Raw genomic sequence first — 55,256 nt, forward strand, 5'->3', positions numbered from 1 at the left:
GGCGTGCTGGTCTGCCACCAGCTCTACTGGCTGGCCACCACGCTGACCGTGGCCAGCCTGCTGCTGCTGGAGTTCAAGACCCGGCTGGAAGGGCTGGCCCGCCGCATCGACCCCGCCGACATCCTCACCCTGACCCAGTTTCTGCTGCTGGCCGCGGTGATTTTGCCGCTGCTGCCCGACGAAGCGGCGGGCCGCTTCGCCATCAACCCGTTCAAAACCTGGCTGGTGGTGGTGGCGGTCAGCGCCGTGTCCTACGGCAGCTATCTGCTGCAAAGGCTGCGCCAGGGCAAGCGCGGGCTGTTGTTGTCGGCGTTGGCCGGCGGGGCTTATTCCTCCACCGTCACCACCTTCGTGCTGGCGCGCCGCTCGGTGGACGCCGCCTCGCCGCGGCTGTATTCCGGCGCCATCCTGATGGCGTCCGGCATGATGTATCTGCGGCTGATGGCCTTCCTCGCCCTGTTCAATCCGGCCTTGCTCAGCCGGCTATGGCAGCCCTTCTCCTTGCTGGCCGCGCTGGCCTTGCTGGGCGGGGCGGGATGGGCGCGCAGCGGCCAGGCGGACACGGCTAGGCCCGACGCAGCCCATCCGCCGAAAAATCCGCTGGAAATCGGCGCGGCGCTGATGTTCGCGCTGCTGTTCATCGCCATGCTGGCGGCCACGCGGCTGGCGGCGCAATACCTGGGCTCGGCCGGCGTCTACGCGCTGGCGGCGGTGATGGGCGTCAGCGACGTCGACCCCTTCATCATGAGCATCACCCAATCCACGCCGCAGCTGACGCCGCTCTCCCAGGCGGCCGCGGCGATCCTGATCGCCACCTCGGCCAACAACCTCGCCAAGGGCGTTTACGCGCTGTCGCTGGGTTCGCGCGCCGCGGGCAGGCAGAGCCTGGCGCTGTTGCTGGCGCTAGCCGCGCTGGGCTTGTCGGCCTTGCTGTGGGGATGATGGGAGCCACCATGGCTGCCGGCGCAGCGCATCCCGAATCTGGACGCGATGAAACCCATTAATCGCGCGTTATCCACAGATATCGCATTGCAGCGAATTTATCCACAGCTACCACTTGCAGCCCTGCTTGGCTCGGGACAATGCGTCCCAATCCTCTTCAAAATCGATTTCACGGCCATTGGCGCCGCGATAATGAAAGCGGTAGTAGTTCACGCCTTGATGGGTGGTCGTGTATTGGCCGTTGATGCGGCCGTCGACGATTTCCAGCCACTCCTCGGTGAATTGATAAGGCCGTCCCTCGCCCGCTTCTTCTTGCTCATCGCGCAGCCATACCAAGGTGATCGGTTTGCCGCGCTTGCCATAGCGCACATAAGCAACCGACCAAGCGCTATCGGCATCGCCCACGCTGGTGAATTGCAGGTGAATGGGCTTGCCGCCGTTGGCGGCGACAAAACAACGCGTATCGCTCTCCAACGCCGCCTGCGCCGCCCACGGCAGACACAGCAACCAAATCATTTGTTTCATTTACTTTCCAGACACATTGATATCTGCGCAGCATCTACCAATGCCCGTTTACAGACCTAGATCTCAAGGTTAGGGATGATTCGTTATGACAGGAAGCCGGATTCTCAAGCAAGGATGCTGGCCATTGCCCTATCCCGTAGGTTCTTGATAGCGATACCCATACAAACAGATAAGCTCCCTGTCGTAGTATCCCTTCCGAAAATGGCGACCTGCTAACACAAGAAAATATAGGTTTAAAGTGTATAAACTAGGTATGAATTGTGAATATTACACATCTGCAATTATCGACACCATAGGAATTTTCCCCCAAAGTTCGCCTGCCTTCTGTTTAAAGGCATATCAAACCTGGAAAATCTTGAGTGTGTAAAATGTATAAACCCTATCATCCATTTAATTTCTTTTTAGCTTGTTCATTTACCCTATTATCTGCTTGCAGTGGTGGGGGAAGCGGCAGCAACTCTCAACAAATAAAAAGCAATCAACCAGGTACAGCGGTCAATCCAGCAACTGGAACTTATACGATGGAAGGTAACCTAGACAGTGTTGTCGGTATTGATTCCGAACATCGTGGTTACCGAGATGATGTCTGGCAAAAAATTCAGGATTTGCATCCCTCCACGCCCAATATCAAAGCAGGAGCTGAACTTATTGCTCGCATGTACCAGCAATCGATAACCACTTATCAACAAAACAGCCCAGAAACAACCGATAGTATTGTTTATAGAGAATCTGAAAATGCGGCCTGTGCCATTCAGATGGCGGGCCCAGAAAAATTAGATGAGCTCACTAAAATCAACGGCGCCATCTATGCTCGTACTTACAATACATTAGAACGCCTCTCCGCTCGACAAGCTGCGGTAAATAGTCCTACGTCAATTATCAGTTTAAATGTCGCTCCAACCCACTGTCCTCAAACTGGGAATGCACAATGAATTACTACGTGAAAAAAGTAATTAATCTACTTCTTCCCGCATTCATATTGCTGGTTTCCAACTCCGCCCAAGCCATTTATAGACCAGATATAGATTTTCTGAATGCTTATCCATGGTCAAGAGTGTGTGGAAAAAAGCCGCAAATTTACTATATAAACGGAATATGGTCGCCAGGGCCTGCCGCTCAGGTTATGGCTGCTAATGCATTAGGGAAGAGTTTATTCCTTAACGGCGTGCCATATTTTAATGTTATTACTCCTCTTCACAACCCTTCAGAAGGTAGGCTACTTGATATATTTAGAAAATTGACCTTACAGAAATTTGGGGAAAGAATCGCTGCAGTAGAAAAAGCAAGATATATAGAAAATCTCAATTTGATGGGAAATGGGTTAAAATCCGATCTTTCATCAGAAGAAAGCAATAGCGCCATGAGTGCTATTACTTCTTCTTTTGCAACTCAGTCACTTCAATATGATCCAATAGCATTGAATACGCTAAACTCATCATATGAGTGGATTGCAGTCAGTTCATCCTGGGGATTAAAACAAATAATTGTTGCTCACTCTCAAGGCAATATGTTTGCCCAGGGCATATATTCCAGGTTTCAAGCCGATGACAAACGATTCAAAGAGTATCATATTAAAGACCACCTTCAAGTCGTTAATGTTGCTACGCCAGCAGCAACTCCAGACACAGGAAAATATATCACATCCAATCGCGATCAAGTCATAAACACATGGGCCAGAGCTTTATCTACCGAGCTCCATCTTCTTCAGCCTGCGCCAGCAAATTTCGATTCCGGATTTAGCACATACTTATACGATTTGAGCGGTCATGGTTTTCAAGAGGTTTATCTGAATCCATCGCTAGGATTAGAACAGGAGGTAATCAGGCTCATCAAATCTGCTAGCGCCGCAGCAAAGTACCGAGGCGCCGACAATTACTTATCGGGGAATATGTCTAAATTCGAATTAGAAGGGTCTGGATATGTAACCATCACATACCCTAATGGGGTTCAAGAGCATATTGAGTCAAACCAGATGACGCCGAATGTGCTGAGCCTGAACTGCAATGATGTTCAGACCGGCACTTATCATATACAAGTTACCTCTCGCCCCTACCTGACAAGCACTAATAACAGTCAGAATACGTATCGGTCTAACCTTAAATTCTACGTAGAGGGTGGAATAGGGCAACCGTGGCTTGGCCACATCGGCAATACCATTGACGTCATCGGGCCAGGTGTTCAGGAGGACCAACCAGTAGCAAGCCCCGCTCCTCGCATGCTAGGCAATTTTGACTTTATAGTTGAGCGCGATGAGAAGATAGATGGTTATCGTACTGTTTTAGTTAAAAACCGATAATAATAATACTTTTCCATCTCATTATCGCATGTAGATACGCCACAAAACTATTACCTAGTTTTGTGGCGCATAGATAAAAATTACATACTCAACAATCGCAAAAACTCTACATGATGTCCATGCAAGCATTCATGGTTGGATGCTCTCTCATCCACAATATCCAGCTAAAATTCAAATCAAGCGTCATACCCCAGATTGGGCGCCAGGTCGCGTTCGGCCTGCTCGATGCTGACGCCGCGGCGTTCGGCGTAACTGGTTACCTGGTCCTTCTCCACCTTGCCGACGCCGAAATAACGCGATGCCGGATGGCTGAAATAGAAGCCGGACACGGCGGCGGTGGGCAGCATGGCGTAGCCCTCGGTCAGCGTCATGCCGATGGCTGGCGCATCCAATAGCTTGAACAGGTCCGTCTTCACAGTGTGGTCCGGGCAGGCCGGATAACCAGGCGCCGGGCGGACACCGCGATAGAGCTCGTCGATCAAGCCTTCGTTGTCGATGTGCTCATCGGCGGCGTAGCCCCAGAACTCTCGCCGCATGCGGGCGTGCATCAGTTCGGCGAAGGCCTCGGCCAGGCGGTCGGCCAGCGCCTTCAGCAGGATGGCGGAGTAGTCGTCGTTGGCGTCTTCGAAGCGCCTCACATGCGGCTCAATGCCGATGCCGGCGGTGACAGCGAAAGCGCCGATATAGTCATCGACGCCGCTGTCCTTGGGCGCGACGTAGTCGGCCAGCGCCCAGTTGGCCTTGCCGTCGGTTTTGGGCAGCTGCTGGCGCAGGCCGACCCAGGTCATCAGCGGCTGGCCGTCGGCCGAACGGATTTCGATGTCGTCGTGATTGACGCTATTGGCCGGGAACAGGCCGATCACCGCATTGGCCGCCAGCCAGTTCTCGTCGACAATCTGCTTGAGCATCGCCTGCGCGTCGACGTACAGCGCGCGCGCCGATTCGCCGACGATCTCGTCGTCGAGAATGCGCGGGAAGCGGCCGGCCAGCTCCCAGCTCTGGAAGAACGGCGTCCAGTCGATGTAGGCGGCGATTTCGGCCAGCGGATAGTTTTCAAAGCGGCGCACGCCCAGCCATTGCGGCTGGGGCGGCACATAATCGGCCCAGTCGATTTTTTCCTTGTTGGCGCGCGCGGCCTCTAGGCTGACCACCTTGCGGTTGGCCTTGTTGGCGTGGCCTTCGCGCGCGCGCTGCTGCTCGGCCAGGTTTTCGGCGACGAAGCCGTCTTTCAAAGTATCGGACAGCAGATTGGAGCAGACGCCCACCGCGCGGCTGGCGTCCGGCACGTAGACCACCGGGTGCTGGTAGTGCGGCGCGATCTTGACCGCGGTGTGCACCTTGGAGGTGGTGGCGCCGCCGATCAGCAGCGGGATGTCGAAACCCTGGCGCTGCTTTTCCTTGGCCACGTGGCTCATTTCTTCCAGGCTGGGGGTGATCAGGCCGGACAGGCCGATGATGTCGGCCTTGTGCTCGATGGCGGCGTCGAGAATCTTCTGGCACGGCACCATCACGCCCAGGTCGATCACCTTGTAGTTATTGCAGCGCAGCACCACGCCGACGATGTTCTTGCCGATATCGTGCACATCGCCCTTGACCGTGGCCATGATGATCACGCCCTTGGCCGGCGCGTCGGATAAGCCGAGGCGGATTTTCTCTTCCTCGATGAACGGCTCCAGGTGGGCGACGGCGGCCTTCATCACCCGCGCCGACTTCACCACCTGCGGCAAAAACATCTTGCCGGCGCCGAACAAGTCGCCGACCACGTTCATGCCGTCCATCAGCGGGCCTTCGATCACGTGGATAGGCCGCTCGCACTTGAGCCGCACTTCCTCGGTGTCTTCGACGATATAGGTAGTGATGCCCTTGACCAGCGCGTGCTCCAGCCGCTTCTCCACCGGCAAGGAACGCCAGGCCAGATCCTCGACTTTCTTGTCGCCGACCGCCTCGCCTTTGAATTTCTCGGCCAGCTCGATCAGCCGCTCGGTCGCGTCGCCGCCGTCCTTGGGGTGGCGCATCAGCACCACGTCTTCGATGCGGTCGCGCAATTCGGCGTCGACCTCGTCGTACACCTCCAAGGCACCTGCGTTGACAATGCCCATGGTCATGCCGCGCTGGATGGCGTGGTAGAGGAAGACCGCGTGGATGGCCTCGCGCACCTTGTTGTTGCCGCGGAAGCTGAAGCTGACGTTGGACACGCCGCCGGAGATCTTGGCGTGCGGCAGGTGCTGCTTGATCCAGCCGGTGGCCTCGATGAAGTCCAGGCCGTAACGGGCGTGCTCGTCGATGCCGGTGGCGACGGCGAAGATATTGGGGTCGAAGATGATGTCTTCCGGCGGGAAGCCCACCTCGTCCACCAGGATGCGGTAGCTGTGGTCGCAAATCTCGACTTTGCGGGCGTAGGTGTCGGCCTGGCCTGTCTCATCGAAAGCCATCACGATCACCGCCGCGCCGTAGCGGCGGATCAAGCGCGCCTGCTCGACGAACTTGTCCCGGCCTTCCTTCATCGAGATCGAGTTGACAATGCCCTTGCCCTGGATGCACTTCAGCCCGGCCTCGATCACCTCCCATTTGGACGAGTCGATCATGATCGGCACGCGGGCGATGTCCGGCTCGGACGCGATCAGGTTGAGGAAGCGCACCATCGCGGCGTGGGCGTCCAGCATGCCCTCGTCCATATTGATGTCGATCACCTGGGCGCCGTTTTCCACCTGCTGCCGCGCCACATCGAGCGCGGTGGCGTAGTCGCCGTTGAGGATCAGCTTGGCGAAGGCGCGGCTGCCGGTGACATTGGTGCGCTCGCCCACATTCACGAACAAGTCTTCATCGCCGATATTGAACGGCTCCAGGCCGGACAAGCGGCACTTGGCCTCTATCTGCGGCAGCGCGCGCGGCGCGACGCCGTCCACCGCCTGGGCGATGGCGGCGATGTGTTCCGGCGTGGTGCCGCAACAGCCGCCGACGATGTTGATCAGCCCGCTCTCGGCCCACTCGCGCACATACTCGCCCATCTTCTCAGGTTCGAGATCGTAGCCGCCGAAGGCGTTGGGCAGGCCGGCATTGGCGTGCACGGAGACGTAAGTGGACGATACCCGCGACATTTCCTCGACATAAGGCCGCAGCAGGTCCGGGCCCAAGGCGCAGTTGAGGCCGAAGCTCACGGCATTGGCGTGCGACAGCGAGTTGTAAAAGGCTTCGGTGGTCTGGCCGGTCAGCGTGCGGCCGGACTGGTCGGTGATGGTGCCGGAAACCATGATAGGCAGGCGGGCGATGCCCGGCCGCTCATCAAAGTATTGATGGATGGCGAACACCGCCGCCTTGGCGTTCAGCGTGTCGAAAATGGTTTCGACCAAGAGCAAGTCGGCGCCGCCGGCCACCAGGCCGTCTATCGCCTCGGTATAGCTTGCCACCAGCTCGTCGAAGCTGACGTTGCGGTAGCCGGGGTCGTTGACGTCCGGGCTGATCGAACAGGTGCGGTTGGTGGGGCCGAGCACGCCGGCGCAGAAGCGCGGCTTGGCCGGATTCTTCGCCGTTTGCGCCGCGCAAAGATCCTTAACCAATTTGGCGGCTGCCTGGTTGATCTCCCACACCAGCCCTTCCATCCGGTAATCGGCCATCGCGATCGAGGTGGCGTTGAAAGTATTGGTCTCGATGATGTCGGCGCCAGCGTCGAGGTAAGCCTGGTGGATGCCGCCGATCACGTCGGGACGGGTCAGCGCCAGCAGGTCGTTGTTGCCTTTGACGTCGCACGGCCAGTCGGCAAAACGCTCGCCGCGGTAATCGGCCTCTTCCAGCCGGTGGCGCTGGATCATGGTGCCCATGCCCCCATCCAGAATCAGAATGCGTTGGGCTAGGCGCTGAAAAACAGGATGCGGCAATGGCTTTGTCATGACTATGGGGCTTATTTTGTCTAAAACGATAGATAATTAAGGATGTGCCGGTTCATGCAGTCATCTTAACATCGACATCCGCTGTGCCAGTCGCCCGGCTTAGAATAAAGAGAGCGTAACCATATGGCCAGTCCGCATATGAAGTGGTGGTTTTCCGCGCTGTGCCTGTTCGCCTCCGCCGCAGCCGCCGCGCCGCTGCGCATCGGAGTGTCCGACAGCGACGCGCCGCCCATGGCCGTGCTGTCGCCCGACGGCGCCAAATTGACAGGCGGGCTATCGCTCGATATCGGCCAGTTGCTGGCCGAAGAGCTCGATATGCCGCCGCAATTCGTCATCCTGGCGCGCAAACGGGTGGAGCCGGCCATCGAAGCCGGCAAGGTCGACCTCATCTGCAACGCCAACCCCGACTGGTTCGGCAACTCCGCCCGCCTGCAATGGAGCCATGAGATCTATCCGCTGACCGAGCGGGTGCTGTCCTTGAAAGGCCGGCCGCCGATCCGGCAAATGGAGGATTTGACCGGCAAACGCATCGGCATTCAACATGGCTACCACTACCCCGAGCTGGAATATCTGTGGTCCAGCAACCGCAGCGGCAAGGAAACCGAAGCCCGTTTCGATCTATTGTTCAAATCGCTGGAAAAGCAATTGAGCGATGTCGCCATCGTCACCGAATTCATCTATGTCTGGTGGGCTCGCAACCACGCAGAGGAAGCCTCCGCTTTCAAACTGCATCCGCTGGTGGTTTCGTCCCACCCCACCATGTGCGCCTTGTCGCCGCAATCCCATTTGAAGCTGGACGCCTTGAACCGCGCGGTGGACCGGCTGCACAAGAACGGCAAGCTCAAAGCGATGCTGACCCGCTATCAATCGGCGGAATGACGCGGCCCATGCCCAGGCGGGGCGCATGCTAAAATGGCGTTTTTGCAGCGAAAAAGCGTCCCGTCATGAGCGATCTGTTAGCCGGCCTGAATCACGAACAAAAGCGCGCCGTCAGCTGGCCCGCCAAGAGCGCGCTGGTGCTGGCCGGCGCCGGCAGCGGCAAGACCCGGGTGCTGACCACCCGCATCGCCTGGCTGCTGTCCACCGGACAGACCTCGCCGGCCGGCATCCTGGCGGTGACCTTCACCAACAAGGCCGCGCGCGAGATGCAGACCCGGCTGTCGGCGATGGCGCCGGTCAATGTCCGCAATATGTGGATAGGCACCTTCCATGGCCTGTGCAACCGCTTCCTGCGCATCCACTACCGCGACGCCGGCCTGCCGCAAACCTTCCAGATCCTCGACTCCGCCGACCAGCAGGCCGCGATCAAGCGCCTGTTGAAAAGCCTGGAGCTGTCCGACGAAAAATACCCGCCGCGCGCGGTGCAATCGTTCATCAACGGCAATAAGGAAGCCGGCCTGCACGCCGAATCGCTGCCGCCGGCGCTGAACCCGTACGAAGCCAAGCTGGTGGAGCTGTACGCCGCCTATGACGCCCAATGCCGCCGCGAAGGCGTGGTCGACTTCGCCGAGCTGCTGCTCAGAAGCTACGAGCTCCTGTCGCGCAACGAGGCGCTGCGCGCCCATTACAGCAGCCGTTTCAGCCACATCCTGGTGGACGAGTTCCAGGACACCAACCGCCTGCAGTACGCCTGGCTGAAGCTGTTGGCCGGCGACCACGGCGCGCTGTTCGCGGTCGGCGACGACGACCAGAGCATCTACGCCTTCCGCGGCGCCGAAGTCGGCAATATGCGCGCGCTGCTGGCCGACTTCCACGTGTCCGAACCGGTGCGGCTGGAGCAGAACTACCGCTCGATGGGCAATATCCTCAACGCCGCCAACGCGCTGATCGAGCAAAACGACGGCCGGCTGGGCAAAAGCCTGTGGACCGACGCCGGCGACGGCGAAAAAATCCGCTTCTACCAGGCCGGCAGCGACGGCGACGAGGCCGAATTCATCATCGACGAGGTCAAGAGCCTGCACCGCGAAGGCCTGGCCCTGTCCGATATGGCGGTGCTGTACCGCTCCAACGCCCAGTCGCGGCTGCTGGAGCATGTGCTGGTCAACGCCCAGATCCCGTACCGCATCTACGGCGGCCTGCGCTTTTTCGAACGCCAGGAAATCAAGCATGCGCTGGCCTATCTGCGCCTGATCGCCAATCCGGAAGACGACAACGCCCTGCTGCGCGTCATCAACGTGCCGGCGCGCGGCATCGGCGCGCGCAGCGTGGAAAACCTGCAGGCCGTCGGCCGCGAGCAGGGCATCCCGCTGTGGCAGGCCGCTTGCCAGAGCGGCGGCGGCCGCACCGCGGCCAAGATAGGCGAATTCGTATTGCTGATTGAAAAGCTGCGCGAGCAGAGCCGCGACTTCAACCTGGCCGAAACCATCAGCCTGGCGATAGACCGCAGCGGCCTGCGCGATATGTACGAGCAGGACAAGAAGGACGGCGAGGAGCGGCTGGCCAACCTGGACGAACTGGTCAACGCCGCCGCCAGCTTCCTGCCGGATCAGCCGGAACAGGCGCTGACCGAGTTTTTGTCCGCCGCCAGCCTGGAGGCCGGCGAACACCAGGCCGAAGCCGGCAGCGACGCGCTGCAGCTGATGACCGTGCATGCGGCCAAGGGCCTGGAATTCGACGCGGTGTTCGTCAGCGGCCTGGAAGAAGGCTTGTTCCCGCACGAGAACAGCATCATGGACGGCAAGGGCCTGCAGGAAGAGCGCCGGCTGATGTATGTGGCCATCACCCGCGCCCGCAAACGGCTGTATCTGTCCAGCGCGCAAAGCCGCATGCTGCACGGCCAGAGCCGCTATCCCATCCCTTCGCGCTTCATCGACGAAATTCCGTCCGAACTGATTCATTCGCTGTCTGCTACAGTGAAAGCACCCGTTGCGCCGCAGCAGATGCGCTCGGCCGCCGCCAAGCCGCGCCGCCAGGCCGACAACGCGTATGGGCTGTCCATCGGCCAGTCGGTCAGCCACGCCAAGTTCGGCCTCGGCGTGGTGATAGATGCCGAGGGCAACGGGGAGGATGTGCGGCTGCAGATCAATTTCGCCGAGCACGGGCTCAAATGGCTGGATTTGCGTTACGCTAAGCTGACGCCAGCCTGAGCCCGCTTCGCTTGATCGGCGCGGCCGCGGTGGGGTATCCGTCCGATACCGGATCCAGCAGACGAAAGTCCGATGAGCGAGTCCACACCGAAACCGGAAGGACCGGTGCACCATGTGCGCGCGGTCCCGCAACGCAACTACGACGACCCGTACGCGAAACGGCTGTTCCTGATCATCGACAGCCTGCCGCAGATGCAGCGCGCGCTGTCGATGACGCTATCGTCCTTCGGCGCCAATATGGTCGAATTCGCCGGCAAGCCCAGCGACGCGCTGGCCAAGATGGCCAAGTACGATTTCGACGTGGTGCTGTGCGATTACGACCTGGGCAATGGCTACGACGGCCTCTATCTGTTTGAAGAGGTGCGCGAGCGCAATCTGCTCAAGCAATCCTGCGTGTTCATGATCGTCACCGGCGAGCGGCGCGCGCAGCGGGTGATTTCCGCCGCCGAGCTGGCGCCGGACGACTATCTGCTCAAACCGTTCACCGGCGAAGTGCTGCGCGAGCGCCTGGAAAGGGCGATGCGCAAACGCGAAGCCTTCCGCCTGGTGGACGAAAGCGTGCTCCACCACGAATACCTTTCCGCCATCGAGGCTTGCAACGGCAAGATCGAGGAAAACAGCGAGTTCTCGCTGGACTTCATCCGGCTCAAAGGCTCGCTGGCCTTGAAAATCGAAGATTACGACACCGCGCGCGACGCCTATATGCAGGTGCTGCGGCTCAAACCCGCCACCTGGGCGAAGATGGGCCTGGCCAAGGCGCTGGTCGGACTCAGATCCTTCGACGAAGCCAAATTGCTGTTCGAATCGGTGCTGGCCGATAATAACCAGGTGATGGAAGCCTACGATTGGCTGGCCCGGCTGTATCGCGGCAGCCATGACCTGAACCGCGCCCAGCACACCTTGCAAACGGCGGCGGAAATGTCGCCGGTGGTGTTTCGCCGCCAGCAGCAGCTGGCGGAAGTGGCGATGCTCAACCACGACCTGGCCACCGCCGAGGCCGCCTGCCAGCAAACGCTGGACATCGCCAAATACACCTGGCACCGCAGCCCCATCCATTACGCGGCGCTGGCCCGCATTCAATTGGCCCGCGGCGACACCAACAATGTCAGCCGCACGCTGGCCAGCCTGCGCCACGACTATCGCTACAACGACGAGGCGGAATGGCTGGCCAATGTGATGGACAGCCAGCTGCAGGCCAAGAGCGGCAATTCGGACAAGGCGCGCGAGCTGCTGGAAACCGCCTGCGCCCGTTTCAAGCAATTGGCGGCCAAGCTGGACAACGACGCGCAGCTGGAATTCGCCCGCGCCTGCTATCAGCAAGGCCGGGATGGCCAGGCCGATACGGTGATGCAGTATCTGGTGCGCAACAATCATGACGACGAATCCCTGCTGGCCCACTTCGGCGATATGTACGAGGAGCTGGGCATGGCGGCGGTTGGCCGGCAGCTGATCGCTCAGAATGTGCAGTCGGTGCTGGAGCTGAACAACCAGGCGGTGCGCGAGGCGCAGGCCGGCCAGTTCGAATCGGCCATCGACCGCTTCGGCAAGGCCTTGGAGGAAATGCCGCAGAACATCCAGATCATGCTCAATACGGTCAACGCCGTGCTGGCTTTCGTCAGCCACCATGGCTGGCATGAAAGCCATATGCGCCGCGCCTATGAGTTGATGGGCAAGGTGCGGGACGTCGCCCCGGCCAACAACAAATTCCAGAAAATCCTGCAATCGTGGCGCGCCACTGTGGACAAGATGGACAAGCCGCAATGGGCGCTGTGAACGGGCTGAAGGTGCTGGTGGTCGATGACGAGGCTTTGGCTTGCGAACGCTTATTGCAATTGCTGGCGGACTGCGGCGTCGAGGAGGCGCACGGCCTGACCGATCCGCAGGCTGTTGCGGCCTGGCTGGATAGGCATCCGGCCGATGTGGTGCTGCTGGACATCAGCATGCCGGGCATGGACGGCATGACCCTGGCCCGGCAATTGGGACAGCGCCCGCAAGCGCCGGCCCTGGTGTTCAGCACCGCCCATGAGCAGTTCGCGGTGGAAGCCTTCGAACTGAATGCCGCCGATTATCTGCTCAAACCAGTGCGCCGCGCGCGGCTGGAGGAGGCGCTGCAGAGAGCCGCTCAACGCCGCGCCGGCCGGCCCGCCTTGAGCTTCTCCGTTCGTCTGCGCGACCGGGTGCTATCCATTCCGCTTGAAGATGCCCGCTATTTGAAAGCCGAACTTAAATATGTCACATTGGTGACACATAATGGCGAATACCTGCTGGACGAGCCGCTGGTGACGCTGGAAAAGCAATTGGGAGACGCGGTGCTGCGCATTCACCGCAATTGCCTGGTGATGCGCGGCGCCGTGCAAGAATTGCGCAAACAGGCCGGTTCCGGCGAGGAATTATGGGTCATACGCTTGCGCGATATCGATGTCCCGCTCCCTGTCAGCCGGCGGCAAATTCCCGCCATCAAATCCGCTCTGGGCAAGGCTTCATTCATACGTACTATTACTTAATTCGTGTTTTTCCCGGTTTATCGCTAAAAAATAAGCGTTCGTTCTTATAGAATCAGCCATTGGCAAATTTATGTCGATGGTTTTAGCATGCAAGCGAAACTAGTATATGCTAGTTGCATAACAATATGGCTGATCCTGAGCGCCCTAGCCGCCTTCTCCCTTGGCAGCCGCTCGCTGCTGGGCGCCGAACAGCAATTCAACAATCGCTTGCAACAGTTGAGCGAACAACTAAAACAAAGGCTGCAAACCGACGAAACGGTGCTGGACAGCTATGCCGCTTTCAGCTCGCTGGATCCCCGCGACGAATCGCGCAAAAACCATCCGTTCGTCGCGCAGCTGTTGCGACGCTATCCGCAAATCGTCGCGCTGGCGCATATCGAGCGGATTCCGGCTGGCCGGCTGACCGCATTCGACGCCAGGCTCAGCCGCGAATACGGCTCCAGCTACCGCCTGCGGCCATTTTCCGCCAATCAGGCCAGTGCGCTCGCCTTGCCTGAGCAAGCCGAATACTTCCCGTTGATGTTCGCCGAGCCGCAATCCAAAGCCAATCTGCAGCTCGTCGGCATGGATGTCTGGCAATCGCCGGCCTTGCGCGCCGCCATCCAGGACAGCCTGAACAGCGGCCGGGTCGCCTTGTCGCGCCAATTCCGCTTTCCCCAGGGAGAAACGGGCTATGCCCTGGTGCGCAATATCGACAGCCATTCGGAAGGCCAGCCCATCCTGCAGCCTCGCCATTTCGCGCTGATGCTGATCCGCACCGACTCGTTGATGCCTGGCGACACGCTCTTCCCGCCAGGCATGCAGGCCACGCTGCGCCATCGCGACGATCCGGCAGGCGTCGCCGCCGGCACATTCGGGCAGGAGCAAACCTCGGCGCTGGAAAAATGGCTGTTCCCCCGCATGGAAGCCCATCAGCAGCTGGGTGGCGACAACCTGCCGCTGCGCCTGACGCTGAGCTGGCAACAGGGCTGGCGGCAGATCGGCGCGCTGGAATGGACCGCCTGGCTACTATTGAGCGCGCTCTTGGGCCTGGCCATCGCCGCAGCGGGCTTCGCCTTCATCCGCAGCAGCAATCTGAGGCGTCAGCGCGAAGACCAGCTGTTCCACCTGGCGAATCATGACCGGCTGACCGGGCTGGCCAACCGCAATCTGTTCTACGACCGCCTGCAACATGCGATCAGCCGCGTGGATCGCAACGGCAAGCGCCTCGCCTTGCTCTTCCTGGATCTGGATCGCTTCAAACCGGTCAACGACACCTATGGCCATGTCACCGGCGACCGCATCCTGCAGCTGATAGGCGCGCGCATCCAGGACGCCGTCCGCAACGAAGATACCGTCGCCCGCTTGGGCGGCGACGAGTTCGTGGTGCTGATGGAAGACATAGAGTCCAATCGCGAAGCGGACAAGGTTTCCGCCAGACTGAAACAATCCATCCAGATTCCGTACCAGGTCGACCCCCACCGCATCATGGTGGGGGTCAGCATAGGCATCGCCTATTACCCGGAAGACGGCTTGCTGATCGACGAGCTGCTGGCCGTGGCCGACCGCAAGATGTACGGCAACAAGCAAGCGCCGCGCGCCGCCCCGGAAACCATGGCCTGAAGCGCTTAAGCCTTCAGGCTCAGTTCCACCTCGATATTGCCGCGAGTGGCGTTGGAATAAGGACAAATGCCGTGCGCGGCGGCGATCAGCTGCTCGCCGGTCTCGCGTTCGACGCCGGGCAGCGACACCTCCAATTTCGCCGCAATGCCGAAACCCTGGCTGATCGGGCCGATCGACACCTGTCCGGTCACCGACACATCTTGCGGCAGACGCACGCTCAACTGCTGCGCCGCGACCTTCAGCGCGCCGATAAAGCAGGCGGAATAGCCGGCGGCGAACAACTGTTCCGGATTGGTGCCCTCGCCGCCCAAGCCGCCCAGCGCTTTCGGCGTGCTCAACTTCACCTTCAACGCACCGTCGCTGGACTCAGCGTGCCCATCCCGGCCGCCGGTAGCGGTGGCTTGAGCGGTATACAGCGTTTTTTGCAGAACATTCATGACTAAGCTCCTTTGAGCAAATACAACACTAGATAAAATAATTCACTATTAAATAGTGCACTACTTAATTGACGGACTAAGTCCGAAGACAAAGCCGCCGGCAACAACCCGCTACGCGCGATACGGCGACAAACCGTTCACGCCTACCGCAACAAATGGTCTCTCAACAAGCGCAGCTCGTCCCGCAGCGCGACAGCTTGCTTGGGCGCCATCCCGCTTTGACACAACAGCTTGGCGGGAATGGCGGAAGCTTGCCGCTTGAGCGCCCTGCCCGGCTCGGTCAGCCCCACCATCACCACTCTTTCGTCGCTGGCCAGCCGCTGCCGCTCCACCCATCCGGCGGTTTCCATGCGCTTGAGCAAGGGCGTCAATGTGGCCGAATCAAGAAACAACTTCTCGCCGATATCGGACACCGAGCGTTGATCTTGCTCCCATAGCACCAACAACACCAAGTACTGCGGATAGGTGATGCCCAAGGGCTTCAAGCAATCCCGATAAACCTTGTTCATCGCCAGCGAAGCGGAGTAGAGCGCGAAACAGAGCTGCGTATCCAACCTCAGCGCGGCATCGCCATCGCAAAGCATATTTTCTTCCATAGCTCGACAATATATAGCGCGCTATTTATTTGCAAGCGGCAAAACAAAATCCGCTCGATAAGGGAAGACCCTCTGACTTTTGCGCAACAGGAGGATTGCGCCATGATCGCGCCAAGGCCATTGCACCATGAATCCAGCCTCGCCGATTCGCGCGGCAGCCTATGCCATCCGCCGCAGCCGCGCAGCGCGTCTCTCGTTCAACGCCGCCGGATAGCAAGGCGGCGGGCCGTTCCAAGCGAAAGCCCGGCCTTGCCGGGTTCCGCCCATCGCGCCGTCGCGCGCCATCCGGCGTCTATCCATTGCCCGCTCAGGCTGCCGCTCGCACCGGCCCGCGTCCCAATTCCGCCAGCGACTGGCACGCTTGCTGCCAATCGGACAGATTCTTCACCCCTTGCAGGATGATGCGGGCCAGCGCTTCGTTGCATACCTTGGGCCCGAACTGCATCAGCATTTCGTGCAAGGCGAAGCGCAGGGTATGGCTGCCTTGCAGCAGCTCCGCCACCTCGTCTTGCACTTCCTCGCACACTTTCATCTCGCCTTGCGGGTCCAAACGCACCTGGTGGCGAGGGCAGAAGCCGGAGCGGATCAAGGCCAGGTCGCCGCTCAGATCTCGCGCGAACATCAGCGCGCTGTGCTGCAGATACCCGCAAGCGACAATCAGCCCTTCCAGCGAATGCGGCGGGGCCTGGGTGATGCCATTGGCAATCGTCGTCATGGTTTCTCCTCCTTTATATTTGCTATGGCGGATATTTAGCATTCCGCATGCCGGCATGACAATGCCTGGAAAAATTTGCTAATCAGCTTTTACCCGGTGTTCACCAAAGCCTCTTGTCCGCGCGCCTGACATGGTCCTGCCGCCGGCGTACTATCTCTCGATATTTCTCACGGACATGGACATGCACATCGTTTACCTGCACGGCTTCAACTCCAGCCCTCAATCGCTGAAAGCCGGAGAAACCGCCGCCTGGCTAGCCGCCCACTCGCCCGACATCGCGCTGCATTGCCCCAGGCTGTCGCCCCATCCCGCTGAGGCGATCCGCCAGGCGAGTGCGCTGCTGGACACGCTGCCGCCGGATACGGCGCTGATCGGCAGCTCGCTGGGCGGTTTCTACGCCACCGATCTGGCCGAAGCGCGCGGATTGCGCGCGGCGCTGATCAACCCCGCCATCCGGCCGGACCGCGATCTGCACCGCTTCCTGGGCGAGCAGACCAACCCCTATACCGGCGAGGTCTATACCCTGGACGAACGGGACATGGCGGCGCTGCAGGCGCAATGCGTGGCCACACCGGCCTTGGACCGCTACTGGCTCTTGCTCGGCACCTGCGACGAAGTGCTGGATTGGCGCGAAGCCGCGCGCCATTACCGGCAAAATCGCCAGACTATATTCAATGGCGACGACCACCGCCTCAACAACTGGCCGAAGGTCTTGCCGGACGTGATCGCCTGGGCCCGCGCGGCATTGTCCAATTCCCGATAACAGGCCGTTAAGCCGCGGCGTCTTGTCGCCTGCCAGGCCCTGTCCCACACTGAACGCCACTTTGCACAAGGAATGCCCCATGAGCCAAATCGTCGTATTCGCGGAAACCGGCAGCCCGGACGTGCTGCGATTGCAATCCATCGAAGTGGGCCAGCCCGGTCCCGGCCAGGCGCGGGTGCGGCACACCGCCATCGGCGTCAATTTCATCGATACCTACCACCGCAGCGGCTTGTATCCGCTGGCCCTGCCCAGCAGCCTGGGCAGCGAGGCGGCCGGCGTGGTGGAAGCGGTAGGCGAAGGAGTGACGGAGGTGAAGCCGGGCGATCGGGTCGGCTATGTCGGCGGGCCGCTGGGCGCTTACGCCAGCGAAAGGCTGATCGCCGCCGAGGTATTGATCAAGCTGCCGGACGGCATCGCCGACGAAGTGGCCGCCAGCGCCATGCTGCAAGGCATGACTGTCGAATACCTGGTGCAGCGCACTTATCCGGTCCAACCGGGCCAGACCGTGTTGTGGCATGCCGCCGCCGGCGGCGTGGGGCAGATCGCCTTGCAATGGCTGTCCAAGATGGGCGCGGAGGTCATCGCCACGGTGGGATCGGCGCGCAAGGCCGAAATCGCCCGCGCGCTGGGCGCCCGCCATGTGATCAACTACAGCGAGGAAGACGTGGCCGAGCGGGTGCGCGCCATCACCGCCGGCAAAGGCGTGCCTGTCGTTTTCGATCCCGTGGGCAAGGACACCTTCGCCGCCTCGCTGGCCAGCCTGGCGCCGCGCGGCATGATGGTCAGCTTCGGCAACGCTTCCGGTCCGGTGCCGGCGCTCTCGCCGCTGGAATTGACCAAACACGGCTCGCTGTTCCTGACCCGGCCCAAGCTGTCCGACTACACCGCCACCCGCGCCGAGCTGGAAGCCTCGTCCGCGGCGCTGTTCCAGCGGCTGCTGGACGGCACCATCCGGATCGCGCCCTCGCACCGCTATGCCTTGGCCGATGCGGCGCAGGCGCACCGCGACCTGGAAGCCCGCGCCACCACCGGCTCGGTGATCCTGCTGCCCTGAGGCTTATTCGAATAAGGGTAGCGCCGTCGTCCGAGACTCCGCCGGCGAGTCGCCGCAGGTTTCGCCGGCGGCGCAGCCGCGTTCCGGCTTAGGCAGCCTGGCGTCGACGCATTGCCGCCGGTCGGCGCCGGCCAGGCTGCCGCAAGCCGTCTGCGCCGCAGATAGCGCTTCGCAATGCCTGCTGTCGCGCTGGCGATGGCAATTCAATGATGGGGTGTAATAGCTCAGGCAATGATGCCGGCTGGCATCGGGCATATCCTGGCAGCTGAGCAGGCCTTGCTGATGCGTGAGACAACGTTGCGGCGCTTCGGCGCGGGCGCAAAATTCCGTCAAGGATTCCGAGCCCGCCGCCTCAGGCGCGCTCCAAACCAGGCATGCTCCCCATGCCGCCAGACGCCATGCCTTCATCGCCGACTCCCGGGAAACCGTTATTCGGGCTGATTCTGTTCCTGCAGTTCCTGCTTGCGCTTATCTTGCCAGAAAGTCGAGCTGCGCGGCACCGGCTGGGCATGCCCATCCTGGCCGGGCGGCAACAGGCGGTTGGCCTGCCGGCGCGAAGGATCGAAGGCCATGTCGCCGTTTTTGGCCGCCTCGCGCAAATGCAAGGTACGAAGTCGACGGTGATCGCCGCAAGCGGAACCGCTTTGACACGGCGCAACGACGGCTTTCGCCGGTTTGCCCTCGCCAACGCGCATGATATGTCCCCAGGCGGCTGCATGAGCCAGAGACATGCCGCATGCCAATATGATCATTAATCGCTTCATTGGGATATTCTATCCTGTCCTTGATATTCGCCGCCAATGCCATTCGAGTGAAGAAGTATGAACAAGAGGCCGCGCCACCCCTCCTTCAAACGATGGGCTTACGCGCGGTTCAACGATTACGAGACAGCCGGCGCGTTCAGCACTTAAAATGCAACGCCATGATTTGCATCCATATTTTCTTTTTCAGGCAAGACGGCCCGTCGCATCCGCCGTCCTCCTGATGTCAGCTTAAGACCAAGCATTTGCTCAGACATCAGGACTAGCCCCACAATTGTTAACGACTGTATCGCGACGGACCGGCTTAACATCTGTAAAAACAAGCCCTGCCAGCCTCTCGGCGGTCGCGCTAAGCTGGCAACCTAGAACACAAGGAAATCGTCATGGAACATAACAAGATTCTCGTGGTGGACGACGACGCCAAACTGCGCGAGCTGCTGACCCGTTATCTGACCCAACAGGGCTATAGCGTGGAAACCCTGCCCGATCCCAAAGACCTGGACCGCAAGCTGGCGCGCAACCGGCCGGACCTGATCGTGCTGGACGTGATGATGCCGGGAGAAGACGGCTTGTCCGTGGTGCGCCGCCTGCGCGCCCAGGGCGAATCGCTGCCGGTGATCATGCTGACCGCGCGCGGCGAAGACATAGACCGCATTCTGGGCCTGGAAATGGGCGCCGACGACTACCTGCCCAAGCCCTTCAATCCGCGCGAGCTGACCGCCCGCATCCAGTCGGTGCTGCGCCGCCATCACACCACGCCGGCGCTGGCCGCCCAGCATGACGCCGACGACGTGATCGAGTTCGGCGAGTTCACCCTCAATCTGGGCCAGCGCGAACTGCGCCGCTCCGGCCAGGCCGTGTCGCTGACCAGCGCCGAATTCGCGGTGTTGTCGGTGCTGGTCAGCCATCCCCGCCGCCCGCTGACCCGCGAGCAGTTGATGGAGCTGGCGCTGGGCAAGGGCAACGGCGAGTCGCTGGACCGCAGCATAGACGTGCACATCTCGCGGCTCAGAAAAGCGCTGGACAACGGCGACAATCAACTGCGCTTCATCCAGACCGTTTGGGGCTATGGCTATGTCTTCGTCCCTGACGGCACCCCTCGGGAGTAAACCTTGCTGAGCAAGCTTTTCGGCTCGCTGTTCTTCCGCCTGGCGCTGCTGGTGGTCACCGTGGTGGTGGCCACCCAGCTGTTCACCACCTGGATGGCGGAACACGAACGCTTCAAGCTGCTGGAGCGGCAGCTGTACATCCAGGTGCTGGACACCCTGTCCTTTCTCGAAGACTCGATGAACGGCATGAATCCGCAGGAGCGGCAGGAATACCTGGACAACTACAACCGTCCCGGCCTGCCCAATCTGTTGCCGTACAACGCCGACAAGAGCCAGAAATTCGAACCGGAACTGCCCAAGATAGGCAGGATGCTGGCCGAACGGCTGTCCCACGATTTGAACGAGCCCATCCAGGCCCATTTCGGCAGACGCGCCGACCACCGGGAACTATGGGTTCACGTGCATGTGCTGGATCAAGCCTACTGGCTGGTGATCCCCTTCGGCCGCTATCGCGACAAAATGATAGGCAGCCTGCTGCAGTCATCGTTGATCGCTGCCTTGTTCGCCACCCTGCTGGCCTCGCTGTTCGCCTGGCGCATCACCCGCCCCATCAGCCGCGTGGTGCAAGCCAGCCGCGAGCTGGCCGGCGGCACCATGCCTAAACCGGTGCCGGAAACCGGCCCGCGCGAGGTGCGGCTGCTGGCGCACAACTTCAACCGCATGGCGCTGGAGCTGGACAACGCCGCCCGCGAGCGCAGGCTGATGCTGGCGGGGCTGTCGCATGATCTGCGCACGCCGCTGACCCGCTTGAAGCTGACGCTGGAGATGCAGGCGGACACGCCGGATCAGCACGATATGCTGTCCGATATCGATGAGCTGTCTCGCATCGTCCGCCAGTTCATCGACTTCGCCCGCGCCGAGGAAAGCAATCGGCTCGAGCCGCTGGCCCTGGCCGATCTGGCCGCCAGCGTGGTGTCGCGCTTCCGCCGCGAAGGCATGGATGTGCGGCTGGAACAGCGCAGCGAGCCCGAATTGCTGGCCGATGCGCTGGCCCTGGAGCGGCTGCTGAGCAATTTGCTGGAAAACGCCCGCCGCTACGGCCAGCCGCCGGTCATCGTCCGCATCGAACAGCAGCCGGGCGAAGTGGAGTTGAGCGTGATCGACCACGGCAAGGGCATTCCCGCCGAATTCCGCGAATCCGCGCTGGCGCCGTTCGAACGCCTGGCCGAACATCGCGGCACCGACGGCGGCAGCGGCCTCGGCCTCGCCATCGTCTCGCGCGTGGTCAAGCAGCACAACGGAAAACTGACGCTCACCGACGAAAACGACGCGTTCAAAGTCTCCATCCGCTTCCCCACCGCCTAAGCTTCCGAACCGCGGCCGGCGGAGTCGGCCGCTGCTTAACGAAACTTCAGCATCATCCACAAACCCGCCATGCTCAGCCCGACGCCAGCCAAACGGCCGGCCGAGGGCTGCTCGCTGAACAGCCACCAGCCCAGCGGCAGCAAGATCGCGGCGGTCAGCACATTGACGCTGAGCGCCGCGTAGCCTACGTTCCAGCCGGCGCGGTAGGCCAGCAAAAAGCCTATCTCGATGCCGAAGATCCCCAGCGCCACGCCCAGGCTGCTCCAGTTCAGCGCGGACACACCGCGCTGGCCGCCGGGAAACCACCACAAGCCGATCAGACAGAACATCAGCGCCGCGCCATAGCTGATCGCCAGCGCAAAGAAGGGATTGGCGTCCTGCGGCACCTGCTTGATCGCCAGGTGGTACACCACGGCGCCCGCCACCGCCAACAGCAATGAAGTGAAAAACATCTTCTTCCTCTTTCTTCAAACCATCCATGCAAACCGTCATGCTAAACAAATCATCACGATATAGGTAGACTGGTAAATACAGCGACAGTTATAAGAAAAACATATGACTCAAGACATCGACACCAGCTTGCTGCGCGCCTTGGCGATGGTGGCCCGCCATGGCAGCATCAATCGCGCCGCGGCCGAGCTGGGCCGCAGCCAGCCGGCGCTGAGCCTGCAGCTGCGCAAGCTGGAGCAATATTGCGGCCAGCCGCTGCTGCGACGCTCTCCCCGCGGCGTCAGCCTCAATGCCGCCGGGCGGGCGCTGCTGCCCTTCGCCGAGCGCATCATCAGCCTGTCGGAACAGATGCTGCCGGCTGACGCGGCCATGATGCCGGCAAGCTATCGGGTGGGATTGATCGAGGACGTGGTCGGCCGCCATCTGCCGCGAGTGCTGGCCGATTTCGCCATCACCCACCCGCATCTGAAACTGGAAGCCTGCGTCGGGACGGGACAGGAGCTGAGCGCGGCCTATCGAGACGGCAAGCTGGACTTGTTGATCGTCAATCCCCGCCTATGCGGCCTGGACGAGGCGCCGCGCTGGTCTCTCTCCTGCGCCTTGCCCTGGTTGTCATCCAACGGGGTTTGGCCGGAAGAGACGACTCTGCCGCTGGTGCTGTTCGCCGCGCCGTGCAGTTGGCGCGACGCCATGCTAGGCGCGCTGGCGCAGGCTGGCCGGCCGTATCGGGTAGCATTCGAGAGCGCCAGCCTGTTGGCGGTGCAAGCCGCGCTGGAGGCGGGTTTAGGCGTCGGCGCTTTGTTGCCGGATGCAATGGGCGAAAAATTGCGGCCGCTGCCCGGCGGCCATCTTCCCGAACTGCCGCCGGTGCCGCTGGCTTTGTATCGCCGCGCGGACCGAGCGGCCGACGCGGGATTGGAAAAGCTGAGCCAGTTGTTCTTTCGCGAACTCAGCCGCTTGGCAGCCTAGCGCCGCCAGCCCAGCAACAACACGCCGCCCAGTATCAAAGCCGCGCCCAGCAGCATGGGCCAGCCCACCGGTTCGCCCAGAAACAGCGCGCCCCACAGTATGCCGAATACCGGCACCAGATAGGTCACGCCGCTGGCAGCGGTCGCGCCCAGATGATTGATCAAGCGGTAGAAAATCAGATACGCCAGCGCGGTGCACAGCAGCGCCAGCAAGCCCAGCGCCAGCCAGGCGCGGACGGGAATGGCGGCGGACGGCCAAGTCCACCACGCCAAAGGCAGCATCAGCAGCGCGGCGCTGGCCAAACCGCCGCAGGACGTCACCAGCGGCGGCATGCCGGGCAGCCAGCGCCGGGCCATATGGCCGGCCCAGCCATAACTGGCGGTGGCGCCCAACATGGCCAGCACCGGCGCGGCCGCATGCAGATCGAACCGCGCGCCATGGGCCAGCAACAACACCGCCACGCCGGCCAGGCCCAAACCCAGGCCCGCCGCGCGGCCGGAAGTCAGTCTCTCCCCCGCCAGCGGCCAAGCCCATAAGGCGGTCATCAAGGGCGTGGTGGCGTTCAGCACCGACGCCATGCCCGCCGGCAGCGACAACTGCGCCCAGGCGATCAGGCTGAAGGGAAAGGCGGTGAAGAAAATGCCCACCACCGCCACCGCGCGCCAATGCGCCCGCCAAGTCGGCAGCAAGCCCCGCCAGCACAGCACCGGCAGCAATACCGCCGCCGCCAGGCCCACGCGCAAGGCGATCAAGGGCAGGGGGCCGAAGGCAGGCGCGGCGATGCGCATGAACAAGAAAGAGCCGCCCCAGATCGCGGCCAGCAGCACCAGCCAGCCAAACTCCCGTTTCAACGCGTTCAAATACTGGTCTCCTCGACGGCCAAGCGGGCCGCTTCCCAGCCTATCAGATCGGTTTTTCTGTCCTCGCCCCAATGGTATTGGCCCAGCGCGCCCTCGGCGCGTATCACCCGGTGGCAGGGAATCAGCCAGGCCACCGGATTGGCGCCGACCGCGCCGCCCACCGCCCGCGCCGCGCCGGGGCGGCCCATCCGCTCCGCCAGCTGGCCATAGCTGATCAGGCTGCCATAGGGCACGGTCAGTAGCGCCCGCCAGACCTGGATCTGGAAATTGCTGCCCTGCACGCGCAGCGGCAATGGCTGGCCGTCGGCGGCTTGCAAAGGATCGAAAAGACGGCCGGCCAAAGCCCGCCCCTGTCCCGCCGCATGGCTGAGCCCAGCCCGCGGCCAGCGCGCGCGCAGCCAGGCCTCGGCAGCGTCTTCGTCGGCAAGGAACTGCAAGGCGCAGACGCCGCGCTCGGTTCGCGCCAGCAACACCGGTCCGAAACGGCTGGGCTCCACGCTCCAGCGGATATCCAGACCGGCGCCGCCTTGCTGATATTCGCCCGGCGTCATCGCCTCCAGCGTGACGAATAAATCGTGCAGCCGCCCGCCGCCGGACAAGCCCAGCTCATGCGACAGCGGCAGCACCGGCTCGCCGGCTGCCAGCCGCGCCTTGGCCGCCTCGCAGGTCAATTGCTGGATGAAGCGCTTGGGACTGACGCCGGCCCAGCGGCTGAACAACCGTTGCAGCCGCGATTCGGACAAATGCACGGCGGCGGCCAGCTCGCCCAGCTGCGGTTGCTCGCCGGCATGCGCCACCAGGTAGCGGATGGCGTCGCGGACGCGGGCGTAATCGCGGCTGCCTTCCAGATCATCGAGCAGAAGGGCTTCCATCTCAGGCGTCCCGGTTCAGCCGCAAAGCATAGCAGCCATAGGCGGGAAAACGCAGCATGGCGAAAACGATGTCGGCGCGATCCGCCCATTGATCTAGCCTCGCCTGGATCCGGGCCAGCGGCAGGATGGCCGCCTCGACGATGCTTTGCCCGGCGTCGTAAGCGCGCAGCGCCATCTCCTCGCGGAGATAGCCGTCCTCCTCGGCCAGCAAGGCCGCCAGCGCAGGCAAAGTCGTTCCGCCCGGTTCGACGCCGAAGAACACCGGCCCATATTCCTTATACGGGCCGCTTTGGCGAAACGGGCTGTAGCTGGCCAGCATCAGTCCCTCGCCCGGACGCGCGCGGCACAAGCCATCGCGCAAGCGCTCGCCGCCATTGGCCGCCACGCGCCTCACCGGCTGGCCCTGCGCGTCGACGCCCTGTGTCCGCGCCTGCGCCAGAAACGCCTCATCCAATGCTTCTATCCGCCATGCCATCGCCCTCTCCTTCGGTTTGCATCATGATGCCCGAAGTCTAGGGAGACGGCAGCGCGGCGGCGACCCGATTCTTGCCGAAATCAGCCGGTGTAGAGCAGCGAATACTGGATTTCCGACAAAGCCTGCGGCACGCGGATGAAGGACAAGGGCATGCCCAGCAAGCGCGCCATATGGGTGGTGGAGAACAAACCGCACAGCTCATGGTGGCCATTGGCCGGGTTCACCTCCACCACCAGCGCGTGCTGGCGGCCCAGCTGCTTCATGGTGGCGATCAGTTGGCCGACATTGGCCGACTGCACATCGGACAATTGCAGCGCGTCCAGCCGGTCGCGCGGCGTCATCACGTCGCGCACCAACACATCGGCGTGGTGCTTGCCATGCTCTTTCATGCATTGGATAGGCCGCTCGCCCAGCAGATCGACCGAGGTCACCAGGCCGAGCAGCGCGCCGTCGTCGTCGTGGACGAACAACAGCCGGATGCCGTGGCTGATCATTTTCTGGTGCGCGTCGCGCAGGCCGGCGTCGGCGTGGATGCCGACCGGATTGACCAAGCGCAGATCGGTCATCACGCTCAAGGCCGGGCTTTGCGGGTGGATGGGCGGGTGGGGACGCTGCTCCAGCCGCACCAGATCGGTGGTGCGCGGCAGAGACAGCGTGGGCAAGGGCAGAAATTCGCTAGCCATGACGGCTCCTCGCTGGCAGACTCAAAAGGCAAAACGGGTTGCCCGTCTCTTGCGGTCAACCCAGCTTTAACGTTAGCGGAAAAACCGGCCGACTTCCGCATCGCGTGCGGGAACTTTGTTTCGGCAAACCGCCTCTTTAGTGTCTTTGTTCTAAATCGTGCGAATAATGATGAAGACCCGCTCTCTCGCTTTTCCCCTGAGCCGGACCGCCGCGCTGCTGTCCCTCGCCTTGCTTGCCGGAACCGCGTCCGCCGACGGCTGGCCATACCCCGGCTGGAAAGGCGACGCCGTCACCCGCGTCCAGGCCCAGGCGCTGCTGCAATCGCTGAATGCCGAATTGCTGAGCAAGCCCAGCGCCACCCGCACCCTGCAGCAATGGTGCGAGGCCCATAAACTGGCGGCCGAGCCGCGCATCCGCGCCCTGCGCGACGCCAGCGCGCTCAAACCCGCCGACGCCGATATCCGCGCCCAGCTGCAAGTGGGTGCCGATGAAAAAATAGGCTATCGCCGCGTGCAGCTGGCCTGCGGGGCGCATGTGTTGTCCGAGGCCGACAACTGGTATGTGCCGTCGCGGCTGACGCCGGAAATGAATCATCTGCTGGATACCACCGACACCCCGTTCGGCACCGCGGTGCGCGCCTTCAACTTCACCCGCCGCACCGAACAGGTCAAGCTGCTGTGGTCGCCGCTGCCTCAAGGCTGGGAGCTGCAACCCTTGCCCGCAGGCGGCGCCAAGGCGCTGGACATCCCGGAGCAGGTACTGCAGCACCGCGCCGTGCTGTATAAAAACGGCAGCCAGCCCTTCAGCCTGGTGGTGGAAACCTATCGCCGCGATCTGTTCGCTTTCAGCTTGAACGGCCAGGGCGCGGCGCAGTGAAGCGCGCCTTTGCCTGCGGCGCCTTGATGCTGGCCGCCGCCGCCGCGCAGGCCGACCAACTGGACGACATCCTCGCCCGCGGCGCGCTGCGGGTGGCCACCACCGGCGACTACCTGCCCTTCAGCGGCAAACGCGCCGATGGCGGCTATCAAGGCCTGGACATCGATATGGCGGAAGACCTGGCGCGTTCGCTGGGGGTGAAACTGGAATGGGTGCCCACCAGCTGGCCCAATCTGATGCGCGATCAGGCGGCCGGCGCGTTCGACATCGCCATGAGCGGCATTTCGATCAGTCTGGAACGGCAAAAGCGCGCGCTGTATTCCATCAGCTATCTGAACGACGGCAAAACGCCCATCGTCCGCTGCGAAAACGCCGCCCGTTTTCAGACGCTGGCGCAGCTGAACCAGCCGCAAACCCGGCTGGTGGTCAATCCCGGCGGCACCAATGAGCGCTTTGCCAAAAGCCGCTTGAAAGACGCCAATTTGACGGTATTCCCCGACAATACCCAGATTTTCCAGCAAATCATCGCCGGAAAAGCCGACGCGATGGTGACCGATGCGGTGGAAACCCGCTATCAGCAAAAGCTGCATCCAGAACTATGCGCGCTGCATCCGGACCAGCCTTTCGACTTTTCGCAGAAAGCCTATCTGCTGCCCAATGACTGGCGCTGGAAAGCCTGGGTCGATCAATGGCTGGCTCAGCGCAAGCAGGATGGCTTCTTCGATGAAATTTCGGCGAAATGGCTGGGAAAATAAATCAGCTCCATCAAAAAACGCCCGAATGGGCGTTTTTTTTACTCATCGGCAAACGACGCGCGCGTCATAGCAGCCGTTTCAGCTCGGCCAACATCCGCTCGCTGGCGCCGCGGTGCGCTTGGCTGAAGCGCGCCGCGCCCTGCTTCATCGCCTCCAATTCGGCCGGCTCGGCCAGCAGGGCCAAGGCTTCCGACACCAGCTGGCCGGCATCGCCCACCTGGCGGCCGGCGCCGGAGGCCTGCGAATCGGCGGCGGCTTGCTGGAAATTGAACACCGAAGGCCCAAACAGGGCCGGCACGCCGGCCTGCGCCGGTTCGATCAGATTGTGGCAGCCAAACGGCAATAGGCTGCCGCCGATGAAGGCGATGTCGCAAGCGCCCAGATAGCCAAACATTTCCCCCATGCTGTCGCCCAGCCAAACACGGGTCTCCGGCGGCAAAGCCGCGTTGTCGCTGCGGCGGCGCAAGGAAAAACCGCGTTCGCCCGCCAGCGCCGCCACCGCATCCCAGCGTTCCGGATGGCGCGGCACCAACACCAGCAACACCTCTTTCACCGCCTCGCCGGCGGCGCGCCAGGCATCCAGAATCAGCGCCTCTTCCCCCTCGCGGGTGCTGGCGCACAGCAACACCGGACGCTCGCCGGCCCAGCCGCGGAACTGTTTGGCCAATTGCCATTGCGCTGGCGGAATGCCTATATCGTATTTCGTACTGCCGGCAACGTAGATTTTTTCCGCGCCCAATTGACGCAAACGCTCGCCATCTTCCGTGGTTTGCGCGCAAACTGCGGATAATTTCGCCATTGCCGGGCCAATCAGGCCGCTGATCCTGCGATAGCCTTTCAGCGATTTATCTGACAATCTGGCATTCGCCAACATCAACGGTACGCCTTGATCGGACGCGGCATGAATCAGGTTGGGCCACAGCTCGGTTTCCATCAGGATGCCGCAGCGCGGCTGGTAGGCGCGCAAAAAATCGGCGACCGCCTGTGGATAATCGTAAGGCAGGTAGCGCACTTCTGCGTCGGGGTACAGTTGCTCGGCGGTGGCGCGCCCGGTCGGCGTCATTTGCGTCAGCAAGAGCGGCGCGTCCGGCCATTCGCGGCGGATCGCCGCCACCAAGGGCTGCGCGGCGCGGGTTTCGCCCACCGATACCGCATGGATCCAGAACGCGCCCTGGGCCTTGGGTCGCAAAGCCTGGCCGAAGCGCTCGTCCCAATGTTGCAGATAAGCCGGCGCCTTGCGCGCCCGCTTGTTCAGATAGCGGCGGATCAGCGGCGTCAGCGCCCGCCATAGCGCGTTGTACAGCGCGCGCTGCCAGCTCACGTCCAGTCCCGCCGCGTTTTCAGCGCCGCCAGCACCGCCCCCACCGTCGGGCATTGTCCGATATGGCCCAGATTGGTCGCCCACGGCGTTTCCACTACCCCGGTCTGCTGCGGATCGGTGTCGGTATAGATGGCCACCAGCGGCACGTTGAGCGCATTGGCCAGGTGGGCCAGGCCGGTATCGACGCCGATCACCGCGCTGGCATGGCCGAGCAAGCCCGCCGCTTCGATCAGATTCATCTTCGGCGCGACCACCGCCGCCGGCAGCAGCCCCGCCAGCCTTTCGGCGCGGGCTTTCTCCCGTTCATTGCCCCAGGGCAGCACCGTCACCATGTCATGCCGGCTGGACAGCTCCTCGCCCAAGGCCACCCAGTGCGCTTCCGGCCACTCCTTGGAAGCGCGGCTGGTGGCGTGCAGCAGCACCGCATAGCGGCCGGACAGCATCCAGGCGGGCCGAGCGCCCTGCCGCACGCCGAATCGCGGCTCGCCTTCCGGCGCATAGCCGAAACTCAGGCCGAACAGGCGGCGGTTGCGCTCGATCGCCGACAGCTTGCGCGAAACCGCATGCTTTTTATCGTAAAACAGGCTGGCCAGCGATTCGCGGGCGCTTTTCCAATCCAGACCGGCCAAAGGCGCGCATGCCCAGCGCGACGGCAAGGCGCTCTTGATCAGCCCCTGGCTGTCCAGCACCAGGTCGAAGCTGGACTCGCGCAGCTTGCGCCGCAATGCGCCCAGCTCCCGCCACACCTCGGGTTTCCACAGCCCTTTGCGCCAACGGCGCCAGCTCAGCGTCAGCACCTCGTCCACTTGCGGATGCAGGCGGGCGATGTCGGCAAAGCTGTCCTCGGCCAGCCAGCTCAGCCGGATATTGGGGTAATGCGTCTTCAGCTCGGTGATGGCGGGCCAGGTGTGGATCAGATCCCCCATCGACGAGGTGCGCACAATCAGCACATTCATCATGGCGCGCATTGTACCCGAGGGGGCTTGTGGTTAACCAAGCAAAATCCTTCTCAATCGATTGTGGATAAATGGCTGTGAATAAAAATGTCCATATTTATCCACAAACCCTCCCATGCTTGCGCAGTGCAATAATCCAAGGGCTACCCACAGGACAAGCATATGAAACACAAGCTTTTTTTTGGCTTGTCCACAAAAAATCGCGCCTTCAACATTTTCATCATTTTATAGCTGCGTTAATGAAAAACTGCTGAGACCGGACTGCGTGGGCGCAAAAAAAACTACTGCACAGGCCGCTCGGCAAAACCGGTAAGCAGAATGTGGACAACTCGGGTTTTGTCTACAGACTCAAACTTATCCACAACTCGTCACCGGCTTGCAGAACCAGCTAACAACAGGATGAGATGTTTATCAATACATTGAAAATTAAGGATTAAAACCACTTACCCACAAGGGAAGGCAAGCTTCTACCAGTTTCATCCTTTTAAAAATGGGAATTCTTAGAAAAGAAAGTCGTACTGAAAAACCTGGGCTGCCCTTAACAAAACCGCGGTGTGCAAACCACTAAAAACCGTCTTCAGAAATGCAAAACGACAAGACAAGCTGGCTGACGTCATCACCGAGTGGCTTAGAACAACGTCAATAGCTTCTGCCTATTTCGCCAAAGTTATCCACGAAACCATGCTTGGCAACACGTGGCGAAACGATTCGAGCCAAGCGGAATCTAGCGAAGAAAAACTTAATTTTTATTGAAGATCAATGAGTTGAGATGAAACAGCGCGCTCCGCCGCTGGCATCGCCAGTCCTGTCGCCAGGACGCGCAAGGCCAAATCAGGGTTTGCTCAGGGCGCTGACTGGAATGGCGGCGCTCGGCAATGACAGGTAATCGGATGGTCTTTATCGATAAACAGCCGGGGCCATGGGGACGAGCCAGCCGGTAGCTGTGGAAAATCCGGAGCGTGCCGGCGTTCCTCTTCCAAAACCATGGATGCACTCAGCTGTTCGTCCACAAGTTTGTCCTGATCGGAGCGGAGCAGGAGGTTTGGCTTGAACAAAACATTCCGATAGCATGATGTTTTGCTTGGAGCGAAGCATGACTGACGCGCAGATTTTGATTCGTCTGATGACCGAGGCCGACATCGCCGCCGTGGCCAAGCTGTGCGGCGACCTCGACTACCCCACCGATCCGGACACCTTGGCGGCGCGCTATGCCGCAGTGCGGGCGTTTCCCGACAATGAGATCTGGGTGGCGGAATGCGCTGGCCAAGTGGCGGGCTGGGTCCATGGCCATGGCGGGCATTTGCTGGAAGCCAGCAGCTATGTGGAGATAGGCGGCATCGTCGTCGATCCGGCCTATCATCGCTTGGGCATCGGCCGTTTGCTGCTGGCGGCCTGCGAGCGATGGGCGTATCAGCGCGGCTACGCCCGCATCCGCCTGCGCTCCGGCATGCAGCGGACCGGCGCTCACGACTTTTACCGGCGGATCGGTTACCAGCAGAAAAATACCAGTCTGACCTTCGCCTTGGATCTGCCAAGACAGCATCCGCAGACGGCTGGATAAGAAAGGGCAAACATGCAAATACGCTTCCCACCCGCCTTGAAACCCGGCGACGCCATCGCCGTCACCGCCTTTTCCTCCGGCGTGCATCCGCAGCTGCATGGCCAATTGGATCAGGCCTTGGCCGTACTGCGCGCGCGCGGCTATCGCGTGATAGAGGGCCAATGCCTGCGCGAGGAGAAATACGACGCCAGCGCGCCGGCCGCCGCGCGTTTGGCCGAGTTGCGGCGTTTCCTGTTCGATCCCGAGATCCACGCCATCCTGCCTCCCTGGGGCGGCGAGCGGGCGATAGAGTTATTGCTAGGTCTGGATTTCGCCGCCTTGGCCGCATTGCCGCCCAAATGGCTGGCCGGCTTCTCCGACGTGTCCACCGTGATGACGCCGCTGGCGCTGCTATCGGGCTGGGGCACGCTGCATGGCCCCAATCTGATGGATTTGCCGCTGAAGGAGCGGGCGTTCGGCAATGAGGCGCTGCTGGCGGCGATGGAAACCGGCGCGCCGCCGGCGCAGGAAAGCCATCCGCAGTATTGGAAATGGAACGAGCCAGGCAAGACCTTCGCCAACCGCGTGCGGCTGCTGGACGGCGGCGCCGGAAAAATGGCAGGCCGGTTGATAGGCGGCTGCCTGGATGTGCTGGTGTCGCTGCAGGGATCGCCGTATTTCGATCTGACGGCGTTTAAACGCGAACCGGCCATTCTGTACCTGGAAAACGTCGAACTCGCGCCCTGCGCCGTTTTAAGGGCCCTGGCGGGCCTCAGGCTGTCCGGGATGCTCGACGGCCTGTCCGGCCTGATATTGGGCCGCAGCAGCGCTCAGGACGCCGCGGACGGGCAGGCATTGCGCTATGAGGACGCTGTGCGCGCCGCGCTGGACGGTTTGCCGTATCCGGTGGCGATCGATGCCGACATCGGCCATGTGCCGCCGCAATGGACGCTGTTGAACGGCGCCTGGGCGGTTCTTGAGGTGTTCGGGGAAGGCCGCGCCCGACTCAGCCAGCGGCTGGCCAAGTAGGGCGGAAGCCCGGCCCGCCGGGCGTTCCGCCTAAGTCATGAGTTGGAAAGTGGGAGAGAGACGGAAGCAGGGCTGCATGCCTGCGGTCAGTAGCCAGGCGTTCCGCGGGATAAACGGCAGGGCATGCAAGGCTTGCTCGCGCGGATGCCGCGACAAAAATGCGTCGGCAAACCAGTTTGTCCACGCAATATGATGGGGAAGATGGCGGCAGATCGCCCCTTTGGGGCATCTGCCCTACAGGGGAGCGGGCTTCACAGCGCCATGCGGTAGAACACCACGCGCTCGGTTTCCTCGAAGCCCAGGGCCAGATGGGCGGCTTGGGAGGCGGCATTGTCCAAGGCGGTGTCAGAGGCGAGCTCCACGCAGCCGCGCTCGCGGGCCCAGGATTGGGCGGCGAGCAACAGCCGCGCGGCGACGCCGGCGCGTCTATGTTCGGGCGCGACGTACAGGCCTTCGATGAAACCGACCGGCGAATGGTGGGTTCCATTGACGTAGTCATGGCGAAGAGCCAACTCGATCAGCCCAACCGCGCCGCCGGCCGCATCCATGGCGATGAAAGCCGCGTAACGGGCAGGCTCGGCGATTTGAGCATCGATCTCCCGCTGGTGTTCATCGGCCGGGCAGTCCGGCCACAGCGCGGCGCGCAGCTTCCGCCAGTCATTGAGATGGGCTGGGCAGGAGGGGGCGAACAGAATATCGGCTAAGGGATTTTTCATAGCTTGGGCGGGTGGCTCGGGTTCTCGTTGATGAGAGAGAAGCGGCTGGATGGAGAAGTTCCTCGCGGCTTGATCATATCGACTCGAACTCCGGCTGCGGCAGGTGGTGGCGCTGCACCAGGATCTTGTCGACCCGGGTTTTGTCCATGTCCACCACTTCGAAGCTGAAGCCGTTCCATTCGAAACGGTCGGTGACGCTGGGGATGCGGCCCAGCTGGAACATCACCACGCCGCCCAGGGTGTGGACGTTGCCGCCGGTCTCGCCGGGCAGCTCGTTTTCCAGTTCGAAAAACTCGCGGAAGCGGTCCGGCGACAGCATGCCGTCCACCAGCCAGCTGCCATCCTCTCTTTGCACGATCTCGTCATTTTCGCCGCCTATGGCCGGCATATCGCCGACTATCGCTTCCATTACGTCATTGATCGACACCAGGCCTTCCAGCTCGCCGTATTCGTCCACCACCAGCGCGCTGTGGCTGCGCGCCTGCTTGAATTGCTCCAATAACTGCATCAAGGTGCAGGTGGCCGGCACGTACAGCGGCGGCGTCAGGTCGGCGGCGAAATCCACGGTTTCGCCGCGCAGCAAACGGTCCAGCAAGCGTTTGGCGTTGAGTATGCCCAACAGCTGGTCGGTGTCGCCGCGGCAGACCGGAAAGTGGCTGAAGCTATGTTGCAGCAGGGTGGCGCGGATGGCTTCGGGGCCATCCTCCAGGTCCAGGATCACCACGTCCTTGCGCGGCGTCATCACTGAGGCCGCCTTGCGGTTGTCCAGCCGGAAAATGTTTTCCACCAGCTCTTGCTCGGCGCGGTCGAACACCCCCTCGTCGGCGCCTTGTTCCATCAGCACCCGGATTTCATCCTCGGTGATGGAGGGCTCGTCGCTTTTTTTCGCGCCCAGCAGCCGCAGCAAGCCATCGGTAACCTGGCTGAACACCCGCACCAGCGGTGCGCACAGCTGGGACAGCAGCTGCATGGGCCGCGCCAGCGCCATCGCCACGCCTTCCGGATTCAGCAAGGCCAGCCGCTTGGGCACCAGTTCGCCGAAGATCAGCGACAATGTGGTGATGAACAGCACCATCAGCGCCACCGACAGCGGCTTGCTATACGGCGCCAGCATGGGGATCAGGATCAGCCGCTCGCGCAGATGCTCGGACAGCGCGGCTTCGCCGTAAACGCCGGACAGAATGCTGATGGAGGTGATGCCCACCTGGACGGTGGACAGGAAGCGGGTGGGCTCGGCGGCCAGCTTGAGCGCGGCGCGCGCGCCCTTGTGGCCGTCATCGGCCTTTTGCTGCAAGCGAACCTTGCGGGAGGAGACGATGGCGATCTCGGCCATGGCGAAGACTGCGTTCAGCAGCACCAGGCCTAGCAACAGCAGGATTTCCACGATAGAGGACTGGAAGTGGCGAAGCTGCTAGCTTAGGACAAGCGGTCCGCCGCGCCTAGTGGCAGGGCGGACAGTACTGCTCAGAACAGGCTGTTTTGCGCCGCGGTGGCGGGGGCCCAGCGGATGGGATCGCGGCCGCGGGCGATCAGCCAGGCGTTGACCTGGGAGAAGTGGCGGCAGCCGTGGAAACCGCGGCTGGCGGACAGCGGCGAAGGGTGGGCGGCGGTCAGCACCAGGTGGCGGCTGGTGTCGATGCGCTCGGCCTTGGTTTGCGCCCAGTTGCCCCACAGCAGGAACACGCAGCCGGGATTCTGCGCGTTGACGGCGTCGATCAGCGCGTCGCTGACCGTCTGCCAGCCCAGCTTGCCGTGGCTGCCGGCCTTGTCCATCTCCACGGTGAACACGCTGTTGAGCAGCAGCACGCCTTGCTGCGCCCAATGGCTGAGATCGCCGCTGGCTGGAATGCCCAGGCCCAGATCGGCCGCCAGTTCCTTGTAGATATTGCGCAAGCTGGGCGGCACGCGCGCGCCTTCCGGCACCGAGAACGACAAGCCCATGGCCTCGCCGGCGCCGTGGTAGGGATCCTGGCCCAATATCACCACTTTGACGTCGGCCGGGGCGGCGAAGGACAGCGCGTTGAGCACTTGCGCCGGCGGCGGAAACAGCGTTTTGCCGGCATCTTGCTGGGCGGACAGCTGCCGGTCGATATCGACCAGGCGCGAGGCGATGCCGGCTTGCTTGAGCACGGTTTCCCAGGCGGGATGGACGCGGGCGAGGGCGGGGGACAGATAGCTCAGTGAGGACATAGGGATTCTTGGCTGCGGGTGAGGCGGATAGGCTGCTTTGGAGCGCGCGCGGCGCGATTCGTTCCAAACAAAACACCGCCCGGAGGCGGTGTTGCTAGGGCGCGCCACCCCGAAGGGGCGACGCGCCGTCAGGATCTCAATACCGGGCTACGGCGGGGTCCACCTGGGCGGACCAGGCGTCGATGCCGCCCTTGAGGTTGATCACCTGCTCGAAGCCGGCGTTCTGCAGGAACAGCGCCACCTGGGCGCTGCGCATGCCGTGGTGGCAGATGGCGACGATTTCGGCGTCGTCCGGCAGTTCGTTCATCCGGATCGGGATCAGGTTCATCGGAATGTGAACGCTGCCCTCGATGCGCGCGAGCTGGTATTCCCAATCCTCGCGCACGTCCAGCAGCAGCGGACGCTTGGCGTCGGCGTTGGCCAGTTGGGCGGCGAGGGCGGGGGCGGTGATTTCGCGCAGCATGATCAGAAGCTGAAACGGGCCGGTTCCACCGCTTCGAATTTCTTCAGGCGGGAGACACAGGTTTCGAACAAGGCGGTTTCGCGGAAGCTGGTGTCGGTTTCGCGCTGGATCAGCTTGCAGCTCATCACCGGCAGATCGCCGACCACCAGGATCAGGCGGCCGCCCACGGCCAGCTGGTTCTTCAGCTCTTGCGGCACCACAGGCAGCGAGCCGGCGACCACGATGACGTCGTAAGGCGCTTGTTCCGGCAGGCCCAGCACGCCGTCGGCTTCCACCAGCGTCACATTGGCGATGCCGGCTTTTTTCAGGTTGGCGGCGGCGCGCTCTTTTTGCGCGGCGTCGATTTCCACGCTCACCACCTGCTTGCCCAGCTTGGCCAGCAGCGCGGTCAGATAGCCGTTGCCGGTGCCGATTTCCAGAATCTTGTCGGTAGGCTGCACGCCGGCGTCTTGCGCCAGGCGCGCTTCCATTTTCGGCTGCAGCATCTTGCCGCCGTTGGCCAGCGGCAGTTCGGTGTCGACGAAGGCCAGCTGGCGCTGGTCGGCGGCGACGAAGTCCTCGCGCTTCAGTTGGAACAGCAGATCCAGCACGGTCGGATCCAGAACTTCCCACGGACGAATCTGCTGCTCGACCATGTTGAATCGGGTTTTTTCGAAATCCATCAACTTTCACTCCGGAGGTCTGGGAGTCCGCCGGCGGCGGCAAGACTCTGATCATGACGATAACTTGCGATTATCCCATATTTGCCTTACCTTCACACGGCATCGCTAGGGGTCCTGCGCCTGGCGTTCGGCGTGGATGGCTACCAAAGTGTAGGACATCGGGCTGAACGGCAAGGCGCGGGTGAGAAATACCCTTGGAACCTGACCCGGATAATACCGGCGTAGGGAAGCGTCATCTGCCTGACATGGCCTTGGGCCATCCTCCGCAGCCGGCCATCGCCGAACCGCTCCTTGCGCCGCTTCATCGCTTTTGGAGACACCCGCCGATGAACGCGCCCGTTAACAAGCAGATGGTGGTGGACGCCGCCGCCATCCAGCCTTTGCCGAATTCCCGCAAGATTCATGTCGCCGGCAGCCGCCCGGACCTTCACGTGCCGATGCGCGAGATCCGCCAGGCCGACACGCCGACCCAGTTCGGCGGCGAAGCCAACCCGCCCATCTATGTTTACGATACCAGCGGCCCTTACAGCGACCCGGCCGCGCAGATCGACATCCAGAGCGGCCTCGCGCCCTTGCGCGCCGGCTGGATCGCCGAGCGCGGCGATTGCGAGCAGCTGGCTGGCTTGTCCAGCGAATACGGCCGCGCTCGCGAGGCCGACCCCAAGCTCGCCGAGCTGCGCTTCAATCTGCAGCGCAAGCCGCGCCGCGCGCTGCCTGGCCGCAACGTCAGCCAGATGCACTACGCCCGCCGCGGCATCGTCACGCCGGAGATGGAGTTCGTCGCCATCCGCGAAAACCTGAACCGCCGCGCCTATGTGGAAGCGCTGCAAGCCACCGGCAACAACCGTCTGCTGGAGCTGATGACGCGCCAGCATGCCGGCCAGAGCTTCGGTGCCAATCTGCCGGAGGAGATCACCCCGGAATTCGTGCGCCAGGAAGTGGCCGCCGGCCGCGCCATCATTCCGGCCAACATCAATCACCCGGAAAGCGAACCGATGATCATCGGCCGCAATTTCCTGGTGAAGATCAACGGCAATATCGGCAATAGCGCGGTAACCTCGTCGATATCCGAAGAAGTGGACAAAATGACCTGGGGCATCCGCTGGGGCGCCGACACCATCATGGACCTGTCCACCGGCAAGAACATCCACGAAACCCGCGAGTGGATTCTGCGCAACAGCCCGGTGCCGATCGGCACGGTGCCGATCTACCAGGCGCTGGAGAAAGTGAACGGCAAGGCCGAGGACCTGACTTGGGAAATCTTCAAGGACACGCTGATCGAGCAGGCCGAGCAGGGCGTGGACTATTTCACCATCCACGCCGGCGTGCGTCTGGCCTATGTGCCGATGACGGCGGGCCGCATGACCGGCATTGTGTCCCGCGGCGGCTCCATCATGGCCAAGTGGTGTCTGGCGCATCACCAGGAAAACTTCCTCTACACCCACTTCGAGGACATCTGCGAAATCATGAAGGCCTACGACGTGGCCTTCAGCCTCGGCGACGGCCTGCGGCCGGGCAGCGCCTGGGACGCCAACGACGCGGCGCAGCTGGGCGAACTGAAAACCCTGGGCGAGCTGACCGAGATCGCCTGGAAGCACGATGTGCAAGTGATGATAGAAGGCCCCGGCCATGTGCCGATGCAGCTGATCAAGGAGAATATGGACAAGGAGCTGGAGTGGTGCCGCGAAGCGCCGTTCTACACTCTGGGGCCGCTCACCACCGACATCGCGCCCGGCTACGACCACATCACTTCGGCCATAGGCGCGGCGCAGATAGGCTGGTACGGCACCGCCATGCTGTGCTACGTGACGCAGAAGGAACACCTGGGCCTGCCCAACAAGAACGACGTCAAGGAAGGCATCATCACCTACAAGCTGGCGGCGCACGCGGCCGACCTGGCCAAGGGCCATCCCGGCGCGCAGATCCGCGACAACGCCTTGTCCAAGGCGCGTTTCGAATTCCGCTGGGAAGACCAGTTCAACCTGGGCCTGGACCCGGATAAGGCGCGCGACTTCCACGATGAAACGCTGCCGAAAGACAGCGCCAAGGTGGCGCACTTCTGCTCGATGTGCGGCCCGCATTTTTGCAGCATGAAGATCACCCAGGACGTGCGCGATTTCGCCGCCAAGCAGGGCATCAGCGCGCAGGACGCCTTGCACAAGGGCATGGAAGTGAAATCCATCGAGTTCGTGCAGAGCGGCGCCAAGCTGTACGACAAGGTGTGATGTTGCTAACAGGGCACACAGGCGGCCATCGCCGCCTGTTTTCATGCCGCTAGGCCTGGTTTGCGGTCTAGGATAAGCGTACCCGCCAAGCATGGGAGCGCATGATGGATACCAGCAATCATTTGTTGCCCGGGCTGTTTCGCCAGCTGGGTTTGCCCGACGAGCCGGCCGCGATCAAGGCCTTCATCGCCAGCCATCCGCTGCCGCCGCGGATATCGCTTGCCGACGCGCCGTTCTGGAGCGCGTCGCAAGCGGCTTTCCTGCGCCAGGCGCTGGAGTGCGACGCCGAGTGGAGCGAAGCGGTGGATGAGCTGGCGGTGCTGCTGCAGCAGGGCGAAGGCTGAGGATTGTGGATAAAACCTGAAAAGGGCGAACGCTTGTGGATAAGCGTTCGCCCTTTGCGCTGGCGCGGCTCAGGCGGCGATATACACCCAGGCGCGTTCGCCGCTGTCCAGCGTCGCTTCCACGCGCCGGTAGTCGTCCACCTCGTAGCGGTCGGCCTGTTCCAGTTCCGCTGCGCTGATGTCAAACACGCTGCCGGCGACGCGGTCCTGCGGGTTTTCGCTGGGACTGACGATGGGGTGATGAGTCTTGCCGCTGGCGCGCACCACCTCGGCGTCGCGGATTTCCAGCATCTGCTGCTTGAATCCGACCAATTGCGCCGGGCGGCCATGCAAGAGGCGGCCAAAGGTGGCGAGCTGCACATTGTCTTGCTGCAGCGTGCCGTAAGAGAACAGTTTGGGCATGGCTGAGGTCCTGTTTTTATCTGTTAAATGGGGGCTTTCTGCGGAAAAAAGCCGTCATCCAGCAGCATATCCTCGAAAAACGCGCCATAGGGCTGGCTGGGATGGCGGATATGGATTTCCAGCACCCACAACAGCTCGCTCGGCGCATGCGCGTAATCGGCCAGCGCCCCCTGATGCAGCGCGCTGTGCGGAAAATCGGCCAGCCGGTGGCCGGACAGATCCAGATTCAACTCCCAGCCGCGGGCCTGGGCACAGGCGGCGGCAAAGCGGTATAGGTCTTGGCCGCTGCTGCCGTTTCGCAGCCAATGGCGCCTGACCTCGTGGAAAATCGCGCGCGCGTCGGCAGCGCAGCGGGCTTTTTCCGGATCGGCGCCGGTGACGAAGCTGTCGCCGCCGTCGCCCTCCCATTGCCGCCATACCGGGCCGATGTCGATGAAGAAGATATCGTCTTCGCCCAGCACGACGCCAGGCTCGGACGGCGCGCCGAAAGTTTTCAAGGTGTTGGGGCCGAAGCGGACGTAGACCTCATGCCAGCCGCGCAGCATGCCGGCGTCGGCCAGCATGTCGCGCGCCAGCTCCACGGCGTCCTCTTCCACCATGCCGGCATGGATGCGGCCGGCGATGCCGCGGATGGCTTGCAAGGTGCGTTCGCGCACGTCCAGCATGGCGTCGCGATTGAAATGCGGGCCGACGGCTTCTTCGGGGCGGGTTTGGATTTCCATTCGATTCTCCTGGTTCACTGGAAAAGGGTCAGGCCATTGAGGCCGGGGTGCAGCCTGATCTGGCAGGCCAGACGGTGGGCGGGGCGGTGATGATCCAAAACGGCGAGCAATCTTTTTTCCTGCCGTTCCGGCGCAGGCAGGCAGGCCGACCAGGCGGCGTCGATTTCGACGCGGCAAGCGCCGCAGGCGGCCTGGCCGCCGCATACCGGCAATACCAGGCCGGCAGCGGCGAGCGCGTCCACCAGCCGGCTGCCGCTTGCGGCCGGTAGCTGCTGCCAGTCGCCGCTTGCCGCGCGCCAGCGCAGCGACAGATCTTGAGAGGAGGGCGCGGCGGTTTGCGCCGGGGCGAAGGCGTCGGCGTGGAAGCGATCCTCCGGCAAGCCGCACTGCGAAACCAGCAGCTCGCGCGCCTGCTCCACCATCGCCGGTGCGCCGCAGGCGTAAACGCGCGCCGCGCGCAGATCGGGATGGTCGGCGGCGGCGGCTTGTTGCACCCAGCCCTGGCGGCTGAGCCAGCCTGCCGGCGCCTCGCTCAGCACCGGAACAAAGCGGAAGGTCGGCCAGCGCAGGGCCAGGCAGGCGAAGTGGTCGGCCAGATACAGGTCTTGCGGCCGCGCGCCGCCCCAGTACAAGGTGATGGGGGTTCGGCAGCCGAGGGCGGCGGCGTATTCCAGCATCGCTTTCAAGGGCGCGATGCCGGTGCCGGTGGCCAGCATCAGCACGCGCTGGATGGAAGACGATTCCGGCTGCCAGACGCAGTCGCCGTAGGGGCCGGACACCGTCAGCGTTTGGCCGGGCTTGGCCTCGGTCCGCAGCCATTCGCTGGCCCGGCCGCCGCGGCGCAAGCGAATATGCGCCTCCAGCCAGCCGTCGCCGCGCGGCTGGCATGCCAGCGAATAACTGCGCGCCGCGCCATTGGGCAGGGCCAGGCTGAAAAACTGGCCGGCCTGGATGGGCATGCCGCCGTGGCCGTGCGGCCGCAGCAAAATCCGCAGCGTGTCGGCATCCAGGCTGTGCGCAGCTTGCAATCGATAAGGATAAGAAGTCGTCATCGCGCGTCTCCAAAAATCGTTTCGCATATGCTATAAGTCTGCTGGACCAGTAAACACATCCAGAATTTATAAATTCACTGGTCCAGTGAGTGAGAGAGAGACGCGCGATGTTGAGACCCTGGCATTTATGGTTGGCGATACGCCGCGACGGCGGCTTGCCGGCGCATTTGCAGATTGCCCAGCAAGTGGCGGAAGACATCCAGCAGGGGCGCTTGCATCCGGGCGACGCCTTGCCGGGCAGCCGCGAGCTGGCGGCGCAATTGGGCCTGAACCGCAAGACGGTGGTGTCGGCCTACGAAGAGCTGGCGGCCCAGGGCTGGGTCAGCGCCGAGGGGCGCCGCGGCACCTTCGTCGCGCCGTCTTTGCCGGCGCCGGCCTTGCAGCCCGCCGCAACGGAGGCGTTGGCGCAGCAAAGCCGCGAAACTTGGCGGCAAAGAGAGCCGGAACTGATCGATTTTTCGGAGAACGCGCCGGATTCGCGGCTGATTCCCTTCGATGTGCTGGGCCGCGCCTATCGCCGCGCTTTGATCGCCACCGCCCGCTCCGGCAAGCTGTCCTATGGCGATCCGGCCGGAGAGCCGGCCCTGCGCGGCGCGCTGGCGCAGATGCTGAACATGGAGCGCGGCCTGCATGCCGGCCTGGACGACATCTGCCTGGCGCGCGGCAGCCTGATGGGCATCTATCTGGCGGGCAAGGCCATGCTCAGGCCAGGCGACGCTGCGGTGTTCGACCGCTTGAGCTACCCATCGGCCCGGCGCGCTTTTGCGTCACACGGGGCCGAATGCCTGGACGCGGATGGCGACGAGCAAGGCATGCTGCCGCAGGCCTTGGAGGCGCTGTGCCGCAGCCATCGCGTCAAGCTGGTGTATCTGACGCCGCACCACCAGTTTCCCACCACGCGCATGATGCCGGCCGAGCGGCGGCTGCAGATTCTGGCCTTGGCCGAGCGTTACGATTTCCACATCGTCGAGGACGATTACGATCACGAATTCCACTTTGCCCATCGGCCCATGCTGCCGATGGCCAGCCTGGCCGGCGGCCACCGGGTGATTTACATCGGCTCCCTGTCCAAGGTGCTGGCGCCGGGCCTGCGCATCGGCTTCATCGTGGCGCGGCCGGAGCTGGTCGCGCGTTGCGTGGACATCGTGCTGCTGCTGGACAGGCAGGGCAATCCGGTGACCGAGCTGGCGGTGGCGGAATTGATAGACAGCGGCGAGTTTCGCCGCCATCTGCGCCGCGCCTGGCGCGTCTACCAAAAGCGGCGGCAGGTGCTGCTGGAAAGCCTGGCGGCGGAGCTGTGCGGCCTGGCGGAGTATGAGCCGCCGGCGGGCGGCCTGGCGATCTGGCTGCGCTTTGCGGAACGGGTGGATATGGACAGGCTGGCGGCGGACGCGCGGCTGCGCGGCGTCAAGATTTTGCCGGGCAGCTTCTTCGCCGCCGACCAGGCCGCGGTGGCGGGCATGCGGCTATGTTTCGCCGATGTCGATGAGGACAAGCTCAGGCTGGGCGTGCGGCGGTTGGGCGAGGCGCTGCGCGCCCAGCTATAGCCGGCGCACCTGGTTGCGGCCGCCTTGTTTGGCCTGGTACAGCGCTTCGTCGGCTTTTTGCTGGGCGCTGGCGAAGTCCTGCACATGGCACTGCCATTCGAACACGCCGGCGGAAAAGCTGCAGCGCAGCTCGGGATGGCCCGGCAGCACTTGCAACTGCTGGAACTGCTCGCGCAGCCTATCCGCCACCAGGGAGCCGGTTTCGACGCTGGTGTCCGGCATCACCAGGCAGAATTCCTCGCCGCCGTAGCGGATCAGCAGATCGTTTTCGCGCACGCCGTGGTTCAGCACGCCGGCCAGCGCCTGGATGACGGCGTCGCCCGCCGGGTGGCCGTAGCGGTCGTTGATGGATTTGAAATGGTCGATATCCAGCATGATGACGCAAACGCGCTGGGTAGAGGCTTCCAGCGTGCGCAGCCAGTATTGCAGCGCGCGGCGGTTGCCGGCGGCGGTGAGCGGGTCGATATTGGCGGCGTCCTGCAGCCGGGAATTCTGCTTTTGCAGCACGATGTTGAGAAAGCCCACCGCGCAGCACACCTGGGCGGCCATGGCCACGGTCAGCGCCAAGGCGTGCGAAAGTTCGTGTTGGTGCGATTGATGCGGCAGCCCGTGGAACATCCGCAGCAGATCCGGTCCATCACGCCAGATGAAGAGCCAGGCGCCGGTGAAGAACAGCAACGCGGTGGGGCTGAAGCGGTTATGGCAGATCTGCCGCTCCATTCTCTGGAACAGCCAGGCGGCGATGAAGTACAGAACGGGAATTTCCAGCGTGGTCAAACAAGCGGAGACGAAGGCTTGCGGTATCCATTTGTCCACAAAGGAATACGCCGCCACCGCCATCCACAGTTTGCCGGGCCAGCGGATGCCGGCCAAGCGAGCCAGGATGGTCAGCTGCAGGGCGATGCCGCCATTGGTCATGCTGCTGCCTAGCGAGGTGGCCAGCTGGCTTTCGCCCAGCGCGCCGCCTTCCAGCATCATGCCGGCGGCCAGGAACAAGGAAGCCTGCAGCCAGCGCCGCCGCGGGCGCAACAAATCGGCGCGCACCGTGTGTTGCCAGGTGATGACGCCTATGCTGGCGATGGCCAGCGATACCATGACGAGCAGAAAATTGGACATGCGGCTGAATGGACCGGGATGAATGCGTATTGGTTCCATCCTAGCAAAGCCTGTTTCCTGCCGCGTGGACTTGGCGGCGGCGTGGGTCGTTCAGAAGCGGGCGGTCACCTTGCGGCGGATGCTGTAGTCGGGGCGCAGGCTGGATTCGGTGTCGAGGAAATAGCGGTTGCTGTCCAGCATGAAATGCGGATCGTTGCTGGCTTCGGGGTCGGCCCACAGTTGGAACAGCTGGAAGACTTGGTGGCCATGGCGGCACAGGGCCAGGCTTTGGCGGAACGGTTTTTCGCTGAACATGCGCGCGATGGCGGCCAGCAGCTGCAAATGGCCTTCGCGGGTGTCTTGCGGCAACAGCAGGACCAGCAGGCTGTGCACGCGCTCGCCGTCGGGCGCGGAAAAATCCATGTCCCGGGCCAGGCGGACAAATAGCGCGCGAGGCTCGCCCAGGCCGGGAATGCGGGCGTGGGGCAGCGCCAGGCCGTGGCCCAGCGCGGTGCTGCCGGTTTGTTCGCGCAGCTGCAGCGCGGTGCTGACGCTTTGGGCGTTCAGCGCATGGCGCTGTCCCAGCTGGCGGCCCAGGTAGTCGAACAGCTGGTGTGCGCTGGCGATGTCTACATCCAGCAGAATGTCGCTGCTGCGACAAATGTCGGGCAAGGTTTGCATGAGCGTGCTCCGTGGGGATGACGAACTCATGCTAGGACGGCGCGGCTAAATTGAATCTAAATAAACGACGCCGGCGCATATAAATCCCGTTAACGCTGGCCGGTCTGCTGCTCCACTGCGCCCTTGAGCGCCGAGGCCTGCTCCTTAAGCTGCTGCACCTGTTGTTTCAGCTCGGGATTCAGCACGGTCGCGACGCCGAGGGCGGCGCTGGCCTGTTGCTTGAGCTTGCCCAAGGGCGCGCTGGCTTGTTCTATGCCCTGATGCGCGCTGCCGATGGCGGCCGAGGCGGCTTGCTGCAGGCTGGCCGTTTGTTGATCGGTGCAGGCGGCGAGCGGCAGCAGCGCGGCGAGAAGCAAAATGCGATGGCGCATGAGAAAGTCCGGTAGTGGGTGTGGTGATAGAGAGCGGCGGCGGCGGGCCAAGTTCCCATGCGCCATTGGCTATAGTGTAACGGTTCGACGGCAAGAGGCTCAGGCATGAACATCGGGGGTGGCATGGCGCTGGCAGGCGGCGTATTGAGCCTGGCTTCCGCCGCCTGTCTGTCGGCCGAGCCGCTGCGGCTGGTGAATCTGTCGCCGCTGGACGCGCCCAATATGGTGGCGATGCGACGCACGCTGGATGCCGTTTTCGATAAGGCGGGCCTGAGCTACACCATCCAGTATCTGCCGCCTGAGCGGGCGCTGGCCGACTTCATCGCCGGCCGCTTCGACGGCGATCCCAACCGCGGACCGCAATTTCACGCGTTGTTCCCCGCGGCCATCCGGGTCGAGCCGCATTTGCGCACTGCCTGGTATTACGCTGTCAGCGCCTCGGCCGATGTCCGCCCTCATTCCTGGGCGGATCTTGGGCAATACCACATCGCTTTTCTGCGCGGCCTGCATGGCATCGATCTGAAAACCCGCCATGTGGCCCGCCGCGAAATGCCGGCTAGCCAGGATGCCTGCATCCGGATGGCGCTGATCCGGCGCGTGGATTTGTGCGTGGTGTCCAGCGAAACCGCCGGTCGTTGGCCCTTGCAGGAAAAATACGGCGATCAGGCGCACGCGGTGGCTTTTGAGCATCTGAACATCTATTTGTGGATGGGCCCCGGCCAACGCGCGGCCGCCGACAAGCTGAGCCTGGCCATGCGGGAGATGGCAGCCCGCGGCGAGCTGCAAAAATTGATGGGTCCTTACCGGACGGATTGAGCGCGCCCTGTCCGGCGATGACATTGGCAAAACGGGCGGGAGGGAGTAAGTTGAAGCTTCTTCTCGTCCCGTGGAGGCTTGCCCATGATTACCGTCAGCGTTGTGTATCCGCAGTATGCCGGCGCCCGTTTCGATTTCGACTATTATCTGCAGCGCCATATTCCGCTGGTGCGGCAACTGGTGGGCAGCGCGCTGCGGGCGGTGACGGTGGAGAAAGGGCTGTCCGGCGCCGAGTCCGGCAGCGAACCGGGCTATATCGCGGCGGCGCGGCTGACTTTCGATTCCGTGGAGTCGTTCCAGAAAGCCTTCGGCCCGCACGCGGCGCGCATCATGGGCGATGTGGCCAATTACACCGACATCCAGCCGGAAATCCAGTACAACGAAACCCTGCTGCAGGAAGCGCACCAGCCGGTTGTCAGCGGCTGGTACGCCGACGCGCAGTAAGCCTCAGCCGCGCAGTTTTTCGGCCAGGCCGGCCGGGGCCTGGGCGATGGCCAGCCGCGGCGTGCCGTGCCAGCGCGCCAGCCGGCCCAGCGCGGCGCCGATATCGTCCGCCAGCCGTTGGCTGGCGCGCACGCCGGGCTCCAGATGCAGCGCCTTCACTTCGAACACGCCTTGCGCGCGGTGCGCCTTGGCGTCCATCCGGCCTATCAGCTTGCCGCGGTTGAGCAGCGGCAGCGTGAAGTAGCCGTATTGGCGCTTGGGCGCCGGGGTGTAGCACTCGATCTTGTAATCGAAATCGAACAGCTCCAGCGCGCGCTTGCGGTCCCAGACCAGCGGGTCGAACGGCGATAAAAACACGGTATTGCCGCTTTTCAGCCGCTCGTCGCGCGCCTGTTCCAGCTCGGCTTGCAGGCTGGCGTGGACGAAGGCGTCGTGGCTCCAGCCTTCCACTTTTACAGGCAGCAGCTCGCCGGCGTCGGCCAGGCCGTGCAGCAGCTCGGTGTAGGGCGCGCGCTTGAGCCGGTAGTAGTCCGCCACCCAGGCCGGCTTGACCAGGCCCAGCGCGCGGCAGCTGTTGCGCACCTGCGCCTGCCTGACCTGTTCCGGCGAAGCCAGGTCGCGCGCGTCGTCCCAATCCGGCAACACCCGCTCGGCCAGGTCGTACACGCGCTGAAAGCCGCGCCTTTCCTTCACCATCAGCCGGCCCAGCGTGAACAGCGCCTCCAAATGGCGCTTCTCCGGCTTCCAATCCCACCAGCCGCCGCCCTTGCCGTCCTTGCGCTCGAAATCGGCCGAGCGGGCCGGGCCGTGTTCGCGGATGTGCTCGACGATGGCCTCGATGTCGGCGCGGTGCTGGTCGTACCAACGTTGCGAAAACTTCCAGCCCATAGCCTCGGCGTTTTTCATCCGGTGCCGCATCAGGCCATAGTCTTCGGTCGGCACGAAACAGGCTTCGTGCGCCCAGTATTCGAACAACGCCCCTTCGGCCAGCAATTGCTCCAGCCAGGCCGGATCGTAGTGGCCTATGCGGCTGAACAACACCAGATAGGGGCTGCGCGCCACCACGCTGATGGTGTCGATCTGCAACAGCGCCATGCGGCGGATGGCGGCCAGCGCGGCGGCCTTGTCCGCCTTGCGGCGCGGCGCGGCCAGCAGGCCCTGGGCGGCCAGTTGCAGGTGGCGGGCTTGTTGCAGCGAGAGATGAACAGTCATGGCGCGAGCAGTCGTGGTGGGTGGGAAAACTATAACAGGCCCTGGCTTTGTCGACATTTTATTGATGACATGGACATTAAATGTCGACTGTGGCAGTGTGGACAGCCCAGCCTCAACAAAGGACAGAACATGATCAGCCACATCGACCACCTGGTGCTGACGGTCAGGGACATCGAGGCCGCGGTGGCTTTCTATCGCCGCGCGCTCAAGCTGGACGACGTCACTTTCGGCAATGGCCGCCGCGCGCTGCGTTTCGGCAATCAGAAAATCAATCTGCAGACGCTGGGTCAGGAAACGCGCAACCACGCCGCCATCGGCTGCGGCGATTTATGCCTGATCACCCATTTGCCCTTGGCCGAGGTGGCGGAGCATCTGAAGCGCGAGGGCGTGGCCGTCGTCGAAGGGCCGGTGACGCGCAGCGGCGCGATGGGGCCGATCACCTCGGTGTATTTCAACGATCCCGACGGCAATCTGATCGAAGTCAGCACTTATAGTTTTTGAATAGGCATGATGACAAGCGCAAATGTGTCGATGCCGCCAGGCCGCGCAGTCCGACGGGCTGCATCAGGCCGGGCGCGGCAAGGTTTCGACGCTTGCCTGGGCAGGCTGCGAGAAAACCCGGAGCGATTCAACAGGAAGGACAGACATGGCGGAAAAAACGGTGCCGTCGGCCGAGGCGGTGGTGCGCGAATTCTGGCGTTTGATGGCCAGCAATGATTTCGAGGCGGTCAAGGCGGTGCTGGCCGATGATCTGGTGGTGGACTGGCCGCAATCTCAGGAACGCATCCGCGGCGCCGACCGCTATGCGAGGATGAACGCCGAGTATCCGGCGCATGGGCCGTGGCGTTTCCGCATCAACCGGCTGGTGGCCAGCGGCGACCAGGTGGTCACCCAGGTGAGCCTGGGCGACGGCGTGCAATCGGCCGAGCCGGTGTCGTTTTTCACCGTGGCCGGCGGCCGCATCGTGCGCTTGCTGGAATATTGGCCGCAAGCCTATCCGGCGCCGGAAAACCGCCGCCATCTGACCGAGCCGGCCTGAAGGAGACGCCATGCAGGATTTTATCGAAGTGGAAAGCCCTATTGATTTGCGCCAAACCGAAGATGCGGCGCAATGGGCGGCCGAGGCGATGATCAAGCGGCCCTGGCGCACCGAATTCTTCGACCGTTTCGCCCAGGAGCTTGCCGGCGCGCAGCGGGTGCTGGAGTTGGGTTCGGGCCCCGGCTTTCTGGCGCGGCACTTGCTGGACGCTTTGCCGCAGCTGCGTTTGGATTTGTACGATTTTTCCGAGGCGATGCATGCGCTGGCGCGCGAGAGGCTGGGCGTTCAGGAAAGCCGGGTCCGTTTTCGTCTGGGCGATTTCCGCCAGGCGGATTGGGCGGATGATCTGCCGAGTTTCGACGCGGTGATCACCAATCAGGCGGCGCATGAGGTGCGGCACAAACGCCATTTGCCGGCGCTGCATCGCCAGGCGCGTTCCTTGTTGCGGCCGGGCGCTCCCTATTTGCTGTGCGACCATTTCGCCGGAGAGGGCGGCATGGCCGACGATCAGCTGTACGCGACAGTGGAGGAACAGCGCGCCGCTTTGCGCGAAGCGGGATTTGGCGAGGCGGACTTGTTGCTGCAAAAGGGCGGACTGGCCTTGTTCCGCGCGCGTTGAGGCGCGGCGGCGTTAGCGCGCGGCCTGCGTTTTGGCAAGGTAGCCGTTCACCAGCCTGTCGTAGCTGCCATCCTGGCGCATGGCGTGCAGAGCATGGTTGAAACGGCGCAGCAGCGCCGCTTGCGGCGAGGTTTTGTTGATGGCGAGGAAAGAAGGATTGGTCACCAGCGCCTCATGGGACAGCGGCAGGTCGCGGTAAGCGTTTTCCTGAATCGCCAGCTGCAAGGCTTCGCGTATGCCCAGCACCACATCCAGCCGTCCCAGCCGCAGCTGTCTCAGATTTTGCTGGTCGCTGTCGCCGTCCAGGGCGGCGAAGCGGCCTTGCCGCCGCGCGCGGTCGAAGGCGTTGCCATAGCTCCAGCCGGCGATCACACCCACTCTTTTGCCGTCCAGATCCTCCAGCTTGCGATAACCCTTGCCCGGCGCGGCATAGGCCATCACCACGCTTTCGTAAAACAGCGGCTGGCTGAAGTCGAACAAGACTTCGCGGTTGACGGTTTTGATGATGCCGCCGGCCGCGGCGCGGCCCGCCCCGAGCTCTTGCAAAGCCTCTCGCCAGGATACCGCGCGCTGGACGGCGGCGATGCCGGCGCGATGGCAGATCGTGGAGACCAAGAGCGGATAGAGTCCCGCCACCCCTTGTTGGTCCTGATACATCAGCGGGGGATTGCTGGCGTCGAAATCGACGATCAAGCTGACAGGTTTTTCGCTGAGGGCGGATGCGCAGGCGAAGAGCAGCGACAAGGCGGCCAGCATTCGGGATAGCGCGGCGATCGGCATAGACAAGATTTCGAAATATTGAGCTGATCTTCAGAATAGCCCGATCGAGCATAAAAAAACGGAACCCGCAGGTTCCGTTTTCGCTTGTCCCCCGCAGAGGATTACGGGTAGACGATGCGCAGCAGATTGGTGGAGCCGGGGGTGCCGAAAGGCACGCCGGCGATGATCACCATGGGCTTGCCCTGCTCGGCCAGGCCCAGCTTGGTGGCGCTGAAGGTGGTCTTCACCACCATGTCTTCCAGATTTTCCGCGTCCGGACCATGCCAGGCCACCACGCCCCAGACCAGGGTGACGCGGCGCGCGGTTTCCAGCTTGGGCGAAATGCCCAGGATGGGGGTGGACGGGCGTTCGCGCGCCAGCGACAGGCAGGTGGCGCCGCTGGTGGTGAAGGCGACCGACACCGTCACCGGCAGCAAGGTGCTGACCTTGCGCACACAGGCGGCGATGGCGTCGGTGCGGTCCGGCTCGTCGGCGGCGCTGTAATCCAGCGCCATCACCTTGCGGTAGTCCGGCGCGCTTTCCACGCGGCGGATGACGCGGTCCATGATCTGCACCGCTTCCAGCGGGTATTGGCCGGCGGCGGTTTCGGCCGACAGCATCACCGCGTCGGCGCCTTCATACACGGCGGTGGCCACGTCGTTGGCTTCGGCGCGGGTCGGGGTCGGCGCGGTGATCATCGATTCCAGCATCTGGGTGGCGACGATGACCGGGCGGCCCAGATGGCGGCACTGGTGGACGATGCGGCGCTGCACCACCGGCACGTCTTCCGGCGGCAGCTCCACGCCCAGGTCGCCGCGGGCCACCATCACGCCGTCGGCCAGCGTGGCGATGGCTTCCAGATCGTCCACCGCCGACGGTTTTTCGATCTTGGCGACGATGCCGACTTGCTTGCCGACGATGTCGCGCAGCTCTTTCACGTCATTCGCGGTCTGCACGAAAGACATGGCCACCCAGTCCGCGCCTTCGCGCAGCGCGAATTGCGCGTCCAGGCGGTCTTTGTCGGTGATGGCGGACAGCGGCAGCACGGTGTGCGGCAGATTGAAGCCCTTATTGCTGGACAGATCGCCGCCGACGGTGACGCGGGTGACGATGCGGCGCGGATGCATTTCGGTCACTTCGAAGGACAGCTTGCCGTCGTTCACCAGGATGCGGTGTCCCGGCTCCAGCGCTTCGAACGCCTCCGGGTGCGGCAGCGTGGCGCGCTCGGCGTTGCCTTCCATTTCATCCAGCACGAATTCATAGCGGTCGCCGGTTTTCACGGCTGTGGGGTGCGGGAACTTGCCGATGCGCAGCTTGGGGCCTTGCAAGTCCACCAACACGCCGATGGGGCGGCCCAATGCTTGTTCGGCGGCGCGGATGGCGGCCAGGCGGGCGCGATGATCGTCGTGGCTGCCGTGGCTCATATTCAGGCGGAACACATTGACGCCGGCGCGGGCCAGATCGAGGATTTTTTCCGGAGAGCTGGACGAGGGGCCCAGCGTGGCGAGGATTTTGGTGTTGCGAAGCATGGCGGTCCTTTGCGGCCGGTTCCGGCCGGTTAGGTGAGAGCGTTGTTCATGCGGCTGCCGCGGCTTTGCTGGCCTGCGGCGTCGCCCTGGAACCCATCCGGCCTGGCATGGGCGAGACGGCGTTGCCATGCTGCGGTTGTTCCATGTCGAGATAATGCCACGGCGGCAGCCCTTGTTATTTGCGCTGGGTCCAATCCGGCTCAGGAGATGAGGCCTGCGCCTGTCTCCGTGATCCGGCTCTCCCATGCCGCCATGCTGCCACAACTGGATTGTAGCGGCGGAATTACCTTAAAACGGTCGTTTGTAGGAAAATAAGCGCCGCGCTTTGTTTTTTTCAAATATGCGCATTTGTATTTTCGATTATTTTCGTATTTTTTCTTTTTCAAAATTTCAGCGGCACGAGCTGAATAGGCTTGATTCGCAAGGAATCGCGCATCGAATGGATGTTGCGATGCGACATGCGCGCCAAAACGCGTCTTGCCGCGTCTGAGCGGCTTAATTTGTATGCAGACAAGCCGAGTTAGCAGATGTAGCGTTTGACTACATTAATCATGTTATTGTTTTTATTGAACAATTTTATTTTTAGGCGCATGGTCGAATAGTGGGAAAGTGAAAAAGCACGTTTTTTTTTCAATGGGTGATTGACATCTGTCTGTTCGGGAATAGAATTGTCCGCAAATAAAACGAACGTCATAAGCAAAAAAAGCAACATACGCGCAACGTTGACACCCCGCTGTTAACCCTGCCGATTTGCCGGCAACCAGGAGAACCTACATGACCGATCAGTACATACTGGCCTTGGACCAGGGCACCACCAGTTCCCGCGCCATCCTGTTCAACCGCGGCGGCGACATCGTGTCCCTGGCGCAAAAGGAATTCCGCCAGATCTACCCGCAGCCGGGCTGGGTCGAGCATGATCCGCAGGAAATCTGGGGCGGTCAGGTGGGCGTCGCCGCCGAAGCGGTGGCCAAGGCCGGCATCGACGGTCGCAGCATCGCCGCCATCGGCATCACCAACCAGCGCGAAACCACCATCGTCTGGGATCGCGAAACCGGCCAGCCGGTGTACAACGCCATCGTCTGGCAAGACCGCCGCACCGCCGAGTTCTGCGACGAGCTGAAAGCGCGCGGCCTGGGCGAGCTGATCCGCTCCAAGACCGGCCTCTTGGTCGACGCCTACTTCTCCGGCAGCAAGATCAAGTGGATTCTGGACAATGTGGCCGGCGCCCGCGAACGCGCCCGCGAAGGCAAGCTGGCCTTCGGCACCGTCGACAGCTGGCTGATCTGGAACTTCACCCACGGCAAGGTGCACGTCACCGACGTGTCCAATGCCTCGCGCACCATGCTGTTCAATATCCACACCCTGGAGTGGGACGCCGAGCTGCTGGACATCATGGGCATCCCGGCCAGCATGCTGCCGGAAGTGAAGAGCTCCAGCGAAGTGTACGGCCACACCCACGCCGCCCACCTGGGCACGGAGATCCCGATCGCCGGCGTGGCCGGCGACCAGCAGGCCGCGCTGTTCGGCCAGCAGTGCACCACGCCGGGCATGGTGAAGAACACCTACGGCACCGGCTGCTTCATGATGCTGAACACCGGCGACCAGCCGATCGAATCCAAGAACAATCTGCTGACCACCATCGCCTGGAAAGTGGACGGCAAGGTGCAGTACGCGCTGGAAGGCTCCATCTTCATCGGCGGCGCGGTGGTGAAATGGCTGCGCGACGGCCTGGGCATCATCCGCCATTCGGCCGACGTCGGCCCGCTGGCCCAAGAAGTGAAGAACAGCGACGGCGTCTACCTGGTGCCGGCCTTCGCCGGCCTGGGCGCGCCGCACTGGAACGCCAACGCCCGCGGCACCATCGTCGGCGCCACCTTGGGCACCAAGGCCGCCCACATCGCCCGCGCGGCGCTGGACAGCATCGCCTATCAAACCCGCGACGTGCTCAAAGCGATGGAAGCCGACGCCAAGATGAGCATCGCCGAATTGCGCGTCGACGGCGGCGCCACCGTCAATGAACTGCTGATGCAGTTCCAGTCCGACATCCTGGCCGTCGATGTGGTCCGTCCCAAGATCACCGAAACCACCGCCCTGGGCGCGGCCTACCTGGCCGGCCTGGCCGTGGGCTACTGGAAGAACGTCGACGACGTGCAGGGCCAATGGCAGCTGGACCGCCGCTTCCAGCCGGAAATGGCCGCCGCGGAAGTGGCCGGCAACGTCAAGGGTTGGCAGCGCGCGGTGAACGCCGCCAAAGCCTGGGCCGACGACCAAGCCTGATCCGCGACCGCGACTACGACCCGCCGCCGCGAGCGGCGGGCATTCCTAGATAAAGTTGGAAAGAGACAATCATGAATCCTTTGATGGGCGAATTCATCGGCACCGCCTTGCTGGTGCTGCTGGGCAACGGCGTGGTGGCCAATGTGCTGCTGAAGAATACCAAGGGCCATAACAGCGGCCTGATCGTGGTGGCCTTCGGTTGGGCGATGGCGGTGTTCGTCGGCGTGTTCAGCGTGGCGGCGATCAGCGGCGCCCACCTGAACCCGGCGGTATCGGTGGCGCTGGCCGTGGCCGGCAAGTTTCCGTGGGAAAAAGTGCCGGGCTACGTGGCCGCGCAGATGCTGGGCGGCATGGCCGGCGCCGGCCTGATGTGGGTGATCTACCGCAAGCATTACGAAACCACCGACTGCGCCGACACCAAGCTGGCCACCTTCTGCACCGGCCCGGCCATCCGCAGCCTGCCGGGCAACCTGGTGTCCGAGATCGTCGCCACCTTCGTGCTGGTGTTCGCCATCCTGTCCATGGTGGGCCCGAAAATGTCGCTGGGCGCCATCGAGGCGCTGCCTGTCGCGCTGCTGGTGCTGGGCATAGGCGTGTCGCTGGGCGGCACCACCGGTTACGCCATGAGCCCGGCGCGCGATCTGGCGCCGCGCATCATGCACGCCATCCTGCCGATTCCGGGCAAGCGCGACAGCGATTGGGGCTATGCCTGGGTGCCGGTGGTCGGTTCGCTGATCGGCGGCACGCTGGCGGCGCTGGCCTACACCTTCTGATCGGGGCTGGCTGGAATGCGATGACGGCGCGCTTGATGCGCGCCGTTTTCTTTTTTTGTTCGTTTTTCCGATACGCGCGAGCGCGGCCGGTTTCAGCATGGAAAGTCCTTCTATTCAAAGCTTTTTCATTCATTCTGGACTATGTTTCGCTCAGGCGGATAGCTGTTGAAGATGTCTTATACCGCTGATGTGTCGTAAAAACGAAAAATAACGAACTAAAAATGTTTTATTTGTGTTCCTTGTTAGCTATCTTGGATAGAATGGGAACATGGAGAAACGCAAGGATCGGGCAAAAATGGAAATCTTCGATTTGATGGTGATCGGCGGCGGCATCAACGGCGCCGGCATCGCGCGCGACGCGGCCGGGCGCGGCCTGTCGGTGGTGTTGTGCGAAAAAGACGACCTGGCTTCGCATACCTCGTCGGCCAGCACCAAGTTGATCCATGGCGGCCTGCGTTATCTCGAATATTACGAATTCGGCCTGGTGCGCAAGGCGCTGCAGGAGCGCGAAGTGCTGCTCAAAGCCGCGCCGCACATCATCTGGCCGCTGCGCTTCGTGATGCCGCACGCCCGCGATCAGCGCCCGGAGTGGATGATCCGCGCCGGCCTGTTCCTGTACGACCATCTGGCGAAGCGCGAAGTGCTGCCCGGATCGGAAACCGTCAGCTTCTCCAAACATCCTGCCGGCGCGCCGCTGAAGGACGCCTTCAAGCGCGGCTTCGTCTACTCCGACGGCTGGGTGCAGGATGCCCGCCTGGTGGTGCTCAACGCGATGGACGCGGCCGAGCACGGCGCCAAGATCCACGTCCGCACCGCCTGCGTGGCCGCCCGCCGCGACGGCGAGCACTGGGTGTCCACGCTGGAGCGCGAAGACGGCAGCCGCTTCGAGGTGCGCTCGCGCGCGCTGATCAACGCCGCCGGCCCCTGGGTGCAGAGCCTGATCGAAGAC

The 55,256-nt window shown here is 62.7% G+C and carries 56 protein-coding genes and 1 riboswitch (2 of these 57 running past the window's edge); of the genes, 28 read left to right on the forward strand and 28 right to left on the reverse strand.

Translation table 11 applies throughout. The features are described from left to right. Positions 1 to 942: the 3' portion of an MgtC/SapB family protein gene (locus tag NKT35_RS07145; protein WP_254300255.1), read on the forward strand. The gene continues 315 nt to the left of window position 1, outside the view; only the last 942 of its 1,257 coding nucleotides appear in the window; the start codon falls outside the window, past its left edge; its stop codon occupies positions 940 to 942. Between the two features lie 108 nt (positions 943 to 1,050). On the opposite strand, the gene NKT35_RS07150 is transcribed toward NKT35_RS07145, so the two are convergent. Continuing rightward, entirely contained in the window at positions 1,051 to 1,467 is a 417-nt protein-coding gene (locus NKT35_RS07150; protein ID WP_254300256.1) for a hypothetical protein, read from the reverse strand. Positions 1,468 to 1,835: 368 nt separating this feature from the next. On the opposite strand from NKT35_RS07150, the gene NKT35_RS07155 reads away from it, so the two are divergent. Continuing rightward, positions 1,836 to 2,399, forward strand: coding sequence for a hypothetical protein (locus tag NKT35_RS07155; protein ID WP_254300257.1), 564 nt, complete (start codon positions 1,836 to 1,838; stop codon positions 2,397 to 2,399). Beyond that, complete coding sequence (locus NKT35_RS07160) at positions 2,396 to 3,763, forward strand: hypothetical protein (protein WP_254300258.1); 1,368 nt, start codon at positions 2,396 to 2,398, stop codon at positions 3,761 to 3,763. The genes NKT35_RS07155 and NKT35_RS07160 overlap by 4 nt, the downstream gene beginning before the upstream one ends. Positions 3,764 to 3,939: 176 nt before the next feature. Here the strand turns inward: NKT35_RS07160 and metH are convergent, their stop codons facing one another. Then, positions 3,940 to 7,650 carry a methionine synthase gene (gene metH / locus NKT35_RS07165; protein WP_254300259.1) on the reverse strand — a complete coding sequence of 1,237 codons (3,711 nt, stop codon included), beginning with the start codon at positions 7,648 to 7,650 and terminating at the stop codon, positions 3,940 to 3,942. A gap of 123 nt (positions 7,651 to 7,773) precedes the next feature. Between metH and NKT35_RS07170 the strand changes: the two genes are divergently transcribed. The 5 genes from NKT35_RS07170 to NKT35_RS07190 all read left to right on the forward strand — a co-directional run bounded on the left by NKT35_RS07170 (position 7,774) and on the right by NKT35_RS07190 (position 14,842). Next, positions 7,774 to 8,529, forward strand: a complete 756-nt coding sequence (locus NKT35_RS07170) for a substrate-binding periplasmic protein (protein ID WP_254300260.1) — start codon at positions 7,774 to 7,776, stop codon at positions 8,527 to 8,529. A 65-nt stretch (positions 8,530 to 8,594) separates the two neighbouring features. Then, complete coding sequence (locus NKT35_RS07175; protein WP_254300261.1) at positions 8,595 to 10,736, forward strand: UvrD-helicase domain-containing protein; 2,142 nt, start codon at positions 8,595 to 8,597, stop codon at positions 10,734 to 10,736. 72 nt (positions 10,737 to 10,808) lie between these two features. Beyond that, positions 10,809 to 12,509, forward strand: coding sequence for a tetratricopeptide repeat-containing response regulator (locus NKT35_RS07180; RefSeq protein WP_254300262.1), 1,701 nt, complete (start codon positions 10,809 to 10,811; stop codon positions 12,507 to 12,509). After that, positions 12,497 to 13,240 (forward strand): LytR/AlgR family response regulator transcription factor, encoded by a 744-nt coding sequence (locus NKT35_RS07185; RefSeq protein ID WP_254300263.1) that lies wholly within the window; start codon positions 12,497 to 12,499, stop codon positions 13,238 to 13,240. The genes NKT35_RS07180 and NKT35_RS07185 overlap by 13 nt, the downstream gene beginning before the upstream one ends. Positions 13,241 to 13,327: 87 nt before the next feature. Then, positions 13,328 to 14,842 (forward strand): sensor domain-containing diguanylate cyclase, encoded by a 1,515-nt coding sequence (locus NKT35_RS07190; protein ID WP_254300264.1) that lies wholly within the window; start codon positions 13,328 to 13,330, stop codon positions 14,840 to 14,842. Positions 14,843 to 14,847: 5 nt separating this feature from the next. Here NKT35_RS07190 and NKT35_RS07195 read toward each other — a convergent pair whose 3' ends face one another. The 3 genes from NKT35_RS07195 to NKT35_RS07205 all read right to left on the reverse strand — a co-directional run bounded on the left by NKT35_RS07195 (position 14,848) and on the right by NKT35_RS07205 (position 16,590). Continuing rightward, positions 14,848 to 15,279 carry an organic hydroperoxide resistance protein gene (locus tag NKT35_RS07195; protein ID WP_254300265.1) on the reverse strand — a complete coding sequence of 144 codons (432 nt, stop codon included), beginning with the start codon at positions 15,277 to 15,279 and terminating at the stop codon, positions 14,848 to 14,850. A 143-nt stretch (positions 15,280 to 15,422) separates the two neighbouring features. Beyond that, positions 15,423 to 15,863: a MarR family winged helix-turn-helix transcriptional regulator gene (locus NKT35_RS07200; RefSeq protein WP_254300266.1), complete on the reverse strand. Its 441-nt coding sequence runs from the start codon at positions 15,861 to 15,863 to the stop codon at positions 15,423 to 15,425. 319 nt (positions 15,864 to 16,182) lie between these two features. Then, positions 16,183 to 16,590, reverse strand: coding sequence for a FlaG family protein (locus NKT35_RS07205; protein WP_254300267.1), 408 nt, complete (start codon positions 16,588 to 16,590; stop codon positions 16,183 to 16,185). A gap of 181 nt (positions 16,591 to 16,771) precedes the next feature. Here NKT35_RS07205 and NKT35_RS07210 point away from each other — a divergent pair, with 181 nt between their 5' ends. After that, entirely contained in the window at positions 16,772 to 17,353 is a 582-nt protein-coding gene (locus NKT35_RS07210; protein ID WP_254300268.1) for a YqiA/YcfP family alpha/beta fold hydrolase, read from the forward strand. A gap of 79 nt (positions 17,354 to 17,432) precedes the next feature. Then, positions 17,433 to 18,407 carry a quinone oxidoreductase family protein gene (locus NKT35_RS07215; protein ID WP_254300269.1) on the forward strand — a complete coding sequence of 325 codons (975 nt, stop codon included), beginning with the start codon at positions 17,433 to 17,435 and terminating at the stop codon, positions 18,405 to 18,407. Between the two features lie 3 nt (positions 18,408 to 18,410). Here the strand turns inward: NKT35_RS07215 and NKT35_RS07220 are convergent, their stop codons facing one another. Next, entirely contained in the window at positions 18,411 to 18,815 is a 405-nt protein-coding gene (locus NKT35_RS07220; RefSeq protein ID WP_254300270.1) for a hypothetical protein, read from the reverse strand. Positions 18,816 to 18,835: 20 nt separating this feature from the next. Beyond that, on the reverse strand, positions 18,836 to 19,138 hold the full coding sequence (locus NKT35_RS07225) for a hypothetical protein (RefSeq protein ID WP_254300271.1): 303 nt from the start codon (positions 19,136 to 19,138) through the stop codon (positions 18,836 to 18,838). A 413-nt stretch (positions 19,139 to 19,551) separates the two neighbouring features. Between NKT35_RS07225 and ompR the strand changes: the two genes are divergently transcribed. After that, positions 19,552 to 20,277 (forward strand): osmolarity response regulator transcription factor OmpR, encoded by a 726-nt coding sequence (ompR, locus tag NKT35_RS07230; protein WP_254300272.1) that lies wholly within the window; start codon positions 19,552 to 19,554, stop codon positions 20,275 to 20,277. A gap of 3 nt (positions 20,278 to 20,280) precedes the next feature. Continuing rightward, the gene (locus NKT35_RS07235) at positions 20,281 to 21,582 is read left to right on the forward strand and encodes an ATP-binding protein (protein WP_254300273.1); all 1,302 of its coding nucleotides are present in this window, start codon (positions 20,281 to 20,283) and stop codon (positions 21,580 to 21,582) included. 35 nt (positions 21,583 to 21,617) lie between these two features. On the opposite strand, the gene NKT35_RS07240 is transcribed toward NKT35_RS07235, so the two are convergent. Next, a complete protein-coding gene (locus NKT35_RS07240) occupies positions 21,618 to 22,034 on the reverse strand; it encodes an EamA family transporter (protein ID WP_254300274.1) in 417 nt (138 codons plus the stop codon). 103 nt (positions 22,035 to 22,137) lie between these two features. On the opposite strand from NKT35_RS07240, the gene NKT35_RS07245 reads away from it, so the two are divergent. After that, the gene (locus NKT35_RS07245; RefSeq protein WP_254300275.1) at positions 22,138 to 23,001 is read left to right on the forward strand and encodes a LysR family transcriptional regulator; all 864 of its coding nucleotides are present in this window, start codon (positions 22,138 to 22,140) and stop codon (positions 22,999 to 23,001) included. On the opposite strand, the gene NKT35_RS07250 is transcribed toward NKT35_RS07245, so the two are convergent. From NKT35_RS07250 to NKT35_RS07265, 4 genes are all read right to left on the reverse strand, one after another. Then, the gene (locus NKT35_RS07250; RefSeq protein ID WP_254300276.1) at positions 22,998 to 23,861 is read right to left on the reverse strand and encodes a DMT family transporter; all 864 of its coding nucleotides are present in this window, start codon (positions 23,859 to 23,861) and stop codon (positions 22,998 to 23,000) included. The genes NKT35_RS07245 and NKT35_RS07250 overlap by 4 nt on opposite strands. Beyond that, a complete protein-coding gene (locus tag NKT35_RS07255) occupies positions 23,858 to 24,733 on the reverse strand; it encodes a methylated-DNA--[protein]-cysteine S-methyltransferase (protein WP_254300277.1) in 876 nt (291 codons plus the stop codon). The genes NKT35_RS07250 and NKT35_RS07255 overlap by 4 nt, the downstream gene beginning before the upstream one ends. A gap of 1 nt (position 24,734) precedes the next feature. After that, positions 24,735 to 25,208, reverse strand: coding sequence for a DUF1203 domain-containing protein (locus NKT35_RS07260; RefSeq protein WP_254300278.1), 474 nt, complete (start codon positions 25,206 to 25,208; stop codon positions 24,735 to 24,737). Between the two features lie 80 nt (positions 25,209 to 25,288). After that, entirely contained in the window at positions 25,289 to 25,891 is a 603-nt protein-coding gene (locus tag NKT35_RS07265; protein WP_254300279.1) for a CBS domain-containing protein, read from the reverse strand. A gap of 166 nt (positions 25,892 to 26,057) precedes the next feature. Between NKT35_RS07265 and NKT35_RS07270 the strand changes: the two genes are divergently transcribed. Both NKT35_RS07270 and NKT35_RS07275 read left to right on the forward strand, forming a co-directional pair. Continuing rightward, the gene (locus tag NKT35_RS07270) at positions 26,058 to 26,768 is read left to right on the forward strand and encodes a hypothetical protein (RefSeq protein ID WP_254300280.1); all 711 of its coding nucleotides are present in this window, start codon (positions 26,058 to 26,060) and stop codon (positions 26,766 to 26,768) included. Next, on the forward strand, positions 26,765 to 27,523 hold the full coding sequence (locus NKT35_RS07275) for a transporter substrate-binding domain-containing protein (protein WP_305883469.1): 759 nt from the start codon (positions 26,765 to 26,767) through the stop codon (positions 27,521 to 27,523). Before NKT35_RS07270 ends, NKT35_RS07275 begins: the two co-directional genes overlap by 4 nt. 64 nt (positions 27,524 to 27,587) lie before the next feature. Here NKT35_RS07275 and waaA read toward each other — a convergent pair whose 3' ends face one another. Both waaA and waaC read right to left on the reverse strand, forming a co-directional pair. Then, positions 27,588 to 28,844, reverse strand: a complete 1,257-nt coding sequence (waaA, locus tag NKT35_RS07280) for a lipid IV(A) 3-deoxy-D-manno-octulosonic acid transferase (protein ID WP_254300281.1) — start codon at positions 28,842 to 28,844, stop codon at positions 27,588 to 27,590. Beyond that, the gene (gene waaC, locus NKT35_RS07285; protein WP_254301358.1) at positions 28,841 to 29,800 is read right to left on the reverse strand and encodes a lipopolysaccharide heptosyltransferase I; all 960 of its coding nucleotides are present in this window, start codon (positions 29,798 to 29,800) and stop codon (positions 28,841 to 28,843) included. Before waaC ends, waaA begins: the two co-directional genes overlap by 4 nt. A gap of 1,093 nt (positions 29,801 to 30,893) precedes the next feature. On the opposite strand from waaC, the gene NKT35_RS07290 reads away from it, so the two are divergent. Further along, positions 30,894 to 31,361, forward strand: a complete 468-nt coding sequence (locus NKT35_RS07290) for a GNAT family N-acetyltransferase (protein WP_254300282.1) — start codon at positions 30,894 to 30,896, stop codon at positions 31,359 to 31,361. A gap of 12 nt (positions 31,362 to 31,373) precedes the next feature. Next, positions 31,374 to 32,369, forward strand: coding sequence for a S66 family peptidase (locus tag NKT35_RS07295; RefSeq protein ID WP_254300283.1), 996 nt, complete (start codon positions 31,374 to 31,376; stop codon positions 32,367 to 32,369). A gap of 251 nt (positions 32,370 to 32,620) precedes the next feature. Here NKT35_RS07295 and aac(6') read toward each other — a convergent pair whose 3' ends face one another. The 5 genes from aac(6') to NKT35_RS07320 all read right to left on the reverse strand — a co-directional run bounded on the left by aac(6') (position 32,621) and on the right by NKT35_RS07320 (position 36,400). Then, positions 32,621 to 33,085 carry an aminoglycoside 6'-N-acetyltransferase gene (gene aac(6') / locus NKT35_RS07300; RefSeq protein WP_254300284.1) on the reverse strand — a complete coding sequence of 155 codons (465 nt, stop codon included), beginning with the start codon at positions 33,083 to 33,085 and terminating at the stop codon, positions 32,621 to 32,623. A gap of 73 nt (positions 33,086 to 33,158) precedes the next feature. Continuing rightward, positions 33,159 to 34,469: a hemolysin family protein gene (locus tag NKT35_RS07305; protein WP_254300285.1), complete on the reverse strand. Its 1,311-nt coding sequence runs from the start codon at positions 34,467 to 34,469 to the stop codon at positions 33,159 to 33,161. Between the two features lie 80 nt (positions 34,470 to 34,549). Beyond that, on the reverse strand, positions 34,550 to 35,275 hold the full coding sequence (locus NKT35_RS07310) for a uracil-DNA glycosylase (protein WP_254300286.1): 726 nt from the start codon (positions 35,273 to 35,275) through the stop codon (positions 34,550 to 34,552). Between the two features lie 136 nt (positions 35,276 to 35,411). After that, complete coding sequence (locus NKT35_RS07315) at positions 35,412 to 35,738, reverse strand: rhodanese-like domain-containing protein (RefSeq protein WP_254300287.1); 327 nt, start codon at positions 35,736 to 35,738, stop codon at positions 35,412 to 35,414. A gap of 2 nt (positions 35,739 to 35,740) precedes the next feature. Next, positions 35,741 to 36,400 carry a protein-L-isoaspartate O-methyltransferase family protein gene (locus NKT35_RS07320; protein WP_254300292.1) on the reverse strand — a complete coding sequence of 220 codons (660 nt, stop codon included), beginning with the start codon at positions 36,398 to 36,400 and terminating at the stop codon, positions 35,741 to 35,743. A 97-nt stretch (positions 36,401 to 36,497) separates the two neighbouring features. Then, positions 36,498 to 36,645, forward strand: a riboswitch (TPP riboswitch). An 81-nt stretch (positions 36,646 to 36,726) separates the two neighbouring features. On the opposite strand from NKT35_RS07320, the gene thiC reads away from it, so the two are divergent. Both thiC and NKT35_RS07330 read left to right on the forward strand, forming a co-directional pair. Continuing rightward, positions 36,727 to 38,625, forward strand: coding sequence for a phosphomethylpyrimidine synthase ThiC (thiC, locus tag NKT35_RS07325; RefSeq protein ID WP_254300293.1), 1,899 nt, complete (start codon positions 36,727 to 36,729; stop codon positions 38,623 to 38,625). Between the two features lie 104 nt (positions 38,626 to 38,729). Next, entirely contained in the window at positions 38,730 to 38,969 is a 240-nt protein-coding gene (locus NKT35_RS07330) for a DUF2789 domain-containing protein (RefSeq protein WP_505190906.1), read from the forward strand. A 69-nt stretch (positions 38,970 to 39,038) separates the two neighbouring features. On the opposite strand, the gene NKT35_RS07335 is transcribed toward NKT35_RS07330, so the two are convergent. Genes NKT35_RS07335 through NKT35_RS07345 form a run of 3 tightly spaced genes read right to left on the reverse strand, consistent with a single transcriptional unit; the run spans position 39,039 to position 41,145 of the window. After that, positions 39,039 to 39,371, reverse strand: a complete 333-nt coding sequence (locus NKT35_RS07335; protein WP_254300295.1) for a gamma-glutamylcyclotransferase family protein — start codon at positions 39,369 to 39,371, stop codon at positions 39,039 to 39,041. A gap of 23 nt (positions 39,372 to 39,394) precedes the next feature. After that, complete coding sequence (locus NKT35_RS07340) at positions 39,395 to 40,093, reverse strand: M24 family metallopeptidase (RefSeq protein WP_254300303.1); 699 nt, start codon at positions 40,091 to 40,093, stop codon at positions 39,395 to 39,397. Between the two features lie 14 nt (positions 40,094 to 40,107). Then, entirely contained in the window at positions 40,108 to 41,145 is a 1,038-nt protein-coding gene (locus NKT35_RS07345) for an FAD-binding oxidoreductase (RefSeq protein WP_254300305.1), read from the reverse strand. Positions 41,146 to 41,252: 107 nt separating this feature from the next. Here NKT35_RS07345 and pdxR point away from each other — a divergent pair, with 107 nt between their 5' ends. Further along, positions 41,253 to 42,692, forward strand: coding sequence for a MocR-like pyridoxine biosynthesis transcription factor PdxR (gene pdxR, locus NKT35_RS07350; protein WP_254300307.1), 1,440 nt, complete (start codon positions 41,253 to 41,255; stop codon positions 42,690 to 42,692). On the opposite strand, the gene NKT35_RS07355 is transcribed toward pdxR, so the two are convergent. The 3 genes from NKT35_RS07355 to NKT35_RS07365 all read right to left on the reverse strand — a co-directional run bounded on the left by NKT35_RS07355 (position 42,687) and on the right by NKT35_RS07365 (position 44,839). Then, on the reverse strand, positions 42,687 to 43,808 hold the full coding sequence (locus tag NKT35_RS07355) for a GGDEF domain-containing protein (RefSeq protein ID WP_254300309.1): 1,122 nt from the start codon (positions 43,806 to 43,808) through the stop codon (positions 42,687 to 42,689). The two genes, pdxR and NKT35_RS07355, sit on opposite strands and share 6 nt — an antisense overlap. A 90-nt stretch (positions 43,809 to 43,898) precedes the next feature. Further along, the gene (locus tag NKT35_RS07360; protein WP_254300311.1) at positions 43,899 to 44,468 is read right to left on the reverse strand and encodes a PTS sugar transporter subunit IIA; all 570 of its coding nucleotides are present in this window, start codon (positions 44,466 to 44,468) and stop codon (positions 43,899 to 43,901) included. 89 nt (positions 44,469 to 44,557) lie between these two features. Then, complete coding sequence (locus tag NKT35_RS07365) at positions 44,558 to 44,839, reverse strand: hypothetical protein (protein WP_254300313.1); 282 nt, start codon at positions 44,837 to 44,839, stop codon at positions 44,558 to 44,560. A 105-nt stretch (positions 44,840 to 44,944) separates the two neighbouring features. On the opposite strand from NKT35_RS07365, the gene NKT35_RS07370 reads away from it, so the two are divergent. Next, positions 44,945 to 45,655 (forward strand): substrate-binding periplasmic protein, encoded by a 711-nt coding sequence (locus NKT35_RS07370; protein ID WP_254300314.1) that lies wholly within the window; start codon positions 44,945 to 44,947, stop codon positions 45,653 to 45,655. An 84-nt stretch (positions 45,656 to 45,739) separates the two neighbouring features. Further along, positions 45,740 to 46,099, forward strand: coding sequence for an EthD family reductase (locus NKT35_RS07375; protein ID WP_254300316.1), 360 nt, complete (start codon positions 45,740 to 45,742; stop codon positions 46,097 to 46,099). A 3-nt stretch (positions 46,100 to 46,102) separates the two neighbouring features. Here the strand turns inward: NKT35_RS07375 and NKT35_RS07380 are convergent, their stop codons facing one another. Beyond that, positions 46,103 to 47,311: a winged helix-turn-helix domain-containing protein gene (locus tag NKT35_RS07380; RefSeq protein ID WP_254300318.1), complete on the reverse strand. Its 1,209-nt coding sequence runs from the start codon at positions 47,309 to 47,311 to the stop codon at positions 46,103 to 46,105. Between the two features lie 129 nt (positions 47,312 to 47,440). On the opposite strand from NKT35_RS07380, the gene NKT35_RS07385 reads away from it, so the two are divergent. From NKT35_RS07385 to NKT35_RS07395, 3 genes are all read left to right on the forward strand, one after another. Further along, positions 47,441 to 47,812: a VOC family protein gene (locus NKT35_RS07385; protein ID WP_254300320.1), complete on the forward strand. Its 372-nt coding sequence runs from the start codon at positions 47,441 to 47,443 to the stop codon at positions 47,810 to 47,812. Between the two features lie 145 nt (positions 47,813 to 47,957). Further along, on the forward strand, positions 47,958 to 48,350 hold the full coding sequence (locus tag NKT35_RS07390) for a nuclear transport factor 2 family protein (RefSeq protein ID WP_254300322.1): 393 nt from the start codon (positions 47,958 to 47,960) through the stop codon (positions 48,348 to 48,350). 10 nt (positions 48,351 to 48,360) lie between these two features. Then, positions 48,361 to 48,969: a class I SAM-dependent methyltransferase gene (locus NKT35_RS07395; RefSeq protein ID WP_254300324.1), complete on the forward strand. Its 609-nt coding sequence runs from the start codon at positions 48,361 to 48,363 to the stop codon at positions 48,967 to 48,969. A gap of 12 nt (positions 48,970 to 48,981) precedes the next feature. Here NKT35_RS07395 and NKT35_RS07400 read toward each other — a convergent pair whose 3' ends face one another. Both NKT35_RS07400 and pyk read right to left on the reverse strand, forming a co-directional pair. Further along, a complete protein-coding gene (locus NKT35_RS07400) occupies positions 48,982 to 49,749 on the reverse strand; it encodes a substrate-binding periplasmic protein (RefSeq protein WP_254300327.1) in 768 nt (255 codons plus the stop codon). A 101-nt stretch (positions 49,750 to 49,850) separates the two neighbouring features. After that, a complete protein-coding gene (pyk, locus tag NKT35_RS07405) occupies positions 49,851 to 51,257 on the reverse strand; it encodes a pyruvate kinase (protein ID WP_254300330.1) in 1,407 nt (468 codons plus the stop codon). Between the two features lie 774 nt (positions 51,258 to 52,031). Here pyk and glpK point away from each other — a divergent pair. The 3 genes from glpK to glpD form a co-directional block, all read left to right on the forward strand. Then, the gene (gene glpK / locus NKT35_RS07410) at positions 52,032 to 53,534 is read left to right on the forward strand and encodes a glycerol kinase GlpK (protein ID WP_254300341.1); all 1,503 of its coding nucleotides are present in this window, start codon (positions 52,032 to 52,034) and stop codon (positions 53,532 to 53,534) included. 71 nt (positions 53,535 to 53,605) lie between these two features. Then, positions 53,606 to 54,307, forward strand: a complete 702-nt coding sequence (locus NKT35_RS07415) for an MIP/aquaporin family protein (protein WP_254300343.1) — start codon at positions 53,606 to 53,608, stop codon at positions 54,305 to 54,307. Positions 54,308 to 54,602: 295 nt separating this feature from the next. Then, on the forward strand, positions 54,603 to 55,256 hold the beginning of the coding sequence (gene glpD / locus NKT35_RS07420) for a glycerol-3-phosphate dehydrogenase (RefSeq protein WP_254300346.1). 855 nt of this gene lie beyond the right edge of the window; 654 of the gene's 1,509 nt are visible here — the first part of the coding sequence; its start codon is at positions 54,603 to 54,605; its stop codon lies off the right edge, out of view.

The sequence above is a fragment of the Chromobacterium sp. IIBBL 290-4 genome (assembly GCF_024207115.1).
GTDB lineage: Bacteria > Pseudomonadota > Gammaproteobacteria > Burkholderiales > Chromobacteriaceae > Chromobacterium.

Bases quoted from the DNA above. Each gene is read 5' to 3' on its own strand.
- NKT35_RS07150 (WP_254300256.1), bottom strand. From the start codon at position 1,467: ATGAAACAAATGATTTGGTTGCTGTGTCTGCCGTGGGCGGCGCAGGCG.
- NKT35_RS07155 (WP_254300257.1), top strand. From the start codon at position 1,836: ATGTATAAACCCTATCATCCATTTAATTTCTTTTTAGCTTGTTCATTT.
- NKT35_RS07160 (WP_254300258.1), top strand. From the start codon at position 2,396: ATGAATTACTACGTGAAAAAAGTAATTAATCTACTTCTTCCCGCATTC.
- metH (WP_254300259.1), bottom strand. From the start codon at position 7,650: ATGACAAAGCCATTGCCGCATCCTGTTTTTCAGCGCCTAGCCCAACGC.
- NKT35_RS07170 (WP_254300260.1), top strand. From the start codon at position 7,774: ATGGCCAGTCCGCATATGAAGTGGTGGTTTTCCGCGCTGTGCCTGTTC.
- NKT35_RS07175 (WP_254300261.1), top strand. From the start codon at position 8,595: ATGAGCGATCTGTTAGCCGGCCTGAATCACGAACAAAAGCGCGCCGTC.
- NKT35_RS07180 (WP_254300262.1), top strand. From the start codon at position 10,809: ATGAGCGAGTCCACACCGAAACCGGAAGGACCGGTGCACCATGTGCGC.
- NKT35_RS07185 (WP_254300263.1), top strand. From the start codon at position 12,497: ATGGGCGCTGTGAACGGGCTGAAGGTGCTGGTGGTCGATGACGAGGCT.
- NKT35_RS07190 (WP_254300264.1), top strand. From the start codon at position 13,328: ATGCAAGCGAAACTAGTATATGCTAGTTGCATAACAATATGGCTGATC.
- NKT35_RS07195 (WP_254300265.1), bottom strand. From the start codon at position 15,279: ATGAATGTTCTGCAAAAAACGCTGTATACCGCTCAAGCCACCGCTACC.
- NKT35_RS07200 (WP_254300266.1), bottom strand. From the start codon at position 15,863: ATGCTTTGCGATGGCGATGCCGCGCTGAGGTTGGATACGCAGCTCTGT.
- NKT35_RS07205 (WP_254300267.1), bottom strand. From the start codon at position 16,590: ATGACGACGATTGCCAATGGCATCACCCAGGCCCCGCCGCATTCGCTG.
- NKT35_RS07210 (WP_254300268.1), top strand. From the start codon at position 16,772: ATGCACATCGTTTACCTGCACGGCTTCAACTCCAGCCCTCAATCGCTG.
- NKT35_RS07215 (WP_254300269.1), top strand. From the start codon at position 17,433: ATGAGCCAAATCGTCGTATTCGCGGAAACCGGCAGCCCGGACGTGCTG.
- NKT35_RS07220 (WP_254300270.1), bottom strand. From the start codon at position 18,815: ATGAAGGCATGGCGTCTGGCGGCATGGGGAGCATGCCTGGTTTGGAGC.
- NKT35_RS07225 (WP_254300271.1), bottom strand. From the start codon at position 19,138: ATGTCTCTGGCTCATGCAGCCGCCTGGGGACATATCATGCGCGTTGGC.
- ompR (WP_254300272.1), top strand. From the start codon at position 19,552: ATGGAACATAACAAGATTCTCGTGGTGGACGACGACGCCAAACTGCGC.
- NKT35_RS07240 (WP_254300274.1), bottom strand. From the start codon at position 22,034: ATGTTTTTCACTTCATTGCTGTTGGCGGTGGCGGGCGCCGTGGTGTAC.
- NKT35_RS07245 (WP_254300275.1), top strand. From the start codon at position 22,138: ATGACTCAAGACATCGACACCAGCTTGCTGCGCGCCTTGGCGATGGTG.
- NKT35_RS07255 (WP_254300277.1), bottom strand. From the start codon at position 24,733: ATGGAAGCCCTTCTGCTCGATGATCTGGAAGGCAGCCGCGATTACGCC.
- NKT35_RS07260 (WP_254300278.1), bottom strand. From the start codon at position 25,208: ATGGCATGGCGGATAGAAGCATTGGATGAGGCGTTTCTGGCGCAGGCG.
- NKT35_RS07265 (WP_254300279.1), bottom strand. From the start codon at position 25,891: ATGGCTAGCGAATTTCTGCCCTTGCCCACGCTGTCTCTGCCGCGCACC.
- NKT35_RS07270 (WP_254300280.1), top strand. From the start codon at position 26,058: ATGATGAAGACCCGCTCTCTCGCTTTTCCCCTGAGCCGGACCGCCGCG.
- waaC (WP_254301358.1), bottom strand. From the start codon at position 29,800: ATGAATGTGCTGATTGTGCGCACCTCGTCGATGGGGGATCTGATCCAC.
- NKT35_RS07290 (WP_254300282.1), top strand. From the start codon at position 30,894: ATGACTGACGCGCAGATTTTGATTCGTCTGATGACCGAGGCCGACATC.
- NKT35_RS07295 (WP_254300283.1), top strand. From the start codon at position 31,374: ATGCAAATACGCTTCCCACCCGCCTTGAAACCCGGCGACGCCATCGCC.
- NKT35_RS07310 (WP_254300286.1), bottom strand. From the start codon at position 35,275: ATGTCCTCACTGAGCTATCTGTCCCCCGCCCTCGCCCGCGTCCATCCC.
- NKT35_RS07315 (WP_254300287.1), bottom strand. From the start codon at position 35,738: ATGCTGCGCGAAATCACCGCCCCCGCCCTCGCCGCCCAACTGGCCAAC.
- NKT35_RS07320 (WP_254300292.1), bottom strand. From the start codon at position 36,400: ATGGATTTCGAAAAAACCCGATTCAACATGGTCGAGCAGCAGATTCGT.
- thiC (WP_254300293.1), top strand. From the start codon at position 36,727: ATGAACGCGCCCGTTAACAAGCAGATGGTGGTGGACGCCGCCGCCATC.
- NKT35_RS07330 (WP_505190906.1), top strand. From the start codon at position 38,730: ATGGATACCAGCAATCATTTGTTGCCCGGGCTGTTTCGCCAGCTGGGT.
- NKT35_RS07335 (WP_254300295.1), bottom strand. From the start codon at position 39,371: ATGCCCAAACTGTTCTCTTACGGCACGCTGCAGCAAGACAATGTGCAG.
- NKT35_RS07340 (WP_254300303.1), bottom strand. From the start codon at position 40,093: ATGGAAATCCAAACCCGCCCCGAAGAAGCCGTCGGCCCGCATTTCAAT.
- NKT35_RS07345 (WP_254300305.1), bottom strand. From the start codon at position 41,145: ATGACGACTTCTTATCCTTATCGATTGCAAGCTGCGCACAGCCTGGAT.
- pdxR (WP_254300307.1), top strand. From the start codon at position 41,253: ATGTTGAGACCCTGGCATTTATGGTTGGCGATACGCCGCGACGGCGGC.
- NKT35_RS07355 (WP_254300309.1), bottom strand. From the start codon at position 43,808: ATGTCCAATTTTCTGCTCGTCATGGTATCGCTGGCCATCGCCAGCATA.
- NKT35_RS07360 (WP_254300311.1), bottom strand. From the start codon at position 44,468: ATGCAAACCTTGCCCGACATTTGTCGCAGCAGCGACATTCTGCTGGAT.
- NKT35_RS07365 (WP_254300313.1), bottom strand. From the start codon at position 44,839: ATGCGCCATCGCATTTTGCTTCTCGCCGCGCTGCTGCCGCTCGCCGCC.
- NKT35_RS07370 (WP_254300314.1), top strand. From the start codon at position 44,945: ATGAACATCGGGGGTGGCATGGCGCTGGCAGGCGGCGTATTGAGCCTG.
- NKT35_RS07375 (WP_254300316.1), top strand. From the start codon at position 45,740: ATGATTACCGTCAGCGTTGTGTATCCGCAGTATGCCGGCGCCCGTTTC.
- NKT35_RS07380 (WP_254300318.1), bottom strand. From the start codon at position 47,311: ATGACTGTTCATCTCTCGCTGCAACAAGCCCGCCACCTGCAACTGGCC.
- NKT35_RS07385 (WP_254300320.1), top strand. From the start codon at position 47,441: ATGATCAGCCACATCGACCACCTGGTGCTGACGGTCAGGGACATCGAG.
- NKT35_RS07390 (WP_254300322.1), top strand. From the start codon at position 47,958: ATGGCGGAAAAAACGGTGCCGTCGGCCGAGGCGGTGGTGCGCGAATTC.
- NKT35_RS07395 (WP_254300324.1), top strand. From the start codon at position 48,361: ATGCAGGATTTTATCGAAGTGGAAAGCCCTATTGATTTGCGCCAAACC.
- NKT35_RS07400 (WP_254300327.1), bottom strand. From the start codon at position 49,749: ATGCCGATCGCCGCGCTATCCCGAATGCTGGCCGCCTTGTCGCTGCTC.
- pyk (WP_254300330.1), bottom strand. From the start codon at position 51,257: ATGCTTCGCAACACCAAAATCCTCGCCACGCTGGGCCCCTCGTCCAGC.
- glpK (WP_254300341.1), top strand. From the start codon at position 52,032: ATGACCGATCAGTACATACTGGCCTTGGACCAGGGCACCACCAGTTCC.
- NKT35_RS07415 (WP_254300343.1), top strand. From the start codon at position 53,606: ATGAATCCTTTGATGGGCGAATTCATCGGCACCGCCTTGCTGGTGCTG.